The organism is Gardnerella sp. c17Ua_118, assembly GCF_055804255.1.
In genome coordinates this window covers 57,672-115,342 of sequence record NZ_JANUYT010000001.1, presented here as the reverse complement: position 1 = coordinate 115,342, position 57,671 = coordinate 57,672, and the positions used below count along the sequence as shown (strand labels likewise).

The 57,671-nt window shown below is 40.8% G+C and carries 61 protein-coding genes and 2 pseudogenes (2 of these 63 cut by a window edge); 2 read left to right on the top strand and 61 right to left on the bottom strand.

Annotation, left to right across the window (positions count from 1 at the left end; translation table 11 throughout):
* From NYP69_RS00530 to NYP69_RS00365, 34 genes are all read right to left on the bottom strand, one after another.
* Positions 1-1,271 carry the 5' portion of a hypothetical protein gene (locus tag NYP69_RS00530; RefSeq protein WP_004574619.1) on the bottom strand. It extends 130 nt beyond the left edge of the window, so only the first 1,271 of its 1,401 coding nucleotides appear in the window; the start codon lies at positions 1,269-1,271; its stop codon lies off the left edge, out of view.
* Positions 1,272-1,472: 201 nt separating this feature from the next.
* The gene (locus NYP69_RS00525) at positions 1,473-1,640 is read right to left on the bottom strand and encodes a recombinase family protein (protein ID WP_004574620.1); all 168 of its coding nucleotides are present in this window, start codon (positions 1,638-1,640) and stop codon (positions 1,473-1,475) included.
* Positions 1,641-2,264: 624 nt separating this feature from the next.
* Positions 2,265-3,842, bottom strand: a complete 1,578-nt coding sequence (locus NYP69_RS00520; protein WP_473412835.1) for a recombinase family protein — start codon at positions 3,840-3,842, stop codon at positions 2,265-2,267.
* The gene (locus NYP69_RS00515; protein ID WP_473412834.1) at positions 3,839-4,255 is read right to left on the bottom strand and encodes a DNA recombinase; all 417 of its coding nucleotides are present in this window, start codon (positions 4,253-4,255) and stop codon (positions 3,839-3,841) included. Before NYP69_RS00515 ends, NYP69_RS00520 begins: the two co-directional genes overlap by 4 nt.
* Positions 4,225-5,820 (bottom strand): recombinase family protein, encoded by a 1,596-nt coding sequence (locus NYP69_RS00510; RefSeq protein ID WP_473412833.1) that lies wholly within the window; start codon positions 5,818-5,820, stop codon positions 4,225-4,227. The genes NYP69_RS00515 and NYP69_RS00510 overlap by 31 nt, the downstream gene beginning before the upstream one ends.
* Positions 5,821-5,880: 60 nt before the next feature.
* Complete coding sequence (locus tag NYP69_RS00505) at positions 5,881-6,093, bottom strand: SHOCT domain-containing protein (RefSeq protein WP_004104948.1); 213 nt, start codon at positions 6,091-6,093, stop codon at positions 5,881-5,883.
* Positions 6,080-6,487: a helix-turn-helix domain-containing protein gene (locus tag NYP69_RS00500; RefSeq protein WP_473412832.1), complete on the bottom strand. Its 408-nt coding sequence runs from the start codon at positions 6,485-6,487 to the stop codon at positions 6,080-6,082. The genes NYP69_RS00505 and NYP69_RS00500 overlap by 14 nt, the downstream gene beginning before the upstream one ends.
* Positions 6,488-6,635: 148 nt before the next feature.
* On the bottom strand, positions 6,636-7,556 hold the full coding sequence (locus NYP69_RS00495) for a GH25 family lysozyme (RefSeq protein ID WP_473412831.1): 921 nt from the start codon (positions 7,554-7,556) through the stop codon (positions 6,636-6,638).
* Positions 7,549-7,968, bottom strand: coding sequence for a phage holin family protein (locus tag NYP69_RS00490; RefSeq protein WP_421787420.1), 420 nt, complete (start codon positions 7,966-7,968; stop codon positions 7,549-7,551). The genes NYP69_RS00495 and NYP69_RS00490 overlap by 8 nt, the downstream gene beginning before the upstream one ends.
* A gap of 161 nt (positions 7,969-8,129) precedes the next feature.
* Positions 8,130-8,501 carry a toxin gene (locus tag NYP69_RS00485; RefSeq protein WP_019260891.1) on the bottom strand — a complete coding sequence of 124 codons (372 nt, stop codon included), beginning with the start codon at positions 8,499-8,501 and terminating at the stop codon, positions 8,130-8,132.
* Positions 8,501-8,665 (bottom strand): hypothetical protein, encoded by a 165-nt coding sequence (locus tag NYP69_RS00480; protein WP_019260890.1) that lies wholly within the window; start codon positions 8,663-8,665, stop codon positions 8,501-8,503. The genes NYP69_RS00485 and NYP69_RS00480 overlap by 1 nt, the downstream gene beginning before the upstream one ends.
* Positions 8,666-8,710: 45 nt before the next feature.
* The gene (locus NYP69_RS00475) at positions 8,711-11,518 is read right to left on the bottom strand and encodes a phage tail spike protein (RefSeq protein WP_473413071.1); all 2,808 of its coding nucleotides are present in this window, start codon (positions 11,516-11,518) and stop codon (positions 8,711-8,713) included.
* Between the two features lie 12 nt (positions 11,519-11,530).
* A complete protein-coding gene (locus tag NYP69_RS00470) occupies positions 11,531-12,193 on the bottom strand; it encodes a hypothetical protein (RefSeq protein WP_473413070.1) in 663 nt (220 codons plus the stop codon).
* Between the two features lie 2 nt (positions 12,194-12,195).
* Positions 12,196-14,763: a hypothetical protein gene (locus tag NYP69_RS00465; protein WP_473412830.1), complete on the bottom strand. Its 2,568-nt coding sequence runs from the start codon at positions 14,761-14,763 to the stop codon at positions 12,196-12,198.
* Positions 14,764-14,848: 85 nt separating this feature from the next.
* Positions 14,849-15,262 (bottom strand): hypothetical protein, encoded by a 414-nt coding sequence (locus tag NYP69_RS00460; protein ID WP_016815980.1) that lies wholly within the window; start codon positions 15,260-15,262, stop codon positions 14,849-14,851.
* Positions 15,255-15,911: a hypothetical protein gene (locus NYP69_RS00455; protein WP_032812428.1), complete on the bottom strand. Its 657-nt coding sequence runs from the start codon at positions 15,909-15,911 to the stop codon at positions 15,255-15,257. Before NYP69_RS00455 ends, NYP69_RS00460 begins: the two co-directional genes overlap by 8 nt.
* 288 nt (positions 15,912-16,199) lie before the next feature.
* Positions 16,200-16,565, bottom strand: a complete 366-nt coding sequence (locus tag NYP69_RS00450) for a hypothetical protein (RefSeq protein ID WP_014554474.1) — start codon at positions 16,563-16,565, stop codon at positions 16,200-16,202.
* Positions 16,566-16,583: 18 nt separating this feature from the next.
* Positions 16,584-17,156, bottom strand: coding sequence for a major tail protein (locus tag NYP69_RS00445; RefSeq protein ID WP_473412829.1), 573 nt, complete (start codon positions 17,154-17,156; stop codon positions 16,584-16,586).
* The gene (locus NYP69_RS00440) at positions 17,140-17,478 is read right to left on the bottom strand and encodes a hypothetical protein (RefSeq protein WP_116691949.1); all 339 of its coding nucleotides are present in this window, start codon (positions 17,476-17,478) and stop codon (positions 17,140-17,142) included. The genes NYP69_RS00445 and NYP69_RS00440 overlap by 17 nt, the downstream gene beginning before the upstream one ends.
* Positions 17,471-17,851, bottom strand: a complete 381-nt coding sequence (locus NYP69_RS00435) for an HK97 gp10 family phage protein (protein ID WP_473412828.1) — start codon at positions 17,849-17,851, stop codon at positions 17,471-17,473. Before NYP69_RS00435 ends, NYP69_RS00440 begins: the two co-directional genes overlap by 8 nt.
* Positions 17,848-18,180 (bottom strand): phage head closure protein, encoded by a 333-nt coding sequence (locus NYP69_RS00430; RefSeq protein WP_473412827.1) that lies wholly within the window; start codon positions 18,178-18,180, stop codon positions 17,848-17,850. Before NYP69_RS00430 ends, NYP69_RS00435 begins: the two co-directional genes overlap by 4 nt.
* Positions 18,181-18,459, bottom strand: coding sequence for a head-tail connector protein (locus NYP69_RS00425; protein ID WP_473412826.1), 279 nt, complete (start codon positions 18,457-18,459; stop codon positions 18,181-18,183).
* Positions 18,460-18,489: 30 nt separating this feature from the next.
* Entirely contained in the window at positions 18,490-19,674 is a 1,185-nt protein-coding gene (locus tag NYP69_RS00420) for a phage major capsid protein (protein ID WP_473412825.1), read from the bottom strand.
* A 2-nt stretch (positions 19,675-19,676) separates the two neighbouring features.
* Positions 19,677-20,411 (bottom strand): head maturation protease, ClpP-related, encoded by a 735-nt coding sequence (locus NYP69_RS00415; protein ID WP_421793201.1) that lies wholly within the window; start codon positions 20,409-20,411, stop codon positions 19,677-19,679.
* The gene (locus tag NYP69_RS00410) at positions 20,368-21,657 is read right to left on the bottom strand and encodes a phage portal protein (RefSeq protein ID WP_415704842.1); all 1,290 of its coding nucleotides are present in this window, start codon (positions 21,655-21,657) and stop codon (positions 20,368-20,370) included. The genes NYP69_RS00415 and NYP69_RS00410 overlap by 44 nt, the downstream gene beginning before the upstream one ends.
* Before the next feature lie 11 nt (positions 21,658-21,668).
* Positions 21,669-23,261, bottom strand: coding sequence for a terminase large subunit (locus NYP69_RS00405; protein WP_473412824.1), 1,593 nt, complete (start codon positions 23,259-23,261; stop codon positions 21,669-21,671).
* Between the two features lie 133 nt (positions 23,262-23,394).
* Positions 23,395-23,619 carry a DUF7678 domain-containing protein gene (locus NYP69_RS00400; protein WP_473412823.1) on the bottom strand — a complete coding sequence of 75 codons (225 nt, stop codon included), beginning with the start codon at positions 23,617-23,619 and terminating at the stop codon, positions 23,395-23,397.
* Positions 23,620-23,768: 149 nt separating this feature from the next.
* On the bottom strand, positions 23,769-24,053 hold the full coding sequence (locus tag NYP69_RS00395) for a transcriptional regulator (protein ID WP_473412822.1): 285 nt from the start codon (positions 24,051-24,053) through the stop codon (positions 23,769-23,771).
* Between the two features lie 163 nt (positions 24,054-24,216).
* A complete protein-coding gene (locus NYP69_RS00390; protein ID WP_473412821.1) occupies positions 24,217-24,381 on the bottom strand; it encodes a hypothetical protein in 165 nt (54 codons plus the stop codon).
* Positions 24,365-25,015 (bottom strand): virulence protein, encoded by a 651-nt coding sequence (locus NYP69_RS00385; RefSeq protein ID WP_473412820.1) that lies wholly within the window; start codon positions 25,013-25,015, stop codon positions 24,365-24,367. The genes NYP69_RS00390 and NYP69_RS00385 overlap by 17 nt, the downstream gene beginning before the upstream one ends.
* A gap of 98 nt (positions 25,016-25,113) precedes the next feature.
* On the bottom strand, positions 25,114-26,349 hold the full coding sequence (locus tag NYP69_RS00380; protein WP_473412819.1) for a site-specific DNA-methyltransferase: 1,236 nt from the start codon (positions 26,347-26,349) through the stop codon (positions 25,114-25,116).
* Positions 26,350-26,363: 14 nt separating this feature from the next.
* Complete coding sequence (locus NYP69_RS00375; protein ID WP_473412818.1) at positions 26,364-27,149, bottom strand: S-adenosylmethionine synthetase N-terminal domain-containing protein; 786 nt, start codon at positions 27,147-27,149, stop codon at positions 26,364-26,366.
* An 11-nt stretch (positions 27,150-27,160) separates the two neighbouring features.
* Positions 27,161-27,712 (bottom strand): P27 family phage terminase small subunit, encoded by a 552-nt coding sequence (locus tag NYP69_RS00370; protein ID WP_014554461.1) that lies wholly within the window; start codon positions 27,710-27,712, stop codon positions 27,161-27,163.
* A 160-nt stretch (positions 27,713-27,872) separates the two neighbouring features.
* A complete protein-coding gene (locus NYP69_RS00365) occupies positions 27,873-28,058 on the bottom strand; it encodes an HNH endonuclease signature motif containing protein (protein ID WP_473412817.1) in 186 nt (61 codons plus the stop codon).
* A 282-nt stretch (positions 28,059-28,340) separates the two neighbouring features.
* On the opposite strand from NYP69_RS00365, the gene NYP69_RS00360 reads away from it, so the two are divergent.
* Positions 28,341-28,766 (top strand): hypothetical protein, encoded by a 426-nt coding sequence (locus NYP69_RS00360; protein ID WP_473412816.1) that lies wholly within the window; start codon positions 28,341-28,343, stop codon positions 28,764-28,766.
* A gap of 59 nt (positions 28,767-28,825) precedes the next feature.
* On the opposite strand, the gene NYP69_RS00355 is transcribed toward NYP69_RS00360, so the two are convergent.
* From NYP69_RS00355 to NYP69_RS00290, 14 genes and pseudogenes are all read right to left on the bottom strand, one after another.
* Positions 28,826-31,264, bottom strand: a complete 2,439-nt coding sequence (locus NYP69_RS00355) for a glycoside hydrolase domain-containing protein (protein WP_473412815.1) — start codon at positions 31,262-31,264, stop codon at positions 28,826-28,828.
* A 142-nt stretch (positions 31,265-31,406) separates the two neighbouring features.
* Complete coding sequence (locus NYP69_RS00350) at positions 31,407-31,835, bottom strand: sigma factor-like helix-turn-helix DNA-binding protein (protein ID WP_473412814.1); 429 nt, start codon at positions 31,833-31,835, stop codon at positions 31,407-31,409.
* Complete coding sequence (locus tag NYP69_RS00345) at positions 31,795-33,234, bottom strand: SNF2-related protein (RefSeq protein ID WP_473412813.1); 1,440 nt, start codon at positions 33,232-33,234, stop codon at positions 31,795-31,797. The genes NYP69_RS00350 and NYP69_RS00345 overlap by 41 nt, the downstream gene beginning before the upstream one ends.
* Positions 33,215-33,505, bottom strand: a complete 291-nt coding sequence (locus tag NYP69_RS00340) for a PDDEXK family nuclease (RefSeq protein WP_473412812.1) — start codon at positions 33,503-33,505, stop codon at positions 33,215-33,217. Before NYP69_RS00340 ends, NYP69_RS00345 begins: the two co-directional genes overlap by 20 nt.
* Positions 33,477-33,812: a hypothetical protein gene (locus tag NYP69_RS00335; RefSeq protein ID WP_004117127.1), complete on the bottom strand. Its 336-nt coding sequence runs from the start codon at positions 33,810-33,812 to the stop codon at positions 33,477-33,479. Before NYP69_RS00335 ends, NYP69_RS00340 begins: the two co-directional genes overlap by 29 nt.
* Before the next feature lie 231 nt (positions 33,813-34,043).
* Positions 34,044-36,371: a virulence-associated E family protein gene (locus tag NYP69_RS00330; RefSeq protein WP_473412811.1), complete on the bottom strand. Its 2,328-nt coding sequence runs from the start codon at positions 36,369-36,371 to the stop codon at positions 34,044-34,046.
* Positions 36,364-36,738: a DUF7768 domain-containing protein gene (locus NYP69_RS00325; protein WP_473412810.1), complete on the bottom strand. Its 375-nt coding sequence runs from the start codon at positions 36,736-36,738 to the stop codon at positions 36,364-36,366. The genes NYP69_RS00330 and NYP69_RS00325 overlap by 8 nt, the downstream gene beginning before the upstream one ends.
* A complete protein-coding gene (locus NYP69_RS00320) occupies positions 36,731-37,522 on the bottom strand; it encodes a phage antirepressor (RefSeq protein WP_473412809.1) in 792 nt (263 codons plus the stop codon). Before NYP69_RS00320 ends, NYP69_RS00325 begins: the two co-directional genes overlap by 8 nt.
* 99 nt (positions 37,523-37,621) lie before the next feature.
* Positions 37,622-40,524, bottom strand: a pseudogene (locus tag NYP69_RS00315) (DNA polymerase).
* A 226-nt stretch (positions 40,525-40,750) separates the two neighbouring features.
* On the bottom strand, positions 40,751-41,299 hold the full coding sequence (locus tag NYP69_RS00310) for a DUF2815 family protein (RefSeq protein WP_473412808.1): 549 nt from the start codon (positions 41,297-41,299) through the stop codon (positions 40,751-40,753).
* Between the two features lies 1 nt (position 41,300).
* On the bottom strand, positions 41,301-42,431 hold the full coding sequence (locus NYP69_RS00305; RefSeq protein ID WP_473412807.1) for a DUF2800 domain-containing protein: 1,131 nt from the start codon (positions 42,429-42,431) through the stop codon (positions 41,301-41,303).
* Complete coding sequence (locus NYP69_RS00300) at positions 42,424-42,726, bottom strand: hypothetical protein (RefSeq protein WP_473412806.1); 303 nt, start codon at positions 42,724-42,726, stop codon at positions 42,424-42,426. Before NYP69_RS00300 ends, NYP69_RS00305 begins: the two co-directional genes overlap by 8 nt.
* A gap of 12 nt (positions 42,727-42,738) precedes the next feature.
* Complete coding sequence (locus NYP69_RS00295; protein WP_004114712.1) at positions 42,739-42,918, bottom strand: hypothetical protein; 180 nt, start codon at positions 42,916-42,918, stop codon at positions 42,739-42,741.
* Positions 42,919-43,009: 91 nt separating this feature from the next.
* The gene (locus NYP69_RS00290; RefSeq protein ID WP_473412805.1) at positions 43,010-43,654 is read right to left on the bottom strand and encodes a sigma-70 family RNA polymerase sigma factor; all 645 of its coding nucleotides are present in this window, start codon (positions 43,652-43,654) and stop codon (positions 43,010-43,012) included.
* 598 nt (positions 43,655-44,252) lie between these two features.
* Between NYP69_RS00290 and NYP69_RS00285 the strand changes: the two genes are divergently transcribed.
* Positions 44,253-45,065, top strand: a complete 813-nt coding sequence (locus tag NYP69_RS00285; RefSeq protein ID WP_473412804.1) for an IS3 family transposase — start codon at positions 44,253-44,255, stop codon at positions 45,063-45,065.
* Positions 45,066-45,221: 156 nt separating this feature from the next.
* Here the strand turns inward: NYP69_RS00285 and NYP69_RS00280 are convergent, their stop codons facing one another.
* From NYP69_RS00280 to NYP69_RS00220, 13 genes and pseudogenes are all read right to left on the bottom strand, one after another.
* Positions 45,222-45,500 (bottom strand): hypothetical protein, encoded by a 279-nt coding sequence (locus tag NYP69_RS00280; protein WP_033888441.1) that lies wholly within the window; start codon positions 45,498-45,500, stop codon positions 45,222-45,224.
* Position 45,501: 1 nt separating this feature from the next.
* Positions 45,502-46,059, bottom strand: coding sequence for a hypothetical protein (locus NYP69_RS00275; protein ID WP_112928551.1), 558 nt, complete (start codon positions 46,057-46,059; stop codon positions 45,502-45,504).
* A gap of 896 nt (positions 46,060-46,955) precedes the next feature.
* Positions 46,956-47,567: a CadD family cadmium resistance transporter gene (locus tag NYP69_RS00270; RefSeq protein WP_102694876.1), complete on the bottom strand. Its 612-nt coding sequence runs from the start codon at positions 47,565-47,567 to the stop codon at positions 46,956-46,958.
* 148 nt (positions 47,568-47,715) lie between these two features.
* Positions 47,716-47,994, bottom strand: a pseudogene (locus NYP69_RS00265) (hypothetical protein).
* A 186-nt stretch (positions 47,995-48,180) separates the two neighbouring features.
* On the bottom strand, positions 48,181-48,360 hold the full coding sequence (locus tag NYP69_RS00260) for a hypothetical protein (protein WP_075523547.1): 180 nt from the start codon (positions 48,358-48,360) through the stop codon (positions 48,181-48,183).
* Positions 48,361-48,642: 282 nt separating this feature from the next.
* On the bottom strand, positions 48,643-50,052 hold the full coding sequence (locus NYP69_RS00255; RefSeq protein ID WP_473412803.1) for a class I SAM-dependent RNA methyltransferase: 1,410 nt from the start codon (positions 50,050-50,052) through the stop codon (positions 48,643-48,645).
* Between the two features lie 42 nt (positions 50,053-50,094).
* On the bottom strand, positions 50,095-50,868 hold the full coding sequence (locus NYP69_RS00250) for a DUF3159 domain-containing protein (protein WP_016636265.1): 774 nt from the start codon (positions 50,866-50,868) through the stop codon (positions 50,095-50,097).
* A gap of 90 nt (positions 50,869-50,958) precedes the next feature.
* Positions 50,959-51,786: a DUF3710 domain-containing protein gene (locus tag NYP69_RS00245; protein WP_473410437.1), complete on the bottom strand. Its 828-nt coding sequence runs from the start codon at positions 51,784-51,786 to the stop codon at positions 50,959-50,961.
* Between the two features lie 69 nt (positions 51,787-51,855).
* Positions 51,856-52,749: an exodeoxyribonuclease III gene (locus tag NYP69_RS00240; protein WP_473410436.1), complete on the bottom strand. Its 894-nt coding sequence runs from the start codon at positions 52,747-52,749 to the stop codon at positions 51,856-51,858.
* Between the two features lie 154 nt (positions 52,750-52,903).
* Entirely contained in the window at positions 52,904-53,446 is a 543-nt protein-coding gene (locus NYP69_RS00235; RefSeq protein ID WP_016797133.1) for an arginine repressor, read from the bottom strand.
* A gap of 242 nt (positions 53,447-53,688) precedes the next feature.
* Positions 53,689-56,307, bottom strand: coding sequence for a phenylalanine--tRNA ligase subunit beta (gene pheT / locus NYP69_RS00230; RefSeq protein WP_422112712.1), 2,619 nt, complete (start codon positions 56,305-56,307; stop codon positions 53,689-53,691).
* A gap of 3 nt (positions 56,308-56,310) precedes the next feature.
* Positions 56,311-57,378, bottom strand: a complete 1,068-nt coding sequence (pheS, locus tag NYP69_RS00225) for a phenylalanine--tRNA ligase subunit alpha (protein WP_004132005.1) — start codon at positions 57,376-57,378, stop codon at positions 56,311-56,313.
* 53 nt (positions 57,379-57,431) lie between these two features.
* A protein-coding gene (locus NYP69_RS00220) for a TrmH family RNA methyltransferase (protein WP_410294037.1) crosses the window boundary here: on the bottom strand, positions 57,432-57,671 show its 3' end. 741 nt of this gene lie beyond the right edge of the window; 240 of the gene's 981 nt are visible here — the last part of the coding sequence; its start codon lies off the right edge, out of view; it ends in the stop codon at positions 57,432-57,434.

Here is a 57,671-nt window from a genome sequence, read left to right as displayed (position 1 = left end):
TTTATTCTACCATGTGCTATTGCATTTCTTATCTTATGTAGAATATATATAGTGTTTCCAAACTTTTCATCCCTACTTCTAATCGTACCATCTGATATTTTCTTTTTAACAAACAATGCCATTTGTGAACTATCATATTCAAAGTCATCTACGTTTAAAACAGAATATTTTATCGATTCTAGGTCAGTATCTTCCAACCTCAATGAAAAATTAATAATATATATAATTTTAAAGAACCATCGGAATTCTATCCATGAATCACTGTCTTCTTTTAATTCATCAATACTTTTCAATATTCGATCGATCATCTTAGCTTTTTTTGAATCTATAGCAATTTTATAATCTATGATTCTATCATTCAACTGAATTAGGTGAGTTAAAAAATTTGAAAATTCGGTTTCTATATCATAGATGCTTTTGACAAAATATCCTAGCTCATTCTTTGTAATATCTTTACCTAGATATTTATGTAACATTTCACAATACTTCGTTAATTCTTTTTCTGTAATTTCCGTTTTAGTAATTTCAAAGCAATCCTCATTATTAACTAAAAATTCTTTTAAAGCTTGAAATTCTCCACTCGAAAAGACCTTATTATTCATAGGATGTAGCTGATTATCAAGAGTATATTTTCGCTTTCCTTTATATTTAACTTCCATAAAATATGGAATTTCTTCACTTAATTTAATATAGGTATGTTTGTAGGCAATAGATTTTGTCATTTGATTTAAGTATAGTTTTCCTATTAATTCATGACAAAGTGGTTCTATAACCAATCCCTTGCTTTTTAAAATCCCCTTATCTTTATTGAATGCAAAATAATATGGAATTGGGCCGTTCTCTCCATAACTCATAAAACATCCGTACTGCATATGTGCAAATGAATTTCTTAAAATTTTTCTACTATCCCATAATGACTTAGGTTTATATTTTAATTCTGATTCATTAAATTCATAATAAAACGTGTCATCAACAGTTATTTTAAATCTGTCTTCAATTTCTTTAATCGTTTCTCCATATTTATTCTTAATACTAGCAATATAATTTTTAGAATCAAAAGTATCTTTTAAATAATCTTTTTCTAATTTTTCTTTGTTAAACAACATCACACAAGAATCTAAAAAAATTCGAAATCTGAATAAATCTACTAAATTCATATCTATTTTGTTTGTGCAAATATCCTGCTTAATTTTATCGATATCAAAATTATATTTATAATAATCCTCATATTTTTTTATTTGTATCACATTATTCAAAAGATAATTAGTCAAAATTTGTACCCCCCTCCGACCAACTTTTAATTTGTTATATATTATACATGCTCATCACTTATACTATACAAAAAAGAGAGACACAGAACTATGTAAAGAAGGCAATCCTACATAGGTCTATGACTCTCTTACTTTTTAATATTGATAACTTGCCCTGTTTTCAGCTTTAACTCTAAACTAGCATCTTTCGCTCGTACTTCATCAACTAGCATCCATCGTATGGATGTTTTCCTTTTCAAAGTAAATAGCAACTTGTTTAGCCTTTAGCTCACGAGCGTATTGTAAGCAATCTAAAGTATTTCTGGCAAAGCGTGAAATAGATTTAGCAATCACTAGATCTATATACCTTGCTTTACACTCTTCAATCATTCGATTAAACTCTCACCGATTCTTCATGTTAGTCCCAGAAATACCTTCATCTGCATAAATATCTACTAAGTATATAGAATTAATTAGTAACATCCATATGCTGTCCCTTTCACGGGAATTCTGCAGCAAAAACTAGGACTTTTTTGGACTTCTATTGTAATTACTTTTATAGTTACTTTTGAATAAACCACCCCGGGTGCAAGTGGGTGCACCTTTTAACGTTAACATCCTGTGCACTCGACCCTACACCATTGACATGTTCCCTCATACAGCAAAATCACGCTCAAAAACCGCGAGAACCCAGCTTAAAGCTGCTTCGCATTAAACCTTTTAACGATAGCCCTCGCAAACCCCTGCTACACAAGGGCAAAATTGCACCCACCTATTAAGCCCTAGACATCAATACGACAGTCTCGACGTGGATTGAGAGAACTCCTAGTATAGCTACACTTTTTTGAGTGCACACTATGGATATTGGGTGCACTTTTTAACGATAGAAAAAGCTATCGTTAAAAGGTTTAAGATTGGCTTAATAGCTTGATTTCTGAGCATAAAGTCAGCCTAGAGAGGATTCCCCCTAGGATGACTTTTGTAACATTTCAAACGCTCACAGTCTTTTGGCTTTTACGATGCCCTTTCAATATTCACACTAATCTCTGATTTAAAAGTTATACTGAACCTATCCTCGTAAACTTTTATTTTCTTGATGTACTTTCTTACCAGCTTCTCGTCATATTCACTAATATCGTGACGCTCACTTTTCAGAAAATCTTCCATTTCTCTGATTCGTCTTTTAGCATCTTCTTGACCTGCTTTTTCTATAAGAAGCTGCTGTTTCTTACCTTTAAGCTCATCAATCTCATCAGCAGTTTTCGTGTAGTCTTTTTTAGCTTTAAGCAAGGTTAATAGTATCGCTTGTTTATCTGCAATTCTTTTATCAACCGTTTCAATCTCGTTTAAGTTATTGCCCGCGATAATTTCTCTAATATTATTCTTCAACGTATCCAACACTTCATCCGATATACTAAACACCTTGTTTATGGCTTTCACTATGGCAGACTGCAGTTCGTTCTCTTGTACTGTCAGAGCGTCACAAGCACTAGGACCATTTTCCACTCTGGTGCAACAACGCCAGACAACAGAATGCACTCCTCGATTGTTCCAAGCAATTCTTCTGTAAACATCCCCGCATTTAGCACAAACACATAGGCTGGATAAAGCGTACTTGCTGGAATAAACTCTTCTTTTTTTATTCTCCTCACCACTAAACATGTTGGCTCGTCTTACCATTTCTTCTTGAACTTTAAAGAAAATATCTCTTGGAATAATAGGCGTGTGGCTATCTTTTACATAATACTGTGGTTCTGTTCCATCATTTTTTATACGAACATGGTTAATAAAATCTGTCGTGATGGTTTTTTGTAAAAGAGCATCACCAATATATTTTTCGTTTTGCAAGATGCCTTTAATATTAGATAAATTCCATTTTAAATGCCCGGCACCGTTTTTAATGCCGTCTTTTTCAAGGCCCTCCGCTATGTCTCTAAGGCTTGCTCCTTCTAAATATTCTCTATAGATTCTTCTTACGACTTTTGCTTCCTGTTCAAGAATTACAAGATTCCCTTCATCGTCTTTTGTGTATCCTAAAAACCAGTTATGGTTGATTTGCACTTTGCCTTCCTGGTAGCGAAACTTAAGTCCAAGCTTCACATTCTGAGAAAGCGACGCTGATTCTTGTTGAGCTAAAGAAGCCATGATAGTAAGCAATAGTTCTCCGCTTGCTTCCATGGTGTTGATGTTTTCTTTTTCAAAAATGATCGGAATGTTTTTGTCTTTCAACTGTCTAACAAACTTTAAACAGTCTATAGTGTTTCTCGCAAAACGGCTAATCGACTTAGTGATAACCATGTCTACTTTGCCACTCATGCAATCGTGGATCATGTCGTTGAAACCGACACGTTTTTTCGTGCTGGTTCCTGAAATACCGTCATCAGCGTAAATGCCTGCAAACTCCCAGAGAGGATTTCTTGAAATATAATCCGTATAATGCTGAACTTGCGTGTCATAACTTGTTGCCTGTTCTTCACTGTCAGTACTGACACGACAATACGCTACTACTCTTAACTTCGGCTTATCTTTATGCTTATCTACCGTATTCCCCGCTATTTTTCTTGGTGGAATAATTGTAACGTTGGCATTCATTTTACACCTCCCTTGATTTGACTGTACGCGTATGCTGCTTGCCGATAAGGATCATCGTATTTCTTTTCTACCTTTTCTAACTGGTAGCTTGTAATAAGCCGAATTTCCTTTATTGGCTTAGGCTCTTTATAACGATGATTCCTGATAGCATTCTCATGCCTTATTTGTTGCACTTGTCTAAACATATCCTCATCGATAATCTGAGGATAAAACTCTGTTCCTAAATACAATTTCTTGCTAAGAATTTTGCCCGTGACTGGCCAATCCCTTTTTATACCTGATTTTTTAGCAGCTTGAGAAATATTTTTAAATTCAAGATAGAAACGAAAAAACTCTCTTACTTCTTGAGCTTTTACTTCATCTATAACCGCTTTACCGTCTACTATTCTGTAACCATATGGGATGTGTGCCATGTTTCTTTCACCTCTTCTTCTAATTCCAATCCGCATTTCAAAATAAAAAGAAATCTTGTTCTGCTTTTTACCACTATGCCGTCTACAAAATCCAGAAAATCCTTGTCCTTAAACTCGCTAAATACTTCTGTGACGCTTACGAACCGTTGAAGTTTTTGCGCCTCGTTTAAGTGCGTTAAGTTACCGTTTAAACTGTTGGAAAGCTGAAGTTTTTCCTTAAGACAAGTATCCATTTCCGTTTTAAGCTGATTGCTTTCTAGATAGTAGGAATCCATCTCAATGTAGCCACCGGCTAAAAGCTTACTGAGTACTTGCTCCTGTTCTTGCAACTTAGCTATTTTTTCTTCGAGTTCAATAACCTTGTTCAAACCGTCTTTATTATTCACACCTCTCAAACTTTCTACGAGAGGAGTCAACATTTGAACGTATCCTGCTTTTAACTTGTTTAACATTTGCAGGAAAGAAATTTTAAGATAACTTTCCATAACAGACTTTTGTGAACAAGCATGAATATCTTCAAGATGCGTTATACAAACCCATATGCCATACGCCTTATTATGTTGATAAATTATTCGTCTTTTACACTTGCTTCCACACTCACCACAACGAATTTTACCTGAAAACGCATAAAGCTTATTGTACTTACCACTACCACATACTATGTTATTTTCACTTCTTCTCCACGCGATAATCTCTTTTACAAGATTAAAAGTTTCATGACTGATGATAGCCTCATGATGGTTTTCAATAACATACTGTTGTTTCTCGCCACAGTTTTTATGACGGTTAAAACTATCATCCGTGTATGTTTTCTGAAAAATCACATCACCTGTGTATGTTTTATTAGTCAAAACAGCGTTCACGGTACTTGAAGTCCAACTTCCGCCCTTTTTAGTTGGAATCTTTTTATCGGTCAATACTCGTGCTATTGCTTCTCCACCCATGCCGGAAAGAGCCATGTTGAAAATTTCTTTTACTACCCTGGCTTGCTCTGGAACTATAATCATTTTCTTATTCTCGTTTTTATACCCATACGCAGGGCAGGGAATGACGAAGCTTCCGTTTTCGAACCTTTTTTGAATTGACCACGTGTTGTTTTCCGAGATGGATCTTGATTCGCTTTGTGCAATAGAACTCAGGATAGAAAGCATAAGCTCCGAACTCATATGCTCGGTATCAATGTTTTCTTTCTCAAAATACAAATAAATACCGAGACCGGTAAGTTTTCTAACTATTTCAAGACAGTCAACCGTGTTTCTTGCAAGCCTACTAATAGACTTTGTAATAATCCTGTCTATCTGACCGCTCTGACAGTCTTTAAGCAGTTGTTTAAGACTTTCACGCTTATCGATTTTCGTGCCGCTAATACCCTCGTCAAAGTAAAGTCCCGCATACTCCCAGCAGGGATTAGACTTAATATAGTTTTCGTAATGCTCCTTCTGCACTTCTAAGCTGAGAAGCTGCTCATCACTATCACTAGAAACTCTCGCATACGCTGCAACCCGCGTCTTTTTCTCAAAACCAGTTTTTCGCATTGTAGAGTCTATTTTTATTATTTCTTTCACTATTTCCCTCACTTTCAGCTAATACTATTCATCACTCTAAAAGCAGTGTTTATCAAGCTTTTAACCCAATAATTCCTTGTAAAACGGGTGAAATTTTTCCCTGTTAAGACGGCTTATTTTTTCTTTTTCTTGCTCGCTGATAAGCCCTTTTTTAAAGAGTGAAGCGGTAAGTTTTTCGGCTATTTCAAAACGAAAATCCGCCTGCATACTCTCTTTTGTCCAAGCTCTCGCTTTAACATCCTTTAGCCCGTGAGCATCATTACTTATTTGCATGATGCTCACCTCCAAAACGATGTTCTATATAGCAGGCGTGGCAGCAGTATTTTCTGGTTTTATTACCGTAAGAGATAAAAGAATTTTTGCAGTTAAGACAAGCACACTCATAGTTTGCCTGTCTTTTTACCAACTGTGTATGCTTACTCCACCATGCGTTTCTACACGCGTCAGAGCAGAAACGTTTAACTTTACGACCAGCATTCTGTTTAACAGGCTTAGCGCATAAATCACATAATTGAACGCTATTGCCAACATTTACGCCGCCAAGATTGTTGCGCTTACAGTAGCTTTTAACCGTATCAACTGAAAGATTTAACTGTTTAGCTATTTTCGTATAACCCAAGCCTTCACTACGAAGTTGTATGACTTGCTGTTTTTCTTCCATATTCATTTGCCTGTGCCTCCTTACATCACAGGCAAAGAAAAAACAGTGTTTTTTAACCTCTTGACTTGATAATTTAACCTTAAAAAATAAAAAAAAGCCCGAGGATTGCTCCAATGTAGGAACAAGCCTCGGGCTTTACATGTTTCAAACTGTTTTACAAGAGTTCGTTTACTCGTTTTTGTACCGTATCATAATCGTATCCGGCTTGAGTTAGACGCTGTTTACGAGTGCTGCCGTTACCCCACGTGCCTCGGATTACTTCACGTGCAAGCTCATCAACTGACTTTCTATAAGCTTTAACACCAAGAAGCTCATTAACTTTATTTTGCACGCTCGCATAATCGTATCCGGCTGAAGTTAAACGCTGTTTACGCTCATTTCCGTTACCCCAAGAGCCGTTAATAACTTCTCGCGCCACCTCATCAATACTTGTGGTGCGCGCAGCTTGATTGGAGCCGCCGTTTTTACACCCGTTTAGGCCAGCGTTTTTAATAATGCTTGGATAATCCTTGTAAGCATAGTCCATGTCAACTCTGCCGGCTACTCCAGGAACGCTGCCGTTTGACGAGTATTGCCAAAGACCATACGAGCCTTGATAATTGCAGTTCGTGTTCCACTGTGCGATCCAGAGAGCGTAACGGTTTCTAACATGAGATGACACAAGATTATTAGCAGCTGAAAGCGAAGTGTAAAAACCTGCATAATACCCGCAAGCTTCCAGCTTATTGCAAAAACTTGTAATCAGCGAATCGCAGAAAGCTCGCCCACGGTTAAGCTGGCTTTTTTCTTCCAAATCAAAGTAAACTGGGTACTCAAAACTTTTACCTGAAAGCATGTTCATTAAGCTTTGAGCTTCTTCAGCTGCCTCAGAACTGGAGTTTGCGTACGAATACCAGTAGGCTCCCACGTCAAGACCGGCTGTTTTTGCTTTACGATAGTTCTGTTCAAACCACTTGTCTTTGCATCCGATACCGTATCCTGCTCGAATGATCACAAACTCAACGCCGGATACTTTCACCGCGTTGAAATCAATGTCACCCTGCCATTCTGATACGTCTATTCCTTTTTTACTCATGAGTATTGTCCTTTCTGTTCTTGTCGTGTAATTGTTCTAAAACGTTTTTTAATTTCTCAGGCACGGGAAGCCCCAGGTGAGCCGCGTTTTCGGTTAAAGATAATCCTTCGTTAGATAGGTAGAAGAAAATTACTGCGGTTCTAATCACGCTTCCTTGTTTCAAAACATGAAAATCTATAATGTTTGCTATGCCAACAAGCATAAAAATGAGCACCTTTCTAAAAATGCCCTTAAAACCAATGCTGCTAGACAGTTTCTTATCCGTGACCGCACACATCACGCCTGTAATATAATCCGTTACCACAAATAAAACGAGTGCGAGGATAAGCCCGTCGCACCCGCCTAAAAAGTATCCCAGCCAGCCGCCTACTAGTGTGAAAGCCAGTTGAGCAATATTCCAAAATCCTCTCATAATTCTCCTTACAAGTTTTCCTAACATTTGCCAGTACTCTTATAAAAACAAAAAACAAAAAGTAGAAAGTAATAAAAAAAGGACAGGCATGGTTTAAACCACACCTGCCCTAACATTTCAACATTTCAGTATTTCAACTGATATTATTTTTCAACACATGACTACTCCTTACCATCTTTTTCACCTTCATCAACCATTTCATCTTTTACACTTTTCCCAGCCGCTTCATCTTTTTCATCTTTTTCATCTTTTTCGTCTTTTTCGGCTTTTTCGGCTTTTATTTTCAAAATCTCGTCGTTAAGTTCGCGTTCTCTAGAATTAAAATAGTCTTCTAACTGTTTCACATACACTTCATATTCCATCGAGTTTTCCGCGATCACTGCCGAACGCATATCAGATAATACGCTTGCAACAATGCCTTCTATCATGTAAGTAGGTATTGGTATTTGCTTATTCAACTCGACTATTTTTTCGTTTAACTCAGCCTTATATTTTTGCACAGCTACCGCGTAGCTAATCGTCGGTTTCACCACTACTCTCCTCCAATCTTTTTTAGAATAATATCCAGCTTGTGGCTGATTTCGCATAAAATTTTCGTATTATCAACTACAGGTGTTGTAATACTTTCTGTCACGTCTTTTAAGCGCGTGCCTTTATTAGCCACTATTTTGTTTGTGTGAATAATTAGTTTTTCCATAACAAATTCTCCTCTACATTCGCTTAACGCTTCCACCCGCGTTTTTTAATAGTATTTAACTTTCATGAGTATCCCGTTTTTAAACACCATGTGGGCGTTAGAACCCCATTTTGAAGCTTTACCATCCTGGTTCATTTCAATAATCTGCACATAGTTAATATCCGCGTCTGCTCCTGCACCGTCTTGCCAAACAGGATCTATAATCTTGTTACCGTGCATGTAAAAGTTGCATCCAGCGTGAATACCATACTCTTTATAAATGCTTTGCGAACGTGAAAAACACAGCATAGTAGCGTATGTTTCTTCATCAGCTGATTTACGCTGCGCGAAAGCCATATACTTTCCGTCGCTAGTAAGATGAAAAACTAGACCCTTGTGAGAATTATCTTCTTCCCACTCGCCGGTTCCAACATAGCCAATATACACGCCGTTACGGTAGAAGTTGTTCCCATTTTTATCAAAAACAGCTCTTTTATGATCCTCATCAACTTCACCATCGTAAAGTTCTATCTGCCCGGGTGTTATTTGCACGTATTTACTCGAATGGTTAAACCCGAGAAGGAAACTGTTATAGTTTTGCTGCATGAAACTACCAAAATCACCTTTTTTAACCATTGAAGATATGGAATCTTCTACTATGGTTAGTTTAGAAATAGCCTTATCAGCCGTGAATTTAGCAGCCTCAATGTCTTTATCTTTAACTCTTGCCCAAGCGAACGTTCTAAAACTACTTATACTGTCAGCTGAAACGTAATGCCATAGTTTGCTTGTTCCACCTTTATACGGGTGTTCAGACTCAGGATAATTTTCACCTTCAACCTCAATAATGTTAATATCTTCAGGCAGTTTAGACACGTATCCTGAAATTTCTCCTGAATACTCTTTTTTAATGCTATCAATCTTAAAACCATAATTGTCAAACGGAGACCAGTTAGTTCTAAAATGTAGCCAAAACTCACTTGATGGAACAAACACTGTTGCGCCAGAAATTTTTTCACCAGTTAAACCCGGTATAGCGTAAATTTTATCCTCATACTTGTAAAAAATGTCTACAAAATCGTCAAAAGCTGATTCCGTGTGCGACTTCTCATTAAATTTTACGGCTAAACTTTCCTGCTTAACAATAAGCCTGTAAGCGTAGCCGGTTGACGTGTCGTAGAAAAAATCACCAACATGCTGCATTTTTTCACTATCAGTCAGCCACAAGCTCATAGGAGCGTTAAACTGGCTTGGAGTATACGAACCGTAATAGTTACCGTTTTTCTGTTTAAGACTATGGTTAACGCTTTCAACACCAGCCTCAATCTTACCGTCTGTAACATTGAGTTTCGTGTTGATTTCACTTATCGTGTAATAGTTTTCAAGCCTCCTACCAGTGTCTTTTATAGCCTCGTTTTTTGCTTTACTAATCTGCTTTTCTACCTGGGAAGTGTAAGAAACTGAAAGTTTTTCCGCGTCAATCGAATGCCCGATAATCCTGTCACCATACACCATGCCGTCAAGAGTCATCGCAGTACTGTAAGGGCCTGAAAAACCGTTATGGCTTCCAGCAATACCATTCATGTTAACCTGTAAAACTTTTGTAGCAGTGTTTTTATCAGGCGTATCCATGTAAAGGTCACGAACCCACATGCCTTTACTATCGTATTCGCTTATCTTATAGCCGCTTTGAGAATTACCCATTTGCGCTTTAATATTATCGATCGCAGCTTTAACACGCTCGTTATCAATTTTTCTAGCTTCAACCGTTTCTTCTTTTAACGTTTGAACAGCATGCGACACGTTTTGCACATACCCTTTAGAAATCCTGCTCGCAAGCACGATTCTCATTTCGCCTGGTTTTTGAATCGGTATAGTCTGTTTTACTACAGGAAACACACGGTCCATGCCAAATTGTGGAGCGAGGCAACGAACCCTATCCCCACACTTAATCGTCGCATAATATAAACCTAACGCGGATAAGTCAACCGCGCTAAGGCTTATTTCTACATGCTCAAACTGGTTATCCTGTAACCATTTAACAGCTTTACGCATAAGATTAGTTGGAACTGTCACATTATTAAAATTAATAACTTTACAAACCCAGCCGAATGTTTTTTGCGCTTCACGAGATACTATATAGTTTTTCCCATTGTTTATTGAAGTAATATCAACATGCTTTTTAAGAACCTCGTTTTCACTATTCTCGTTTTCCAACTCTTTCCCGAGAGGAATAACCGCTGTAGTAACATCCTCTGCTGAAAGGTTTTCCGCATATTCAAGCAGGTTCAAGCCGAAACTAATATGCTGGCTTGTAGCTTTACCTATTTCTTCTAAACGTAGGTAATCTAAGTAAAGTTTCCCGTCTTCTTTTCTAAGACGCAAATATCCGCCAAGCTTTTCAACCATTTTTCCCATAATCGCTTCAAGCGTGGTTTCAAAATTAGTAAACCTGTAGAGTGAATCATTCGAGTCAGATACTGTGACGAAACCAATTCTTATTTTCTTATAATCATCTACCTGACTGTTATGAGCTTGTAAAAGTTTTTCTAAAAGCTGGTAGGAACTCTGATCATGATATTCTTTCTGAGGTTGAATACTATCCGCTAAGTAAGTTAACAACCCTACGCAAGTTACTTTCTTACTACCATACAAGTCTTTTACTTGTTCTCTAACCTCGCCGAAGAAAATCTCCTCATCGTCACGCCACACGCTTACTATTGATTTCCGGTTTTTAATAAGCTCATAGCAAGGGTTTTGACTAGGGCAAGTAAACGTTAACGTTCCCGCAGTATTAAGTTCCAAATTTAACGTAATATCATCAAGTACCGCTTTGTCATCATTCGGATAGTAAATCGTATTATCATCAAGCATGATCCTGTACACTCACAACCACCCCCTTTTATAGGAAATATTTACCATCCCGTTTCCAACGAATGTTAAACTCATGCTTATTTTTGAACGAAGCTGTGGGAAACGGTTAAAACCTGTTTTAATCTCATACTTTTTACCATTAGAATCCAGTAGCATACTGTTAGATGACAGGTTGTTAAATTCTGGAATCAGTGTCATGTCAAAATCGTGAACGAGTGTTATTTCCCGCTTATCATCTACTTGCACACCCCATATTGTGCGAACACCATCCGAATCATCTACACTATACTTATATGGTTGCAGCTTATAGTTGAGTGTGAGAGTTGAATAGTTTTTATCCGATTTAAAACCACTAACCCACACTCGACCCTGATAGTAGAACAATGGTTCATCATCAAGAGACAGTTTCACACTCTTGCCGTGGATTAACGTTTTAACCCTATGGCATGTTTCACTCCACTTGTTTTTGTTTGCGACAATGAATTCGAAACATCCTTCACGCATCTCGTATAACACTTCACCGGCAAGACTTTCACTAATATCAATACTTTCCTGCCTGCCTGGTATTTGCAAATACTCTAATTTAGGTTCTGGAAGTTGAACGAGTGGACGGCTTGTAGCAACCAGCCCTAGATCGTTAAAACTATGCAACCCGTTTATTAGCATCCCATACACTTTTACCACCCCCTTGTTTTTCTTGTTTGAAGCTTGAAAAGCTCACTGTCCATCCTGTGCGCGATACCACCCACTAGTTCGCCAGTGTCGAGCACAATACTCTGGTTGGAAAACTGTGGGAAATACGCGTCCATAATCGTTAGAATCTGGTTCATAACATTAAGCATTTGCGTGTTTGATCCCGCACTCATATTCTGCAAAGCATCAAGCCCCATGATCACTTCCGGGCCTTTCTCTCCGCCGCCAAGCATACGCCCGTTTTTCTCACCGAAAATAGTCGCCCCGTTTAACAGCATTGGCTTGTTCATTGCTTTCTTATACCAGTCGATAGCAAGATACGGTACAGACGGTGGTGTAAGAGAGAATTGTCCTTTAATACTAAAATGAGGCAGTTTAATATGAGGAAGACTAAGTTTTATGCCAGAGAAAAACCCTGTTATAGCGTCGATTACTGCTTTAACCTTGTTTTTCGCCGCTTCAATCGGAGTGATGATCGCAGTTTTAATACCATTCCAAACTGACACAACCGTGTTTTTAATACCGTTAAACACAGACTTAACCATGTTTGCTACTGAATTAAACACTGTTGAAATGCTTGTTTTAATACCGTTTACCACGCTCATGATCGCAGTTTTAATACCATTCCAAACACTTGTTGCAGTGTTTTTAATACCGTTTAAAACGTTAGTGAAAAACGATACGATACTATTCCAAACATTCATGAAAAAGTTTTTCACACTCGACCACAGTTTGTTCCAACTAGTGCCAAAGAAAGACAAAAACACGTTAAAAACGTTTTTTAACGTGTTAAATACCGTTATGAACGTGTTTTTAACCGCGTTCCAAACAGCAGTAAAAATTTCTTTTACACCATTCCAAAGCTGAGACCAGTTACCGGTAAACAAGCCTATAAAAACGTCTAAAACGCCTGTGATTAAATCAAGAACGGTTTTGAAACTAGTAAAACTTAAATTTAAAGCGCCTTCAAACAGTGGAGCTAGAATAGCACACAAACCATTCCACACTGTTTTAAGCCCTTCAACAATACTCGTAAAATCAATACCAAGTCTTGACAGTTTTTCTTTAACACCATTAACAAAACCGGTGAAAGTTTCCTTAATTTTCTCCCAAACAGCAATAACACTGTTTCTAAACTCTTCGTTAGTGTTCCATAAGGTTACAAAAGCTGCTACCAGAACACCAATAACCGCAACAACCGCGAGTATTGGCGCAGATACTCCACCTAAAACAGCGCCTAACCCTTCAAGAATACTAGAGCCGGAAGTAAAACTTGCGAACATTTTACCTATAAACAAAGCTAGTTTAGAAAACCCTTGTATAGCAACACCTATTTTAGAAATACACGTTCCAAGAACCACTAAAAAAGGGCCGACTGCCGCAGCAATCAGCCCAAGTGTCACTATAAGTTTTTGGCTTTCTGGAGAAAGCTGTTTAAATTTAGAAAGCCATGCTGAAATTTTCTGCATTAATGGTGTTATGACGGGAAGTAAAACATTACCAATAGTCGCAGCAATATTCTGCAACTCTGTTTTTAGAATCTTCATAGAACCCGAAGCGCCCGCAGCTTCACGCCCAGCCTGCCCTTGAGCGTCAGCAGTCTGCTCCATAATAAGAGCCAAAGTAGCAGCCTGTTTCGCTTGCAAGCTCATCGCGCCTCTACCATCATGCAAACCCATGGCAAGAGCTTTAGCTTTAATAGTCGCCTCGTTAACACCCATACCATAATTGTCAAGCATCGCATTATTACCTTTAAGCGCGCCTGTTAAAGCAAGAACAGCAGACTCGGTTGTGCCACCAAACATAGCAGACAAGTCGCCTGCAAGAGCAACCAGCTTCTGACTCATCTCAGCTGCTTCAGCATCACTTTTCCCACCAATATTTTTCAACATCGCGCCCATAGTATTCGCATACTCTAAAGCTTGACCTTGAGCAATACCATAATAGGATTTCAAACTTCCTGACCATTTAAGCATCTTGTTAGCAGACTTACCGTAAATCTGCTCTGTAGCCCCCATAGCATCCTGTAAGTCTGCTGCAGCAGTAAAACCAGCAGTACCAATAGCAGCAATCGGCAGCGTAACTTTCGTGCTTAAACTTTGACCAAGAGATGACATACCATCTCCTAGTTTCTTTATCTTTTTACTCGTACTATCAAACTGGCTACTAAGCTTGGTTAAACTAACACTACCTACCTGTTTTAATTTTTCTTTTAAACTATCAAGATTATTTTCTGTCTCAACAATCTCACGCTGCAACGCATCATACTTGTCTCTACCAAGCTCCCCGTTTTCCAACTGTACTTTAGCCTGCTTATCAGCCTGTTTCAAAACGTTAAGCTTATTAGACGTTTCTTGGATTTCTTTCTGCAAAAAAGCCTGCTTTTGGCTTAAAAGCTGCGTGCTTGTCGGATCAAGTTTCAAAAGCCTATTAACATCACGAAGCGACTGCTCGGTTGAGCGAATAGTCGAATTCACCTGTTGTAAAGACTTATCCAAGCCTGTAGTATCCCCACCAATTTCAACAGTAATACCTTTAATCCTGTTTGCCATAACTTCACCTCCTTCCTAAAAATAGGCATGAAAAAAGCACCTACTATTTAGTAAGTGCTAGAAATAATCTTCCATGATTAATTTATCAGTAAATCAATCTATTCAAGTTCTTTAGTTCTATTTCATTTATATTTATGTTCGTATAGCCGTCTTTCAATAATTCTACTCGTACAGATCTAAATAAATCCTCACATACATCTGGACGATTTAATGTTTTTAATCGATCATCATAATGTACTGTAGTTGTCAGAAATAACTTATCACAATCTATTCTAGTTGGTCGCGTAAATGGATTCCTAGATATATCTGGCTGCTCATCATGATAATGAACCATTGGGTTTCTAATAAGCATATAAGGTTTTAGTGTTTGACATTTAATATACTCATACACTGTACCCGAATGTTTATTACAAATATACATATGTGAAGCCACAGCCATCCCATCCGATATAGACGGATAAGGCACTTTCATCCTCACAACATCTTTTTCGTTAATCAATCAGAAGCCTCCCTTCTTCGTCAATATCGACGAATACTGGATTATGGAGTTCTTCATTTTCCGCAAGAGTAAGCATCATATCGAAATGTTTCTCCGTAAGTAATTCCGAATCAGATTTTGAAAATACAAAGTATTTTTTATCTAAATTTATAATTTTTGAGTTTTCTACCATATTTGTTGAATACATTGCATCTAATGCATCGATCAGTTTTTTATCATTATAATTGAAGTCCGATTCATCTAAATCTACTTGATACTCACCAGACACAATGCGATTTTCTTTTGATTTCCAAAGATTCATCTGATGTGTAAGATCAGATAATTCCTTTTCCGTCATAGTACCAACTATAAAAGCGCATTTTTCAGCCCTTTTAACATTAATAGCTTCAACATTTTTATCATACGCATTCTGAGCCGCCACATTAAAGCTTGCTCTTTCCTTAGTATAATCTCCCCAAACATTACTAAATACCGGACCTTTTTTATACCCTCTTAAATGACTAAAATCAGGTGTTTCTCCAGATACTTTCGTAAAGGCTTCATAAAACAGCAAAAATTTTTGCAACTTTAAAGGGGTCTCATATGATGTATTGTCATTATTCTTTAGCCAACCACTTAAATATAGTTTTCTTTCATTTGAATAAATCATATTCATACTCCTTTCGTAAATCTTTTCATTTTACATCAATCTGATATTAATGTAAATATATTTTCCCATTTTTTGTGCTTATTACTATATTTATCATTATCATACCAAAAATACTCAAGTCTTTAAATTAGAACTTATCAAACTCTGTTTGGCTTGCGAGCTTATCGTATTTCACACTATCGTTTGCTTTCTCCGTCCACATGTCTAAAACCATGCCGATGGTTAAAAGATCCAGTTCGCAAATACTAATCCCGATTTCGGTGCATCTAAGAAGAAACAACGCGGTTGTCATTTGCCGTGTTGTTGTTTTAAATTTTTTTTAGATTTTACTTCAGTTTCCAAGTTTGCTCCCCAAAGTTCTAGAATTTCAGGAAGAATCTCGTAGATAGAAAACATTTCAAACTCGTCAAGCCACTCATCAATACTCGCTGGAATACTATTATCCGCGTGATAAGCCATGATATAAGCCACGTTTTCAAAAATTTCAAGATCTGCTATTTCAAAAACACCCTCGTTGATTTTAAACGACTGCTCTAATTTTGACAGGTCTTTGAAAATATCACGCTTGAATTTAATACGATACAATCTTGGAATAGTGGCTGAAGAACGAAACTTCACGTCTTTACCATTTACTTTTACTGTTTTTTCTAACACGTTTACCCCCTTTAAAACTTATTTGTTTTCCGCGCTAACTTGCGGAACATACACGCTCTTATACCATTTCTCATAGGTTTCTTTTGAAGTAGTGTCACCGCTACGGGATTTCACCAAACCATCTTCTCTAGGATCAGCCGTAAGCGACAAAGTTTCCGTGCCCGGTTCTATAGTGTCTTCCTTAGTTTCTGACTCGATAGACGGTCGTGTTGCTGAACAGTTATATAAAACGTGTCTGATAGCGTTCACGTCACCATCAAACTCAAACAGGAGCGCGAATTTTTCTGTTTCACTAATCTTCGCGTTTTCAACCAGAACACCGTTTTTATCTAGTTCTTCTCGTAGTATTTGCGTCCTAAACCATTCAGGTATAAGAGCAATTTCCAAGTCACCACTGTAACCGTTGTTAGCAGTCGACCTGAAGTAAACAATCCCGTCAGCGTAAAACGGTGAGGATTCACCCTCAGCCTCAAGGCTTATACTCACCGCCCCCGGAATCGGCTTAGGCTCATCGTAGGAGAAACCACTCGAATCTTTTTTAAGTTTTGCAGCATACACGTTTTTCAGATTGTATTTAACCTTGTTTCCCATTTATTGTTACCTCCATTTCAAAAATGTAGAGTGTTTCATAAAGCTGTTCCGACTCTATGAACGCTTCTGTTTTGTTATAAAAAATGCCGTGCCTATCAAGCACGGCTTCAACTTGTTCTTCCAGCACGGGATTCTTATAGTCCGCGTATAGTTCAATATGAACTTCGTTTGCTTTAAAATACGTTTTCCCGTCTGCCGCAAAATTACTGCTCGCAGGCGTAAGAAACAGGAGGAAAGGCGGATTAGGGGATTCTCCCTCAGCAAAATGATGGTATGCGAAAGGAAAACCTATCTCCCTCATAATGTTTAAAAGATTACCCATTTTTAACCGCCTCCTCTATTTCTTTTTCAAAACTTCGTACTGCTTTACTTTCAGCCTCAGCAATGTGTGCTCTAGCTTCCACGCGTCCGCCGCCTCGTTTAGCATGACCGTACTCTAACAAGTGTGTAAGCTGATACTTGTTTCTAGAATGCACTACGAGAACTAGCCCGCTGCCTGTTTCGCTTAATGTTTTAACAGCCCAACTTTTCGCATACGCTCCAGTTCGTTTAGGAGCTGTCACGTTAATTTCTTCTTTTGCTGTTTTACCAGCGTTTTTTACTGCTTCTTTTACTTTCCCGGTTGTAACTTTCGCGTAAGTTTTAAGCTCTCTAATAACTTCTTTAGAGAGGCCGCCAATACTTACTTTGCTCACTTTTTACACCTCTTACAGTGAAGTTTCAGGCTTTTCTTCTTATAATTCATGTGGTCAACACCTAAAATCTCATAAACCGTATCACGGAAAATAATCCTGTAACCAAGCGATGAGACTACGGCTGTTTCTTTCGAATAGCGGATAGTAAAATCTATTTTTGACTCATCCCACACGTTTCCCGCCGAAGTCTCTTCTATGGGACTTTCAGCACTCACCGTAGCGTAACACTCGTAATATTTACTCCACTTAATCTTATGATTACCAACCTCATCAACCTCTACACTGTTTTTAAGCAGCACAATACGCTCGTTTAATAAGCCTATTCTCATTTAAAACCCCGTTTTTCTAACAGTAAAAAGCATCGAACGTAAGGTAAGCATAAGCGCATGGTGGTCGGCTTCTTCCCGATGCTCATACAAGTAGCCTGTAGCGTATAAGACTGCGAGCCGATACTCGTCAAAGTTTTCACTAATCAAACTACTATCGTTTTTACGAGCCACTCCCTGGCAGAGTTTTTCAGCAGAACAAATAAGGGTGTTGATAAGCTCATCATCTTCTCTACTATCCACCCTAAGATAGTTTTTTGCTTCCTCAACTGTAACTATCATCAACACCCCTCCTTAACTTTTAGCCGTCTTTTAGGCTGCTACGCTTGTTTTAACAGGCAGAATCTGTACTGCTTCTTTAAGCACGAGTTTGCCGTCTACACGCTCTTTAGCGACGAAACCTATCATGCCGTTTCCAGCGAAAAGTTCGGTAAGCTCTTTAAACGAGCGTGAACCACGGTCGCCAATGTTGTAGTACGAGTAGTCGCCAAAAGCCACCATGTTTTCAGGCGCGTAAGCAGACGTGTATACCGGGTATCCGAGAATCCTGTTCGGCTCATCATCCTGGTATGAAGGCTGCCAAACGTACGCGCCGTTATTGTCTTTAAGTTTTCGTATGCTCGCGACTGTTTTATCGTTCATAATAAAACTCGCGTTTTTACGGTATGGTCGCCTCAAAGCGTGGACAAGATCAATCAGATCATCAGTTTTAATACCGGCTGTTTCTTTAAGGAACGTGCCGCCGTCTTTCTTGTTGAAAATACCAGTCGGTTTTCCCACGCCATCCCCGTTAAGAAAAGCGTCTTCCTCAGCGTTAGCCAGCGCCATGCCGAAGGATGTGAGAAGATGATTCTCGAGATTAAATGCATTATCATGCAAGAGTTCTTCAGTAACTTTTACCGCAACGTGAAGCTTATGAGCGTCAAGCAGGATTTGCGCGAACTTGGAATCCCCAAAGTTAAGGCTTGCGCCTTCTTCAATCCAAGCTGCTGCAGGATCACTCATCGCAATATTAATCTTATGCTCTCCACTAGTAGTAATCGTGGTAGCAAGAGAGCGGATAATGTTTTCTTCTTTCAACGTTTCAATCAGACGATTATCGTATTCTTCCGGCACAAGATACCCGCCGTCAGCGTCCACGCCTTCCTGCAACACGTTATCAACTCGTTTAAAATTACTTCTAAGAGCTGTAAGCATCGCCTGCTTATACTCGTCACGCGCACGACCTTGTTTTTCAAGGTTCACACCTGTTTTCATAGGTTTTGCAACAATCGCCTCAGATGTTGGTTTTGAAAGCTCCTTATCCATTACTTCCATCTGCTCCAAGCGTTCAATTTCCATACTGTAAGCTTTCACTTTCGCTTCCATCTCATCATAGGTTTTCGCGTCTTCTTCTGAAATAAGCCCGTCCTTGTCACGTTTAGACTCAAGGAAAGCTTTTGCACCCTGCCAGGCCTTGTTACGTTTCTCAACCATGTTTGAAATAGTGTTCATCATGTTTACCTCCAATTTTTGATTAAAAAAAGACGATCCATAAGATCGTCTGCGCTAATATTGTTTGTTTCCTTACCGCTTATCCGGCAGGCTTTACATATTTTTTCCAATAACGTGTTTTGCACGCTTGCTTTCGAATACAGTGTTGAAACTTGTGGTATGCCAATATCAGTGGTTTCACCTCTAGTTAAAACACCGTCCGCGAACCCGAGTTCTACCGCCTTGTTAGCATCCATCCACGTTTCAGAATCCATTAAATGCGACAGTTTCACACGGTTAAGCCCTGTTTTAATCTCGTAAGCGTTAATAATGGACTCTTTGACCTCATCAAGCATTGATATTGCTTTTTCCATTTCGTTTCTGTTGCCAAAAGCAACCGTCATAGGATTATGGATCATAAGCATTGACACCGGGCTCATATAAACCTTTGTCCCGGCCATCGCAATCACTGATGCAGCCGATGCTGCAATACCGTCAATTTTGACCGTCACACAACCCTTGTAATCCATGAGCATGTTATAGATTTGTGCCGCAGCCACACAATCGCCGCCAGGCGAGTTAATCCACACTGTAATATTCCCACTACCAGCGTTTAACTCGTCTTTAAAAAGTTGTGGTGTAATATCATCATCAAACCATGATTCTTCAGCAATCGTACCGTTAAGAAACAGTGTCCTCTCAAAAATCTCATTATTCTCACTGTTGACCGCCTGGTTTTTCCACTGCCAAAACTTCCTCATCACCTTTTTCCTCCTTTCCGCTACTGTTTGCGAACGCTCCTGCACGGTTAAGCGGGAGCATGTTGCCGTTAATCAAATACAAGTCGCCACCTTCACAGGCTGGAATCTTATCCAAGTTTTCTAACTGTCTAATATCGTTTGCGCTCATCCAACCGTTTTGACGAGCGGTAGCATAACCATTCATACGACTCTGATAGTCTCCTCGAAGAAGACCATCCACGTTAAACTTCACATAATAGGTTTCTTTCTCCTTATCAGTAAAAAGCCGTCTCGTAATAGACTGTTCAAACCGTGCCACCCAAGGATCAAGCGTGTATTTCACAAACTCCAGCGACTGCTGTTCAATATTAGAAAAACTTGATTTTTCCAGATCACCAACCATGTGTGGTGGGACTCTGAAAATACGAGCGATTTCGTTAATCTGAAACTTACGAGTTTCAAGAAACTGTGCTTCGTTAGGCGAAATAGAAATAGGCGTATACTTCATGCCTTCCTCTAAAATCGCTATCTTATGCGAGTTAGAACCCGAGAACCCCTTATTCCAACTATCCCTCATACCAGACGGATCTTTTACTGTTCCGGGGTATTCCAAGATTCCGCTTGGTGTAGCACCGTTAGCGAAAAACGATGCACCATACTCTTCCGTAGCTATCGCCATACCGATAGCGTTTTTTGCCATCGCAATAGGCGAATAGCCAACAAGACCGTCAAAACCAAGACCGGGAATATGAAGCACGTCAAAGGGCTTAAGTTTCACACTCGTTTCTTTACCCGCTAAAACATCACTATCATTTAACGTATACTCGTAAAAAATTTGGCCACTCTCATCCCGGTCAACTCTCATACGATCAGGCATTAAAGGGTATAAGCCTAAAACCTCGCCTTTACCGTTTCGAATAATCTGCGCGTAAGCATTACCCCATAACAGTAGATGCGTCATCAGTGTTTCTCTAAACACGAAGCTTGTCATTTCAAGATTCGGCTCATCATGAAGCACCTTATACAAAGGATGTTTAACCGCTTTAGCCGTACCCGTACTCGTCCGCTCATACACGTGAAGCGGCAGACTCGCCACCGCTTCAGACAAGATACGCACACACGAGTAGACAGCCGTCATCTGCATCGCCGAACGCTCATTCACCCTCTTACCCGAAGAAGACATGCCACTAATAAACCTTTGAGCATTCAAGTTAAAACGATTCTCAGGCTTATCTCTACTCTTAAAAATTTTACTAAAAATATTCATGACCCACCTCCTTACATGAATAGGATTCCTCGAGCGTCATACACGCTTTCCGTATTCTGGTTGCCACACCTGATTGCTCGGTCAAGTGCCATGATGGTTGCGATAGCACCGTCTATTTTCTCGGTTGATTTTTCCTTATCGCATTTAATGTTTCCTGCAGGATCAGTGCGGATGAAAATGTTATCCATGTTCCAGCGAAGCACCGGATGACCTGCGTGTGCGATTTTCTGCTCGAGTGTAAGCTTCATAAGCTCCTTGGTAGGCGGACTCATATCCTTGAACCCTTGTCCGAACGGAACCACGGTAAACCCCATGTTTTCAAGGTTTTGCACCATTTGCACCGCGCCCCAACGGTCGAAAGCAATCTCACGAATATTGAAACGTTCACCTAAAGTTTCGATGAATTTTTCAATAAACCCATAGTGAACAACGTTTCCTTCCGTAGTCTTAATAAACCCTTGTTTTTCCCACACGTCATACGGCACGTGGTCTCGTTTCACGCGCAAACTCAAGGTTTCTTCAGGCACCCAAAAATAAGGTAGGATGCGAAACTTATCCGACTCATCTAAAGGCGGAAACACAAGCGAAAAAGCCGTAAGATCGGTAGTGCTTGAAAGGTCAAGACCCCCGTAGCAGACCCTGCCTTCGAGTTCTTCTTCGTTCACCTGAAAACCGCAAGCATCCCATTTTTCCATCGGCATCCAACGAATAGACTGTTTCACCCACTGGTTAAGACGAAGCTGACGGAAAGCATTCTCTTCACCAGGATTTTGCCGGGCTGACTCGAAAGCAGCCTTAACTTTCTCCATTTGAACCGTCACTCCAAGCGAAGGATTAGCTTTCTTCCACACCTTCGGATCCGTCCAATCATCCGAATCTTTTGCACCATAAATCACTGGGTAAAAAGTTGGATCAATTTTCCTGCCCTCGAGAATATCCACTGCTTTCTGATGCGTCTCATAGCAGATAGAATGTGTATCCGTACCGGCTGTGGTAATCAGAAAATATAGTGGCTGCATGCGAGCATCCCCGGAGCCTTTAGTCATCACGTCAAAAAGTTTACGGTTTGGCTGCGTGTGAAGCTCATCAAACACGACACCGTGAATGTTAAAACCGTGTTTAGAGTAAGCTTCAGCCGACAACACTTGGTAGAAACTGTTAGTTGGTAGGAAAATAATACGTTTTTGCGAAGCTAAAATTTTAACCCTACGATTAAGAGCCGGACACATTCTAACCATGTCCGCGGCCACGTCAAACACGATTGTTGCCTGCTGACGGTCCGCCGCACAACCATAAACTTCCGCTCGCTCCTCATTATCCCCACAGCATAAAAGCAAGGCTACTGCCGCGGCAAGCTCACTTTTACCCATTTTCTTAGGTATCTCAATATAAGCAGTATTAAACTGACGGTAACCATTCGGTTTAACCACGCCAAACAAGTCCCTGATAATCTGTTCCTGCCAGGCTAGGAGCTTAAAAGGCTTACCAGCCCACGTGCCTTTCGTGTGTGTTAAACATTCGATAAAACTTACAGCATAATCCGCTAAATCCTTACTATACGTTGAATCTTCTTTTTTAAACTTAGTAACCTCGTATTTTTGCAACTTAAGCTCCTCCTTTCTTTAGGCATAAAAAAAGACGCTTACTTGCGTCCACATCATTTCTTAGTTTTTCTTAACGAGAAACAGGGCCTTAAAAAGCCCTGCTGCTTTTAACTAGACTTAAAGTTTTTACTCTTTAGTTTCTTGTGTCAAGGATCATTTCTAAAGCCTCGTTTGCAAGCTTGCCTGTTGGCATCATGTCCCAGCCTCTATCGTAGTTTGCGATAACCTTGTTATTGTTTTTCAAAGTAAGCTTGGAAATTCTTCCCTGGTTAATCCCGTATTCGCTTGGCTCTTCAAAAACCTTCATACTGTAGCTTACAACCTGATTTTCTACTTTAAGCGTATCTTGTTCCCACATGGTTTTTCTCCTTTTTCTGTGTTTTTTGTTAGTACTATATATCACTCTAAAAGCACATAATAGCAAGCCGTAAACGAGAAAAAATCGCGGATAATTCCACGATTTTTCTCCAGCCTTCCAACCCTATGGCTGACTATCCCCCCTTTCTTTTATCTTCTTGCTTGTTGAATCGCTTGATAAGCTTTTTGAATATCCTTGTCCAAGGTTTCAGCATCCGCAAACAGTTCAAACTCCGTATCGTTTAGTTTTCCTCCGCTTACCTTCCAAAGCTCCTCGTGGGCTTGCATAGCGCAGGTTTTTGCTGTTTGTGCAATGTCGAGCATGCTGATAGCCGAACTAATTTTCCCTTCTTCAGCTTTTTTGATTGCGTTTAGTGCGTAGCGTCTGCATGTTTTAACTTCGTTTGTAAGGTTTTGTAAGATTTCTTTTTTCATAAGGTTTCTCCTTTGTTTCTGTGCTTTTTGCTGATACTATATATCACTCTAAAATCGCGCAATAGCAAGCTTTTAAGCCAAGAAACACCGGGTATTTACACGTTTTTCCCCACCAGTTTTCGCTAATTTTTTTACTCTTAAAAACCGTTAAACGTTTCTAAAATCATGCGGAAATAATAATCACCCAAAAATCATCTACCACAGTCAAACATGCTTTTACAAAAACCTCGTTCTCTTGCTCTAAATTCGCAAAAGTTTCTTCAACCAAAGAGCCTGTAGGACAGTCTTCACTCAACTCGTACGCCTGGTCTTCACTCGCATACAGCATTACGCTCACCCCCGTTTCTAAAAGCGCAGAATCCTTCTAAACGGGAAAGCATAATTTTCCTGTCTTGTTTAAACTCGTCTCCTATAAACCCGAGTCTAAGAAGGAAACATCTGAAAGCATACTTATCGTTAACCGGCTTATGCTTACTATTATTTACGCGTTTAATTTCCACGCTCATTTTACAAAGACTGTTTATAAACTTCGTGTAGGATGCCAAGCCTGGTTGGTTAGCCTGCTCAAACCAAGGAAAAATAAGCTTATCATCTTCTTCCTTAATATTAAGACTGTTCACTCCTAACGCTTTTTTAATAAGATCACCCTTATTATCAAGAATTTTCCTAAGCTTTACCACATCAGCCTTATCTTTAGGAAACTCAACACTAAAATATTGCGTACCATCACACGCGCAGACTGGAAGACTTATACCATAGTCAGTGTCTAACATGTTTTTCAAATCATCTAAGTTCTCTTCACTACTACACGTGACCGTACCATCTTTACTAATGTTGAAAACACCTATCCTGTAAGACATACTTGGAGTTTTTAAGTAAACAGCCTTTACTCCCGTAGAATCCTCTATAGCTTTAATAAGCGGCTGCCTATCTTTTCCTTTTAACCCGTATTTTAATTCCATTTTTCCTCCTTTAGATTTTTTCGGGTACATATATAAATCACTCTAAAGAAGGTTTATAGCAAGCGTTTGCAAACTATTTTTCATATAAAATACGAGTCTTACTCGTTAGTAAATACTTCAGTAAACGAGTATTCTTTACCGCCTCTTAAAACTTTCACACTCTTATCATTTCCAACCTGCTCAATATAACGTTTCACAATCACGTCACAATATTTCTCGTCAAGCTCGATAGCGTAGCAGATTCTACCAGTCTGCTCGCAGGCTATAAGCGTGCTACCACTTCCAGCAAACGGATCTAACACAAGCGAGTTCGTCATACTCGAGTTTTTAATCGGATACGCTAAAAGAGCTATTGGTTTCATGGTTGGATGATCAGCGTTTTTCTTAGACTTTTCAAACTCCCAAACTGAAGTTTCTTTCCTACCCGCATACCACTTGTGTTTACCTTTTTTCTTCCACCCATACAAACACGGCTCATGCTGCCACTGGTAAGGGCTTCTACCCAACACCAGCGACGGTTTCTTCCAAATACAACAACCTGAAAGATAAAACCCCGCGTCCTGGAATGCTTTTCTAAAATTCAAACCCTCCGTGTCAGCATGAAACACGTAGATAGACGCATCATCTGCCATCGCCTGCTCCATGTTCACGAACGAGTTGAAAAGAAACTGGTAAAACTTATCATTCTCCATATTATCGTTTTTAATTTTCCCAGCAGCACCCTCATAGTTCACGTTATAAGGCGGATCAGTAACCACCAGATTCACTTTAGTATTCTCAAGAAGCGTCTTATATGTTTCTAACTTAGTAGCATCACCGCAAATAATACGATGCCTGCCAAGCGTCCACATGTCACCAGTTTTAGAAAAACACGGTTCTTCCAATTCTTTTTCAACATCAAAATCATCTTCGTTTACGTCTTTATCAGCATCAAAAATACTGGAAAGCTCCGCCTCGTCAAACCCGAGAAGATCAACATTAAAATCAGCTCCTTCAAGCTCCGACAACTCAACAGCCAATAGCTCACTGTCCCAGCCTGCGTTAAGTGAAAGCTTATTATCCGCAATAATATAAGCACGCTTTTGTGTTTCAGTTAAATGATTTTCTTTCACACACGGAACTTTTTTAAGACCCAGTTTTAATGCCGCGGCAAGCCTGCCATGCCCCGCGAGAATCGTATTATCTTCCGCTACTAGAATTGGGGATAGAAAACCAAACTCGCGAATACTTGCCGCTATTTGAGATACTTGTGCCTCAGAGTGCGTGCGAGCGTTTCTCACATACGGGATCAGCTCACTTACGTCAGCCAAATAATACTGCATTTCTTTTTCCATAAGCTTTCCTCCCGTTAGAAAAGACCCCAGCAAGCCAGCTTTTCAAAACCACCCACCGAGTCAATATAATCTTTCGCAATTTTCACAATCTGCGAATACGGTTTACCATCAACCATTTCATCCCCGATAGCACAAGAAAACTCAACCACCCGGCCGGTTTCCTGCGCTTTCAAAAACGCGTAAATATTAACCGACACGTCAGCTTTCGTAAGATCTTTACCGTGCAAGCCGCCGCCTGTAACAGCATCAGCCATGTCTGATCCGAGTTTTCGGTTAACCGCTCCCGTATCCACGTTGATACCACCCGTCCAGTCGCCTAAAGGATTAACAAACGCACTCGGATAGTCTTTCAATAAGTCTTCTCGTTTAGCGTGAGACTGGCAGATGATAAGCTTTTCACCATCAAGAACATACTTGCCGTCATACGGATACTTTTCATAAACCTTTCGAGCAATAGCCGAGAGTTTCTTCTGCTCGCCTGTTAGTGGTACGCCTTTAAAAATCCCGTTATCACCACAGCGAACCATGCCGTTTTGGTTTTGGCTTAAATGCTTATCCTGCGGCACAACCGTAATATCAATCTTTACTTTCCCAGGGCTTAAACGGTGGATAATATTTTTAATATCCTTAAACTTAAACATCACCGTGCTTTCAATACACACGGCACACTTACCATGCCCGAGCATCACTTCAACAGCAATCTTCGGATTCTCATCCAGCTTGTAAGCCAGATCAACAATTGCTCCAGCAATACGATCCGCAATCTTGTCAACATGTGACGGGTTTACTTTTTCTATCATAATTTTTCTCCTTATATGTTTTTACGTGTAATAAGCAGGCGTTCCATTAAATCGTTTTGAGGTGAAACACCATCAAACTCAGTCGAACAGTTTTCTTTCACAATCTGGAAAATCTCATTCCAAAGCCTGACCGCCTGATTCATGTAGTTAATACCAATATTTATAAAAGGCGAAGGTATCGGTTTACCCGTAGTCGGATGCTTGGAAAGAAACCCGAGTTTACTGGTTACTTCCTCGCATTGAATCCAACGAGCACAACTCATCGCATACCGTTCAATAAGAGGAGACGGGACTTTACTGCTAACACCAATGTCTTTTAGCCACTTCCATGTTTCAGCGAAAATTTCTTTAGCCTGAAGCTGAGTACCGTCTTTTTGCGTGGCGGATAAAAACTCGTGAGGCTGAGGCATTTCAGCACCTTCAAGCTCCGGAATATCAAGAACGCTTAAAGGCCTGCCACCAGGGTTTCCTTCACTCGCTTTTTCAACAACCGCTTTCTTTTTACGCCCGGCACCCACGCGTCTGCCGCCACGACCGCCGATATTATTTGATTTTGTAGGCAAACTTTCCGCCTCCTTCCCACGTGAGTTTTAACTATTAAAAAATTTTCGTGTTTGATTTTGCCTATTACCCTTTTGAATTCGCTGTTTTTACGCAAAATACCCTGCGCCCGTTCCCCAGGGAATAGATTTTTAGAGATTTTGACCGCCCCTGGGGTGGTTTTTATTTGTTATGCCAGCGGTCTCCACGCTTAGCGTGAATTTTAGAGTGACAGGATTTGCATAGAGAAATAAGATTATTCCTCTCATGTGTTCCGCCTTCAGCAATCGGTTTAATATGATGAACCTGCTCAACAGGAACAAGCACACGATTCTTAAAGCAAAGCTCACAGAAAGGATCCTCTCTCACATAAGAGTCCCTGACTTTCTGCCACGCTCTGCCGTAACGCTTGTGAGAATCATAAGGACGCTCGTATTTTTCGTAGCGCCGGTTCTCTTGTTTTAAGTGTTCCTCACAAAACCTGCCGTCAGTTAGGTTCGGACAGCCTTGATAAGAGCACGGTCTTTTAGGTTTTCTTGGCAAGACTCATCCTCCCTTTTCAAGTAAGATAAATTAACGTAAAATGAGTGAAAAATAGTCTGTCTATGACAGTAGTCATCCACTTGACTATATAAATTTAAGGAGGTTGTAATGAAGAAATCTGTGTATCAGGCTATACGATTATTCCTTTTTTCATTATTACTCCCTCTTTTAGGTCTTATTATTAACTCTCTTAAATCACTCGATTGGGAAATTGTTTATGACTCACCCTTTTTACTCATTGTTATAGCTCACGTATTTGGTTTAACAAGACTTGTACTTTACTCAATCATCGTCAATCAAAAAACACTCGAAAACTTAGGAGTTTATAAAACTATCACTATCGCGCTCATCGCCCCTGCTATTGATTTGTTTATATTACAAGCATCTCCTCAACAATTAGATATTAACTGGATTGACTGGTTCATGAACTGGTACATTACATATTTTTTAACTCTTGAATGTATCCCAACTATAATTCCAATCATTGTTAAAGAGTTTTTACGAAGAAGAAACCAAAAGCACAAAGGTGATTGAGAATAAAGACACCCTCAATCACCTCCGTGACCTGTTATCTCAATAATTTAACTCTATGATTATTTTGATTTTGCCAGCAAATAATGAGCCATAGCAATACAGCATGCATCTCGTTCTTCATCAGTTGATTCGCCAGCAAGCCGTGCCAGCAATCCAAGTCCTAGAATTTTTTCCAGACATCCATACATTTTTGCTTTAATAGAATTTTCCAGTGCTTTAAATGAACTGAAATCTAACCCATCTTGAGCATAAGCAGTATATCTCTTTTGAGCAGTAATACTACTGTAATAAGTTGTCATCATATCGCTTAAAGTATGCAAATTTTCATCACTAGCATTACGTAGATTCATTCCTAGATAGATAGCGTCTGCATCATCACAAAAATCTGTAAAATTGCAGCGAATACCAAGTTTATTACTGACATGATTTGCTTTAAAATACTCTGACTGTGCACTACTGTCTGAACCAATAAGAGCATATGCTGTTTTCATACGATCAAGAGATGGATACTTTTGCAGGTACTTATGTAAGTCATCCATGCCTGTTGCAAGATCTCCTGCCCAACCAGTCCAATGATCTGGAGCTAAATTAGAATAAGCATAACAATAAAGCGTATAAGCAAAGTGTGCTATATCGTTTTTACCACCACTTATATCAGCAACTTCGTCACGCTTATTACCAATATAAGTATCCAGCTTATCTTTTAATGCAGGATATTCTTTTTCCATGAATATTATGAAAAATGGATCTGCAAACGCGCCAGCAATAGCAAATTTCCAATTCGTCATATATGCCTTAGCTAGATAATTAATCACACCTTGAGTCACGCTTAAAGGATGATACTCTAGAACCACCGCATACTTTTGATATACTTTTCGCCATTTATCATACACGCTTTCTAATTGTTGAATGAGGTCTATCACTTTTTCAATTTTTGTTAAACGAGACGTATCTGGATTAGGTGGAGCGACATAAGTAATCTTTGATTGTGGATTGCCAGTTGAATGATTTACACTTCCAACCGCTCCAAAACGTCCAGAATATGCTACTCTGTCAAGATCCCATTTACCTTTATAGCCAGGGATTTCATGGAACTGATCAAACGCCCAATTACTTGGAATAGAAAAGCCTAGATTTCCACTAAAACCTGTAGACATATCAGACACAAATGATGCTACCGCATATCCTGCTTTACTAACACGAGTACAAATATTTCTAGATGCATAAATTCCAATCCGATAACCACCATGCATATTTTCTTTAACAGCTTTGAAGTACGGCAAAATATTGCTACTAATTTCCGGATTCGTTGCATCATAATCAACCGCAAAATAGATTACTGTTGGCGGAACTCCAAGACGTTTAGCTGAAGCAACCGCTTCTTTTGCATGACGAGCTCCATTTTCTGCTGTAAAATGACGTAATTCAGTTGAATACTCTTGAAAAATAGGGAAATATTGAAGACCGTGGCTCACAATTCTTTCCAATTCTCCAGTACGCAATGCCTTAAAATAGTCCTTTTCAGCAGTGTTTTTTTGATCAGGTTCACTCAAATAACGACCAACAATCCTATAACCATCAGCCTTCAAACACTCAGCAAACTCGTCAGTAATCTCAAAACGTGTATCACACGCTACACAAGAACGATTAGGATCACCTTTCGAAGTTAACAGGCTCATCCATGTTGTTGGATCAACCTTACCTGTAACAGGAATAACATGCTCTGCTTGGAACTTATACAATGCCGACACTATTGCATTATTCCATGTTGAAGTTGGCGTAAGCGAATACCCATTACATGTGAGCGCTACGCTTGCCAACCAAACCCACTCACTCGTTCCCTCACTAATTGTCTTTAAACGTGATCGTGTGCCATTACCAAAATTGCCAGTAGCCTCAGCTGGAGTAAACCCTTCAACAGCTTGTAACACTTGAATCAATGCTGTATTCATCTCACGACCATACAGACCGTCTGTTGGAATAATTCCAGTATAATTCTTATATTTACTGTTAACAGCCTGCTGTGTTACACGAATGTCTTCTTTGCCTCCATACAACGATAACAATTTGAATTGTTTCATTGATAAAAGAACCATCATTAGTTCTAGATCCACAGTAGATGAAATATCTGAAAGACCAATATCACTTTTAAGATCAGAAATAGAGTTTGCTACATTATATGTAAATTCTTCTGTTATGCCTCCATATTCAGCCTCATACCCTTTGCACCAAAGAGCACCCTGAATAATTCCATGAATATTATTACTTTCATCTGTCTGATCAATACCATTTGGCCAGCGCTTCTTAAATCGTGACTGAGTACCTTTCCCAAAATTATTTGCCGTTTCTGTTATACCAAGCTCAATCTGCAAAGCACGAATAAGCCCATTAATTGTATCCCAACCAGTATTCCCATCAGTAATAACTGAACCAAACCCAGGCTTATCACCATAGGTTTTGTTTAACCATTGCTGTGTTAGTAATACCATCTGATCCATGTTGTGCCCTCCTTTTAGGCATGAAAAAAGCCCTGAAAGATTACTCTTCCAAGGCTTAGTATTTATAATTTTTGCTAAGTTTATAATACCATATAGAAGGCAGTGTCATCTCGTATCAGAGCGTACCAAACCGTACCATTTTTTAGATTTGGATTAGATTATCTGGTAAAACCATGTGCTCTAACGCTTTACCATGCCCTCTTATAATCGTCATTCTGCTAGCATGGAGTTCTTTACCAATATCCTCCCACGTCATGTTACTCATGTAACGGTAGCGTAAAATCATCTGCTCATCCACGCTTTCAAGCTTTGAAATCACGTCCAAAATCTGCTCTTTCAAACTGATAAGCAGCGTGATCTCCATGTTAATCTTTGCTTCTAAATCCATAACCCTTATAAGAGCTTTCACAAACGGAGCTTCTATACTTCGAGTTGTCTGCACATACTCTCGGTCGTATCTTAATGAAGAAACACTTGTAGCAAGCTCACGCAGTCTTACTACCTCATCCATGTCAGCCTTAATCCGTTTATCAAGAAGATAGGCTTGCCGTAAGTATTCTTTTTTGTTCATCCTTACCTCCATTTTGAGGTAAGTTCTCTATAGAACCCCTTTCCCTCACTTCGTTAATTGATAGTCTTGCTTTAACCGACTCGATTAAAGCATCCTGCACTTTAGCTTTCATGCTTAAAGCCCTCATCACGTCTTCATCAATCGTGTTCTTAGTGATGATGTGATGGATTACAACCGTATCGGTTTGACCCTGACGGTTAAGTCTAGCGTTTGTTTGCTGGTAAAGTTCTAAACTCCAAGTCCGGGAAAACCAGATAAGTGTAGAGCCGCCAGCCTGTAGGTTAAGACCATGACCTGCAGAAGCCGGGTGAATCAACGCTACAGGAATCATGCCGGCATTCCAGTCAGCAATATCAGCACTCGTTTTAATCTCACGCACGTTAAAACGATTCTTAATCCGCTCAAGATCATGCTTAAACCAGTAAGCTACAAGAACCGGTTTACCGTTAGCAGCCTCGATTAAATCCTCTAACGCGTCCAGCTTACGATTATGAATATGAACGCTTTCTTTTTTCTCGTTATAAACCGCGCCGTCTGCCATTTGAAGAAGCTTATTTGAAAGAGACGCTGCGTTAATCGCATCAATCTCTTTACCCTCCAACGACACCACCATATCCTGTTTCAGCTCATCGTAGAGTTTTCGCTCCTTACCGGATAACTCTACTTTCACCTCGTTTATCACACACGCTGGCATTTTCAAATAGTCTTTTGACTTCATCGAAATCGTAATATCAGATATCTGCTTATAGATTAAACTCTCAGCACCATCTTTAGGCTTATAAGAAAAAATCATGTGCTGGTTACGCTTATCAGGATTAAAAAAGTTCTGCCGATAATACGTAATATAGCGGCCAAGCCTTTGACCCATATCAAGCAGCCTAAACTCAGCCCACAAATCCATAAGCCCGTTAGAAGAAGGAGTTCCTGTAAGACCAACAATCCTTTTAACTTTCGGCCTAGCCTTCAGTAACGCTTTAAAACGTTTCGCCTGATATGATTTAAAACTTGAAAGCTCATCTATCACAACCATGTCAAAATTAAACGGCAGGCCACTTTTCATTATCAGCCACTCCACGTTTTCACGGTTAATAATATAAACATGAGCAGGCGTTTTTAGCGCTTGAATCCGCTCCCTCTCACTACCCGTCACAACAGAATAAGTCAAGTGTTTTAAATGCTCCCACTTTTCTAACTCTAAAGGCCACGTAGTGTTCGCAACCCTAAGAGGAGCTATAACCAGAGTTCTGGAAACATCAAACGAGTCAAGCATCAGGTCGTTAATCGCTGTAAGACTTATCACACTCTTACCTAAACCGCATTCAAGGAAAACCGCTGAAATAGGACGATTGATAATAAAATCAGTCGCATACTTTTGATACTCATGTGGCTCGTATCGCATCAACAACACCTCCAATCTGACTCTTCTCATCAACCACGAAAACCTTAAAACCTAAAGCCTGCAAATCCTTCATACGTTTCACCTGTAAAACTCTAGGCTTTTTACCTGGTGCTTTAAGCTCGACAAAACCAATCTTTCCACCGTTAAGTAAAACCAGCCTGTCAGGAAGCCCGTCAACGGAAGGACTCGTAAGCTTTAAACAAAGTCCTCCCATTGCTTTGACTTCACGGACGAGTTTTCGCTCAGTTTCCTTTTCTCGTAAAAAGCCCATCAGATACCTCTTTTGCCATCTCGATTATTTTCTTATCCACTTCGTTTCTCGGCTCATTAGCAACATCGCCATAAAACACGTCAATATAGTCTTTGCTTAAATCGGGATAGTCTTTAAACATGTTTTCTTCTGCTAGCGAACATAGCTGACGGACTTTATCCATGGCTCTCATCAATTTATCCTGCTGCGTTTTTAAGAGGATAGAGCCTGTATCTGTGATAAGCCTTGCGCTAAGGCTCTTAAGCAGTCTCATTTCAGCTCCTGCTTTCATGTATCTTTCCATTGTTCTTGCTTGTTTACTTCTCATAATTTTTTATCCTTTCTATCGGGACAAGGACGGACAAATGGCTAAAAATCCCTTTACGCGCGAATACACGTGTTACGTGTACGCTATAAGTAATAAATAAAGATTTTATTTAATATAGATTTTCATGTGTTGTCCGTCCCTGTTCGTCCAAAGCCTGTTGTTATGGGTGGGACAAGTGACAAGGTCAGGACAAGATACTTTTAGTTGTCCTGTTTTTAGCCGCTTGTCCACTCAAATTCTGGTATAAATTCTTTGCCTTCCATAGATTGGTATGGTTCTACGATTGTCAGATCTCTGCCAGTCTTTCAAACGTTTCATAATCGCCGATATTGCGTAACTGTCGATAGGCTTAATATCTTCTTTGGCTTTCCCGAAGCATTCGCACCATATTTCAATGTTGGATACTTCCATGCGTTTAATCGCGCCTTTAGGCCGTGTTGGATCCTCCATGTCACGGAAGTAATCCCGCCGCCTGTAAATATCCATTTCATCCCAAGTATCGGGTAGAAGCATGTTAAGATACTCTCTGACAATGCCTTCACGGTCGTCTTGCTGCATGGCTTCACGCTGTTCTTCTTTAGCGAAAGCCTCTAAGCTCTTGTCAAGGAACAGTTCTTCACCCGCCTTGGAAATAACCATGGTTTCCGCCCATATTTGGTCAACCAGTTCTCGTGTCATTTCCCAAGGCTTATACTTACCGTTTCCCGACACTTTCACATTCCAAAAACGCCGGTTACCCGTAACTTCCCTTAAATAACCGTTTTCACTATTCGTTGTGCCAAAGAACACGCACTGCCTCGGGTGTGGTGCTACACGTTTTCCAAAAGAAGCACGATACTTATCGTCACGTCTTGAAACAAAAGCTTTTACCTTATCAAGGTCAGCTTTTTTCATGCCCGCAAGCTCGCTGATCTCATGAATCCAATATCCTTGGAGTTTTTCAGCCGCCGTCTTATCGTTCATGTCTGAAAGCGTGAGACTATCTGAAAACCATTCCATGCCAAGGTTTGCTATAAACGTTGACTTGCCGATACCTTGCGCACCGTTAAAAACAGGAAGGTAGTCAAATTTAATGCCGGGATGGTAGATACGCATGTATGCTGCACACAGTGTTTTTCTACACACTGCACGAATATACGCGTTGTCTTCAGCACCAAGATAGTCGATAAAAAGCGTGTCTACACGTTTAACACCATCCCATTGAGGAAGACTCTCAAAATAGCGTCTTATCGGATGATAACTTCTATCATCTGATACTTTCGTGACAGCAATATCATAGTTTCTCTGTGAAAACGAGCCATAATGGTCGTCCACATAGCAGATAAGCTGCGCATCGTCCGCGTCCCTCCAAAACTTCGCAGGATGCTGCCAAGGCACATCGCCTTTAATTTCAAGACCATCAGCCAGCTGGTTAAAAACGATTCCTTTAAGCAAAGGATCGTGTTTAATAATGAGTTTCGCATTATAAAGCGAGTTTTCTAAAACCGCGCCTTTAGACGTGTAGCGTAGTTTTTTCTTCCAATCCTCACTGTCAACAAAATCATCTTCCGCTTCCGAGAGTCTCTCGTTTGCCGCTTGAAGTTTTACCTCATCAAGACTCATCGCAAACTCGCTCATTTTCTTAAACGACTCTTTCTCGTCCAAGCTAGCGAATTTGTGCGTGCGAACAATATCAAAAGCGTTACACAGTTTCAAATACGCTGGGTCTTTAGCATGATGAGAGTAAACAAACTTGTCTTCGATAATCTCAACTCCTGCCATACTGTGTGAGACTATAAGATGCCAGCGGTTTTCATTATCCGTCGGCTCATACACGTCGCTTAAAAACTTTTCCAAAGCAAGAGTTATCGGATAGAACACGCGGTTAAACAGTCCAACCACGCCATTTTTCGCGAGTGGATCTTGCACTTTCTGCTTCTGCACCTGGTTCGCTTTACTCTCACGAGACGAGGTCGGAAGCCTGGTTGGATCCACCCACTCTGGGTGAGCGGATAAAATATCATCAGGATTAAGCCAGTCTTTTTCAACCTCTTTATACTCGTACACGCCGTTTCGTGGCGTGGACGGCCAGTACATGAGCTGGTTAGGCAAGTAAGAGCATTCATCAAACTGGTCAATACCCAGCATGTCAGCTAAATACCTTGATACTGCTACAAACTCGTCAGGTGTTACATTTCTTGTTAAAGGAAAAACAATTCTCACCCTCGGATTATCAGGCGTGTGGCTGTGTGTCGTGTACAGAAAAGACGTGTATGGAGCAACACTCTCGTAAAGTGCAATAAAGTCTTTAGCAACATGATCCCCGTCTAAGGCAAGCATGGAGCGAAACTCAACACTGTCGACTTTTCGCCTACCATAAGCCAACGCTCCTGCAACGAAACCACCGTGGTCTTTTGCTAGATCACGGTCTGCTTTTTTCATTTTCGCGTACTCTTCCGCTGACTCTGAGGTACGAATCGTCACTTTAAGACGGTCTTTCAGCTCATCATAGGTGATGGTCTTATTCACCCATGTTTTTGCCTGCCTGTTGTTACCGTAAGCGATAGCTAAACTACGCATCAATATTCACCTCCAAATCATTATCCGTAAAATACTTAATCGGCTGTTTTCGTTTTTCTGCCAGATTGATTTCTACTTGCATGCCGCCTGTGATTTTCTCTCCGAACACCCATAGTTCGTTGCATTTGCCTAAGAGGATAATGTCCATAAACATCGCATCCCCTCTATGCTTTTGATTCTCATCATTCATAAACGGGAAAAGCAGGTGTGGAGTGATAGGGATTGCTCCGCGTGAATACGCGTAAGCCGCACACCGGATAGCGTGTTGCACGTTTCTTTCTTTATCTCCACGGTAGGGAGCACAAATGTAGACGATAGGCTTAAAATTCGGTGTCGTTTCTAAATGCTTTTTATAAGACTTACTCATCTTTAGCCTCCTGTTCAATCAACGGGTAGATCCCGTGTTGTGTCATGAGGTGATAGATGAAAAGCCTGCCTTTCTGAGTCCAATAAGTATGCATTTTTGAGTGTGTAACACCATTAGAATCCTCGTATGTATTTGTGCGAGATTTCGTATATTCCTGATCGGCATACTTTTGATATAAAAGCCAAATATCAGACTGCTTATACTGCACACCGAGTTCATGCAAAAAGTTATTCATCCACTGTGCTGACTTGCCATAATCTTTTGCAATCACACGCATGGAGATTATGTCTTTGCATTTAAGCACAACATCGTAATAGCTGGCTTTCGGTTTAAGCTCAGCTATCTGCTGTTTTTGCATAGCAGTCGTAAGCTCTAACGCTTCTCTTTTAGCACGCTCTTCTTTCAATGCGTTAAAAACAGCGATAGCCATATCAGGATTGTTGATAAGCTCATCTGTCGCATACATACCGTGCTTACGGATACTCGGAAGAACCTGTGATGTAACCCATCGTTTAAACTGACATGCTTTAGGGAGCTGACTTCTAAGAATAAGACTGTATAAACCAGACTCGTTAATAACATACATTTCTCGGTTCTGACCTGAGTCGGTGAAACACCGAGTCAGCTTATCATCTTCATCTACATGCCTTTTCAGTGCATCAGATGTATCACGATAACCAAGAATCTCAGCCACATCCTTACCCACAAAATAAGGGATACCATCTACTACTGTTGTGCGAACAGAGCCAAGCTCTACATTCTTAAATACTTGTAATTCATTCATAAAATTACCTCCTATGATTTTTTTCTGAAGGCGGTATTGCCTTCTAAATCACAGGCAAAGAAAAAGAGCAGGTTTTTAACCCTGCTCCTAAAAATTTTTTTAATCTTTTTTGTAAAACTCGCACTCGTAGCCGTCAGCTCGTAAAACAAGCCCTTCTGCCCAGGGTGGTGTTCTTCCCATTAGCTCACACACGCTTTGAACACTCGTATTCTTATCGGTTTCGATAATGGCTTCATCATGCACATGTGCGACGATGCGATATTCTTTCAGCGTTTGCATGGCGTAAAGTAGAATGTCACGAGCTATAGCTTGCGTAATGTTTTCCACGAATTTAGGCCCGTAGCTTTCCAGCCGCTCCCATTTTTTAGTAGATCCCACACCCTCATAGGTGACTGATTCACCACCGTACTTGTTTTCTTCCACACGTGGTTTCACATAGTAAAGGCATCTTTTCGAAGGCAGTTTGATGATAAGAAACCCACTCTTGTAAGTGAACACTATATTGTGTGTTTGAACAGAAATGTGTTCGTGTACACACTGTTTTACCGCTCTGTCCACATCCCACCACAATGAAACAATATGTGGATTAGCAGATCTCCAATCATTAACTAACTGTTGCAAATCATCTTCATGTAAACCCATATCAAGAGCACCCATTGCCTTTAATGCTCCTACTGCACCGCCGTAGCCACAGTTATGCACGAGCTTTCCCGATACGGTAAAACGATGATTTGGTCCGGCATTTTGTATGTCATAAACTCGAGTCTTGCTTCGATTAAACGCCAGTTTTTTCTGTGTTGTGCTACAGCTGTATTTGCTCTTGATATGATTTCTTCTCTGCTTATTCCTTTCGATAGCATTCTTGTAACTACCGATCTTGCGTATGGCCAATATTGTTGCTCCCACCGTGTTAGGATAGCGTTCTGCTTGTTGTTTTGATTGACTATTCTTGGAACAAAGCGGATATTTCCTTTTTCGTAGTTGCCGTTTGTATTTATCCGTCTAATTCCCAGTCTTTTCGCACATTGTCTACCTCTTGTAAAATCCACAAGCCTGCTTCTAAAACAGAATGGAAGCACCACTTTATCCCTCTTGCTCCATAGTTTTTGTAATTTGGATCTCTTGGATTGATGCATCGCTGTTTTGCAGCACTTAGCCGCTTTTCTAGCCATATTGGTATTTGTTTCGGCTGTGAGCAAGCTTGACATCCTTTTGATTTGCCCGACTTTAGACTGTTTAAGTCCTGCCATTGGACGCTTCCGCACCCTACGCATTGTGTCAGTACATAACAGTGGTTTTGCTTTTGATTCCAGTGTTTCTCTGCACTTATGATTTTCACCCAGCCGTATTGTTCTCCGACCATCTCCGGTTTGTATGAGATGTGTTTTGCAGATGGCGGATTCAATAAACCGTATTGGCTTCGGTTTCCCCTTGACCCAGACGAGATGGTCTGGTGTTGCTCTAAGTCCTTCATACTCGATTACCTCCTTTACACCCTTAAAAACAACTCCGTTATGGTTGACCCAGTTTTCTCCGTCCCACACTTTTTGTTTTGTAGTGACTTCTTCAATTGGGACGAGCCCTTCATTTGTGAGTACAAGTTCACCTTCAGCAATACAAGCGAGTTCCGCGATCTTCCCTTTCTGCCGCAAATGCCCGTTTACTCCGTGTTTTTCAACAGGCACTCTAAACATTTGGGAAGCTGACGAGCAGTAAATGTCTTTACCTTCCGCGAATACTCGCATACGCCATTTTTCACCCGCAAGCCAAGCCAAGACTCTCGCTTCGATCGCTGAAAAGTCTGCGACAATAAACTTAAATCCCGTGCGTGGAATAAAAGCAGTACGGATAAGCTGGGATAAAGTATCCGGAATATCCTCATAAAGCATTTCCAATGCTTCAACATTTCCTTGTTTAACAAGACTTCTAGCCTCCGCCAAATCAGGCAGATGGTTTTGTGGTAGGTTTTGTAATTGCACGAGCCTTCCCGCGAATCTTCCTGTACGGTTTGCACCATAGAAGCGAAACATGCCACGCTCCCGATCATCCATGCAGGCAGCGTTTTTCATCGCCGTATACTTTTTCACCGAGGATTTAGCAAGCTGCTGGCGAAGCCGTAAAACTTCCGCCAACTCTTTACCCACTGTTTTAAGCTCTTTAGCGACTTCTTTTTTACCAAGCGACTCCATTTCAAGCCCATGCTCTTTAAGCCAAGAACGCATTTGTAACACGGAGTTCGGGTTTTCTAAACCTGTAATATGCTTAAGCTCACTCATGAGATGTGTTTTCACCTCTTGGTCGAGTTTTATGGCTGATTCAACGAAAAGAGGATCTATTCCTATCCCACGGTCGTTAATAGTTTGGTCGAGATAAAACTCCTGCCATAAAAAGTCCGGTACGGGAAAGCGTGAGAGTTTTTCTTGAATACTCATTTCAACTTCCACATCACGCTTGTTATATGATTTAAACAGCTCCCATTTTTCCTTATCGTGAAAATACTTGTTTCTTGTTCTTCCACCGTTTACTTTCGTAGGATTACACGGCAGGCAGAAATATTTAATAAGATTCTTACCCTCAGTTAGTTTCTGCTTATCAAGACCCAGTACTGCTCCCACGTTTTCAAGCGACATGGGAAGTCCCAGGGTGGCTGACCAGATCATTGTGCAATGCCAGGAGCTTGGGTTTAAAAACAAGCCTTCACTTTTCACTGTCTTACCAGGGTTAAGATTGATGCCTTTATCTCGCAGGTAGCGTGATAAACACACTCTTTCAAACTGAGCGTTAAACGCCCACTTGGTCACTGTTTCATCTGTTAAAGCAGAAAGCACAACCTCGGGTATGGTTTCACCTTGCGCTAAGTCAACGACCTGAACTTCACCACCGTCCACACTGTAACCAAAAAGCAGTATTTCAAAATCATCCGATTCTGCGTACTTGTAAACACCACATTTACCAAGATTTACACTCGAAAACGTCTCCAAATCCACACTCAAATTTTCCAAATTACACCACCTCAAAGTTAATAAAAGAGGTGACAGAAAACCTGCCACCCCACTTATAGAATCTTCTAAATCCTGTTTTTCAGGAATCTTCTAATTCCTATTTAGAATGTGTTTAATATCAACGTAAAGACTCACGAGTTTCTTTACCGTGAAATCAAGAAGTAATACTCCTATAAACACTGAAATAAAAACCGCTATAACAATTTCCATAATTAACTCACGCTCCTTATGCTAGAAAATCATCATCTTCTAAAGTCGTAAAATCATCGGTTGCGAGACTACGTCCGCCGAGTGGCTCACCGTCTCGGATCTTTTGAATATTGCCAAGACCACAAGCAACACCCTTATTACCGTTAGAGTTAAACGCGTAAAAGTTGATAGAAACCCTCGCATAGCAGCCTGAATACACTTCACTGCGATCCATGATGGGTTTTACCTGTTTGTCTACAATCTGCGGAGCCGTGGTTGAGTTCGCGTTAATAAAGTAATGTCCTTTATACGCTTCATCATCACGCTCAATATCCCCGTCCCTGAGTGGTGTTTTAAGAGCAGCCTTGTTTGGTTTTTTACCACCGAACTTGCCGACACCTTCCTCAATCGCAGCATCAATAGCTTTCTCAATAGCCGTAATCGTTTCAACATCACTTTTAGGGATAAGCAGTGAAACACTATATTTTTCAGGACCGCCGTTAATAGACTTTGGCTCCCAACCGTTGAAATAGGAAAGACGCGTGTTCTTACCGGTGATAACCTTAGTTTTGTTAAATCCGTTCATTTTACTTTTCCTCCTTAAATTCTTGATTAATATTTTGAATGTTAACTTTTGCCCGCTTATCCGAGTCTGGTACGAGCGTAAGTTTTCCGGACGGTTTGATAATGAGGTCGCCCAGAATATCCTCAAATTTTTTCTTGCCCATCAGCTTTTGCATTTCAGTTAAACCGATAAGACTAGTTTTGAAAATGTCAGTAAAGCCTGCGGCTTTCGCTTTCTCAATAACAGCTGTCTCATCCTTAAACTTGCGAACTGAACGTCCTTCCACGAGTTTGAAACCGCTCCACTCTTTGCCGTGGTTTATAGCGGAATCTGTGGCGTAAGCTAAAACATCATCAGCCCACTTCGTAAACTGTGGGATAAGCGTGAGTACTTCTTCAATTTCACTATCTGTTAAAACAGATGGCGGTTTGAACTCAAGTTCTGCGAGTTTAAGGTTTTCTTCCGCCCGTTTACGGCACGTGGCTTTTGCCCTGCAAAACCTGCACCAGTCTCCAGCTTCAAATTCGCCTTCGCCTTTAATAGCAAGCTCTGCTTTTGGTTTAAGCACGCTTTCAGCCCAAGAGATAAGCTCCGTGACAGGTAGTGTGAAAGTGGATACGTTGTCACGCCGTGGCTGAAAAATACTCATCTCAACAGTTTGAATCTCGTACAAGCTGTCGAAAAGCGTTAAAGCTCCAAGCGCGTAGCATTTCATCTGAGGATTCTCGTAAGCATCAACCAGCACGCCTTGACCGTACTTAAAGTCGATAACCTGCAGCGTTTTTTCGCCTACAATAATGCAGTCCGCTGTACCAAACCCATCAGGCACGTAAGCTGAAAAATCAACTTTCTGCTCTATGAGAAGAATAGGATCTTGACAGTTAAGTTTTGCCTGCTCGTATTTTTCCAACACGAAATCCACGTAAGCATCCGAACATTCCTGCATCTCACTTGAGTCATACTCGGTTGACGGTTTTTCACACGGACGATTAAGAAGCTTATTCAGCTTATACTCACACCACGCATGTGCCGCCGTTCCTTCCTCAGCTGCCGCAGAAGTAGTGTTTTCAAACTTTTCTTCTAAAACAGCACTCGGAGTACACTTAATCCACCTATGAGCAGAAGAAGGGGAAAGTAAAGCATGCTTAGTCACCTTTAATTCCCTCCGCTTCAAACAACAGGCTCTCATACTCGCTTTCAGGAACATCCGAGAGCTTCTGCGCACCATGCTTAACGATGAGTTTCTTCACCTCAACTGTCTTTCCCAGCTGGCTAAGTTTTGCTAAAACCGCTCGCACCTGCTCAAGACTGACAGTATTCTGCTTTGCTTCTTCTACCGGTTTAGACACCTTTTCTTTACTAACGTTAGACTCATCAAATACTGCTTTAAGATGAGCTGTTAAGTTTTCCAAGTCTTTGATGACTTCTCTCAATATTTCCTTTTTCACGGTTTTTCCTCCTTAAACTTCTTTGACATCAACTGACTGAACGCTCTTTCCAGGATCTAATAGGTAGACTTGCGAGTAATCACCAAACAGCCAGCGGATAAACCGTTGAGGTAATCGCATCACAGCTCCACGTAGAACCTGTTTCTTCTCACCGTTTTCACCGGTGACGTTAATAACGATCTTGTGTTTCACGAGTTTTGCCTCCTTTCTGTAAGGGGTTTCTTCCTTACACATCACAGGCAAAGAAAAAGGAGGAGTTTTTAACCTCCTCCAAATAAAATTTCTAGAATTTTTCTGGTAAAACTTTTTTAAGATTTACGATGGCACTATCCAGATGCTTTTTAACACCGGCAGACGAAATACCAAGCATGCTCGCAATCTCTGACTGAGTGTATCCTTCAATAAACATCAAACGAATAACCTGACGCTGCTTGTCAGTAAGCGTTGAAAACGCATGCTCCATTTCTTCTGACATTTCAAAACCATAATCGTTGGTAATAAAACCATAATCATCAGTAGTACTAAGAGCTTCAGCAAGATGACTTTTATCTACCTCAAGCTCGCCATCTGCATCAAAGTCAATCGAGGAATTATAGTTGGGTAGGAAATGATCGTTAGCAGCATACTCCACGTCATCCTTGTTAGGCTCATAACCATGCTTCGCTTTGAACTTCTGGATATACTGCTTCTTCCACGCTTCAATCTCAGCTTTTTCTTCAGCAGTTCTATTAGGACGCAGGTTCTTATTGTTGTAGTAAACCTCACTGTCATCCATTGAGTGAAGCATTTTAATATCCGCTTCAGTGACACCGTTTTCGCCTGGTTTGATTTCGATAGTTTCTTCACTATAACTACCATCTTCATTACGAACACAACTTGTATACTTATATGTTGCTCGATCGTTGCTATTAGTTTTGCGAGTCCTCATGCTCACCCTTCCCGCCTGCAGCGGTAGGGTGAAGACACATACAAAAAAGAGCCGATACTTTATGAAGCACCGACTCTAATACCTGAAAAAACAGCCATAGTAGAAGTAGAGGTACTTCATAGGAGTCATGAAAAACCATGAGGATCCTATTGACGTATCTCATCGCCCTATAGCTAATCAGGCTTTAACTGTTTACTAGTAGTGTCTTATTGATTAATCATTAACCACAATCTTGTTAATTGTTCCAAAAATTCTTATAACATTTACCCGCTCTTTCTTAAAACCCGTATCACGAGTGTAAAAAAGAGTGGAATAATCTCGTTTTTATAACAGTTTGACATGTAAAAACCACACTTGCCTTGAAAGCTACGTGCTTTGAGGTTTAAGCGTTAACAATGTTTTCACCCCCCTTCTCGTTAAACAACACTCGTTTTAGAAAACAAAACAAGCATTAGCCACGCTCTAATAGAGTCCCAACCGTAGCTAATAAAGTCCCAACTGTATTTAATACAATCCCAACAAATCTAATATAATCCCAACCGTATTAATATCAGAAATCCTCACTACGCAAAAAGCGTTATAGACCTAACTACTTTTAGTGTTACCGTTAGAGCTTCTGATTAAAACACTTCAGATAAAATGTTCAAGTTATTATTATGCTAAAGAGGCTCTTCAAAAACCTGACAAATACGCACATATACGGGGTTGCATACACGAGATTGCAGAAGAAAACTTCTTTACTTATGACTCTCCTAGAATATGGTTAATGTTGAGAACTAAAGGTATTAAAATATCTGAAAAAGTAGTAAGACGGCTCATGAAAGAAGAGTCAATTGAGGTTAGATATGCTAGGCGTAAAAGACGCTATTCAAGCTATAGAGGAGAAATTACTCCTGCATGTAGTAACATCGTTAATAATAATTTTCATGCAGATTCACCTAATAAGATTTGGCTTACAGATATTACTGAGTTTTCAGTAAAAGAGTCAAAACTCTATTTAAGCCCTATGATTGACTGTTTTGATGGTAAAGTGGTCTCTTACGCTCTTTCAAACCACCCAGATCAGTGTCTTGTAAATGAAATATTAGAAGGGGCTTTAACTACCCTTAACACTACAGAATGTAAAAGCTTAGCTATTCATACCGATAGAGGATGTCACTATAGAGGCGGTAGGTGGATTGAGAGGTTAGAAGGTCTTGGTATTACACGCTCCACGTCAAGAAAAGGAAACAGTGGAGATAATGCTGCCTGTGAAGGATTTTTTGGACGAATGAAAACAGAAATGTATTATCCACTTAACTGGGATAGTACAGAAGAATTACGTCAAGCTATTCATACTTATATTGATTTTTACAACAATCACAGAATTAAAATGGGGCTTAAAAGACAATTATGGAACATCGTGCTATGATTGCACAAAATGTCTAAAATTGTCCTAAGCCCCTTTTGTTTTCAATGTCAAGTAATACTAAATGTTGAGCTTTTTTAGCTTAACAACAGAGAGCTTTCTTTGGTATTTCAACGAAAACTCGGGTTTTTAGACACGCTTTTTGCCGCTTACCCCAATTTAGACGATATACGCCAATACGAGTACCACTACGAGTATAACTGCCACGGCAGCAGCAAACACCACGTAATCCATAGGCTTCACATGGTGATGCTGCAACAATGCATGGCATACAAACGCTGCGATCAGCAAGATTACCCCTGAAATAGCATTGGCATACCAAGGTAAATGATTGATGCACGAGAAAACAACACTCGTCAGCCAAATGGTAGCAAACGAAGCAAGCCATGACCGATGCCCTGTTGTGGCATGCTTCTTCGAAATAGTTGCATCATCCATATTAACACCCCAATGCTGCTGTCAAAGTGCCACCTGCAGCGCTACAAGCTATATCAGCCGAAACACCAGCAAGTGGTGTCGCCAATCCAGAAATACCAAGTGATAATGGAGTACAAACTGTTGCATCCCATAAAACATTCCATCCCACACCAATCCATTTAGGAATACAATGATGTTTCTTTCCACCACGTTCTAAAGCTGTCTCTAAGGAAACAGTAGGAGCAATCCTATGAAGAACTTTGCTATAACCAAAATCAACATGCTGCCCGTCATGAACTGTTAAATTGATAGTTGCTATAGTATGATTTGTTGCATCTCTCCAAGTAGCTATATTATTCTTTACTACGATAGTATCACCAGCTAGCGTATGCACATTCAATCCTTGTCCAGATACTGGAACAATTGAACGTCGACCATCTGGAGAACGCAATCCTCTCATTTCAGACTTAAAATTCCCATATTGTGATGTTGATTGAACTGCAAAAGATGGAGTTGCAAACACCATACTTCCAAGTAATGATGCTGCAGCTATTAACAATGAACTAACTTTCTTCATCATAAGATGACCTCTCTAATATTGGCCTTATCAATTAGTGAGTAAGCGTATTCCAGTAAACAGCATGTTGGCCAAACATGTGGTGAGTGACTCACGTTGTTATGCTCACAAGTCAACAGTATAATACTTGATTGATAGAAACGCCGTCATAATCAGGTAAGCGGATTATTAAAGCCTTGAGACAATCTTTGTTGTACGGCACTATGAACCTTTATAACTTATATACCACGGTGGGAATTCTTTTCATAATTGGTGCAATCAGTTTCTTTTTATCTCGCAAACTATTTAAATACGAATAAAACTATAAATAGCATATGAGTATGTGATTACTGATGAAATATAGTTTTCACATACTCAGTGTTTTATTCTCTCCTAGTATATAGAATTAATTAGTAACATCCATATGCTGTCCCTTTCACGGGAATTCTTGCAGCAAAAACTAGGACTTTTTTAGACTTCTATTGTAACTACTTTTATGGTTACTTTTGCATAAACCACCCTTGGTGCAAAGTGGCGAATCGACTTGCATGAGCGATTAAAACATAATTCGCGAATGCACTTCGATTCGCTGAGCTTGCTCAAAGTTGAAAGCACAGTGTGCTTTCAACGCAAGCGAAGTACGTTAACATCCTGTGCACTTGACCCCAGAGCGTTGATATCTTCCCTCATACAGGCAAACTGCGCTCAAAAATCGCGAGAACCCAGCTTAAAGCCGCTTCGCATTAAACCTTTTAACGATAGCCCTCGCAAACCCCTGCTGCACAAGGGCAAAAATGCACCCACCTAATCAGCCTCCTGCATCTTATAGCACGGTGAAGCGCCGTGATGGCGGTAAGCTCCGCTTATTTTCTCGTTTGAGTTTGAACATAAAAATAGCAGATAAAGGGAAGGAAATAAATTTACACCAAAGTTAGGACTTGACCTATGAAATAATTAATCGTTCTATTTTCAATCAATATATAGAGACCGAGTCCAATAAACACGACTGGTACAATTATTTTTTCGTACTTTTCCACAGTCTCTCCGATAGCAGAAATTGAGGCGAGATTTTGAGATAATTTGCATAGAATCAAAATCCCTAAGGCAAATATTACTAAACTTATACTAATCTCAATCAAACTCTTTCCTGTAAAATAAGGGATATAAATTCCTAAATTATCTCCACCCATTGCCACTGTTAAACTTGTAAATGCTAAGATTTTTGATCCATTTCCGGTAATTTTCCCCTCGATATCTTCTTCATCAATATCTTCATCCACAAAAATTGCTCTTATACCAAGACCTAGCGGAATTAGACCAAGAAGTCCGATAATCCAATCTTGTGGAATAAAATTTAAAAAGTAAGCAGCAATAAGACTAGCCAGTACAAGCAGTCCTGTACCTAAATACTGCCCTACATAAATTGATTTCAAACCTTTCTTTCCTTGACTAGCAAATAAAATAGTCAAAACAACTAAGTAGTCAATGGATGTAGAAACAAAAACTAATAAAGCGGATACTATTGTTTCCATTATTCCTCCTTTCAAAATGTTAAATTTTTTAGACAGACGCACCCTCTTCTCTCCATTGATACTCAACCCGTAACTCTTTTAACAGCAAAAAAGCACGTCAGTGACTTGCTGATATACTTTTATTTTACCTTACACTTTTCCTGTAATCTTAACACTTTAGTTCCGTTTTGCTCCCATCAAGGAAAGTAAGATCAACCTTTCCATCGTGATGCACTGTCAGATAGTCAACCATGCTAAGTCAGACGTTTTCATCGAACGCTGTTAACAAGTCCTGCTTTTTCAAGTCCTCGATAAAATATTCAACCTCATCACGTCTCGCTTGCTTTTCAACAATGCGAGCTTTTACTTCTTTAAGCCTTTATTCTACAGTATTAAACCTGTTCACTAAACTCGCATATTTTTTCTCATACTCATCCTGGTTCTGCAATTTCCGTGCATTTTCATTGATACAGTTGTTAATCTTTTAACGATAACCCTAACTAATCACCGGCTAAACAGGACGGACATTGAGCCTGACTTTAAGATTCATAAAAAGAAGTGACTATTACTGACAGAGACCAGTAATAGTCACCCAACGTGAGATATTCAACTATTGACTTGAACCAAACAAAATTCAATCAGTCTTTCGAAGGACAGTCTTAAGCGAGATAACTGTGACACCAATAGCAAAAGAGGTAAAACCAATTCTAATAGCAAGTGTGCCATCCCATATTAAGGCAACCAGCATCGCGATTAAGGCAACCGTCAAGCCGAACATCGCTACTTCACGGCAAAAACGAACGAGCTTGTCCATTTCCTTAAACACCTCCTCGTACACATACTAATAATCAGGTTTCATTTTACCTTTTGAGCTATATTTTCCCACTCAACAAAGTGGGTGCAGGGTGGGTGCAAAGTGGGTGTACTTTTTAACGTTAACATCTTGTACATTCAACCCTAGAGCGTCGATATCTTCCCTCATACAGCAAAATCACGCTCAAAAACCGCGAGAACCCAGCTTAAATCCGCTTCGCATTAAACCTTTTAACGATAGCCCTCGCTAACCCCTGCTACACAAGGGCAAACTTGCACCCACCTAATCAGCCTTTGACATCAATACAACACTCTCGACGTGGTGAGTGTTGGGATATATGTCGAACGCGCGCAAAGACTGAACGCTGTAGCCAAGCTCCTTAAACGTACCAACATCGCGAGCAAGACTAGTCGGATCGCAAGCGACATACACAACGCTTCTAGCCCCAGACTTCGCAATCTGCTTACAAACTTGAGCTTTAGCACCAGCGCGCGGAGGATCCAACACAACAACATCTGGATGCGCAAATCGGCGCACAATCTTAGATGACTTACTCGCCTTAAACACCTGCGATTCAAGCGTTTGCGCAACATCGCCTTGCAAAGCTTCAACAATATCTCTGCTAAGCCCTGCGCGCCCAATGTTTCGCCTTGCGTTCTTTACAGCAATCGGCGCACCCTCAATGCTAAGCACGCGAGCTGGCTCTGCAGCTCCAGCGAAACCTGCATCACCAGCAGCATCTCCGCCAACATTAGCCAAAGTCGCAAGCGGAATCGTAAACAAACCCGAACCAGAATACAAATCCCACAAAACCGTATTCTTAGTGCGACCACCAAGAGCAGAACGAACTAATCCCAAAACGTAGTTCACTAAATGCTCTGGAGCTGCGCGGTGAATCTGCCAAAAACCGCGCGCGTCAACATCGTAGTCAAAAGTGCGCATACGCGATGAATCGCCAGCAACCGCAACGCGCACGCGCTCGCGCAACAATGCCGAGCCTGCAATCAACTCATCATTTACTATAAGCGCATAATTTTCGCCAATCGCATTAAGTAGCGCAGCCCTGTCACTAAAATCCAAACCCTCAACCCGAGGCTCTGGAACAGCAAGGCGAATTTGCGCATTTGGCGAGAAAGAACGATTCCACAAATCCAAAGAATCCGCAACAGCCAAAACCGCGCGCGACGCAAGTGGCATAGTATCAATCGCAATGCGATCATGCGACTCGCGCTTACGCATAGACAATCGCCCTTCATCATCTGCAACCAACTCCATGCGCGTACGCCAATTAAATCCGTTAAGCTCCTCGTCCCCTGGAATGCGCTCAACACTAACATCGCTTTCCGCAACATCCATATGCGCTAAACGCTGGAATTGATTGGCAATTACGGAAGCCTTCCAACGAATCTGACCAGGCAAAGAAACGTGAATTAAATCCGCGCCGCCAACTCCGCCGCCCTGAGACAGCGGGCCAGCGAGCTTCCATTGCGGCTCCACACGATCCGCACTAGGCTCCAAAACTTCTACAACTTCGCCAGTAAAAAAGTGCGCTTTTGCACGCATCGGCTCATCCATGCGCACAACAACCAGCTCACCAGGGAGCGCAAATCGCACGAATACAACGCGTCCTTCGAGATGACCTACGCATCTGCCTTGATCCGCATATCTCTCGATTCGCATCGTTACTTGCATGTACTACCCCTTAGTTTTGCGTTTTGTTAAGCTGATTTTTTGTTAAGCTGATTTTGCTTCGCTAGATTTTGCTTCGCTAGAATTTACTTCACTCTGCTCTACTTCACTCTGCTCTACTTCTCGATTTTTATGATGAAGACGCATAAATGGCGTTGCAATAATCAAGTAAGAAACCCAAATTGCCAGCGCCCAGAACGGCAATCCCATAAGCAATCGAACAGTGCCAAGCCACACAACGTGATTCGTCAAATATAATGGCACTTGCAAAACAAGCCTCAGCGCAAAAACACCAATCCACAATCCAGTAACATACATGTATGCACGCTTAAGTGGCCTGTAATCAAGCCATTCGTGCAGCCACGCGCCAAAATTTTCCGTAGGCATTTTGCGAATCGACTCAATCACAAGCCCAAGAGCTGGCACGCGCGCAATCAGCGAAATCGCAAGAAGCGCACCATAAACAGCGTTTGTAATAAAGCCCATCATGTAGTAGTCGCGCGCTTGATGACTAGTCCACACCCAAATAAGGCATATTCCAACGGAAACAAGCCCACTTAGCGCGCCCATAATCGACTGACGTTGAATAAGTCGCGCCACCACTTGCAAAACTGCAAGAGCTGCAGACGCAATAACCGTTGTTTGCACGTTTCGCGTTACAACAAAGCAAATAACAAACAGTAATCCTGGAAGCATGGATTCGATTACGCCTCGAACTCCGCCAATGGAGTCAATCACAGAAAACGCTTTTCCTTCGGAACCGATGGAAGCTAAAGAGGCTAATCCTGAGCGTTTTTTGCTGCTCGCATTTTTTTCCAAGACAATATCCTTTGCTACATGACTTTTGCTAACGACTTTTGCTATTCAACTATTCGACTTTTGCTATTCGACTTTTACTATAAAGCTTTACTAACGAACTTCAGAGAACATTGGACCGCGAGTTAGCGTAGTTTTGACTTCTACCTGCTGATCTGCGCCAAGCGGACCCTTTGGACGGCCTGGAATTTCACCAGAATCACCAGCAGAATCGCCAGAACCACCATTGTCAGAATCTCTAGGAACCGAAACATCATGCATTGGAATCATATCTCGAGGAGCTAATGGCTCACTGCCTCGGTCTACAACAATGTCGCTAAACCACTTGTTAAGCAAAACTGCTTCATCACTCGCCTTTTTTGCATCACCAGCAACCGAAGAATCGCCAGCAGCTACACCAGAAAAAACTCCGCGAAGCATCCAACGCGGACCGTCAACTCCAACAATTCGCGTATCTACAGTCTTATCTTCAACTTTAACTGGTAATATAATCTCTTTGCCAAAAACGCCATTCACTTCCCTGGCATCAGAATTCCCCTTAAGCAAATCCGCGCGAACTTCGTTCCAGATTCCTTCTGTTTTAGGAGCTGCAAACGCTTCAACTTCTACACTAGAAGACCTATACGTAACTGTTATGCCAAGAACTTGGTTAGACTCGCGCTGCTTTTTTACGCGCAACTCTATTCCTTGCAAATACGGAATACGAATAGCTCCGAAGTCAATATATGTACTTAAATCAGGAACTTTTTCGTCTGAAATATTCCAAGGACCTCTAAGATTTCCTCGACCCAAATACGTGTCTGCGCTGTATCCGCCTTCAATAAGCTCGTTTAAGGCCGAATTTTGGGATTGCAAATCCGCAAGATTTCCAGCATTTTTACTATCAGCTTTAGCCTTGCGCTTCGACTTAAACCATCCCATGATTCCTCTTTTCTAACGGCCAATGCCACTTTTACTCAACTTCACAAGATTACCACAAGCAAAGCAAAATCACACATTGTATCTTATGCTTAGCGCAGCATGGTCCGACCAACGCGAATCGTAGCTTGGCGCGCGATCAATCACGAATCCGCAAGCAGTTTCCGCAAGCTCTGGAGTAGCAAATTGATAGTCTAAACGCCATCCAACATTGTTATCAAAAGCCTTGCCGCGCTGACTCCACCACGTGTATGGCCCTTGAATATTGCCAGCAAGCATTCGCATAACGTCTACAAATTCATACTCGTTAATCCAGCGGTCGATGTACGCGCGCTCCTCTGGCAAAAATCCAGCACTTTTCTCATTCGCTTTAGCGTTTTTAATATCAAAAGGGGTGTGTGCAATATTAAAGTCACCACACAAAATCGCCTGATTTCCGCCACTTGCAGCAATATCTCTAAGCTCCCCTAATCGCGTAAGCATAGTGTCTAAAAAGCGGAATTTTTGATGCATTTTCTGCGGATCGTCAACATTTCCAGCGTGAACATACACGCAAGCAACCGTAATATCATACCCTTCAGGCGTATGAACGTCGGTTTCTATCCAGCGGCCAGAATCCACGTCTTCGCTTAAACCAGGCAGGCCATAGCGCTGACTTACAACTGGCAAAGATGTTACAAGCGCTACTCCAGCACGCCCTTTTATATCGCAAATCTGATTTGTAACGCAAAATTGTTTGTCATTTTGCACAGATTCATCTTGCACAGATTCATCTTGCACAGATTCACCACTTTTAGACGCATACAAATCCTTGATTTTACCCATAATCGGGTCAATCGCATCTTGCGGAGCGCGAACCTCTTGCATACACCACACATCTGGAGTGTGATTTTGCACCCAATCAAGCATCCCCTTGCGCTCTGCAGCGCGAATACCATTCAAGTTTGAAGTTGCAATAGTAATCATAAAATCCACTCTAATCGAATATGCATATTACAAATGAATATTACAAATGAATATTACAAATGAATATTACAAATGCATATTACAAAATAACGAATAATTGTATATTTATATCAATAATTGTATCTTTGCGCGCAGCTTTGCTACAGATTTTCAACTACCGTGACGCAACAGAAAGCATCCAATTTGCACGATTTTCCGCTTCTTCGTTAGAAACACAAACCATAAGCACGGTATCATCGCCAGCAACCGAACCTAAAATCCCCTTTAACGGCTGTCTATCAATAACACTAGCAACATATTGAGCAGCACCCGAAGGAGTGTGAATCACAACAATATTATTAGCAAATCCAACTTCTGTAATAAGACCAGAAAGAGTTCTTGCAACTTGCTGATCAATCCTAACCGTATCCATTGCGTGACGGTTGCCAGTTCCATCTCCCAAGACGTACGCAATTCTGCCATCTGTAAGACGAATTTTAACAGCATTTATCTCGTCTAAATCGCGACTCAGAGTTGCTTGAGTAACATCAAAACCATTACGAGCCAAAACAGCAGCAAGCTGCGATTGAGAAGTAATAACCTCGCTTAAAAGCGCCTGCTCAATCGCGTTTAATCGCGCAGCCTTAGTTGCAGGACGCTGTTTGCCAGCAGAGTCATTATCATCAAAATTCCCAAAATTCTTCTTTGCATGAACCATAGCTGACAAACCTTTCTAAAAAAACTATTCCAATCTAATATACATGTATATATGCATAACTTTCCGTATATTTACCAAGATTGGCCAATATTTACTAATATATATTGATCTTTATTAATATTTGCATATTGGATATAACGAATATACTGGATAAAAATCACAATAAAATCACAATAAAAAATGCGGCCAAACAACTAAAGAATAGTTATTCAGCCGCATTAATCAAAAGCTAATTCACGATTTTACACGCGCAAAGTTGCATGCAAATCTTTAGCCGCTTTTGTAATTGCTTCTCGAACAGCTTCCATTTCTTCGCCAGAAAGCGTACGATCTGCAGCTCTAAAAGTCACAGAATAAGCAAGAGAGCGCAAACCATCTGAAAGCTGCTCGCCTTCATAAACATCGAACAACTCTATAGACTCAAGCAAATCGCCAGAAGCTTTAACAATAGCTTTCTCTAAGTCGCTAGCACTCAAAGAAGAAGGAGCAACAAACGCAAAGTCCTGTTTAACAGGTGGGAATGTAGAAACAGGCTTTGCTTGAACAGGCTTAACTTGCATAGCATTAAACAATGCGCTCAAATCAAGCTCGAATGCTGCAGAATGCTTTGGCAAATCCAAATTCTCATTCACGCTAGGGTGAAGCTCGCCAACAATGCCAATTTCAACATCGTCGCCGCCATCAACAGCAACAAACACTTTGGCAGTACGGCCTGGATGCCAAGAGGCAGGAGCATCGTTTGCACTAAGCTGACAAATCTTAAAATCAACGCCGATGCGCTTTCCTAAACGCTGAACAGCTTCTAGAGCATCGCTGTAATCAACGTCTCGATGCGTACCAAGCCAGCCAGTTTCTTCTGCTTTACCAGTAAAAAGCGCTGCAACATGCAAAGGCTGCTTAGGCAAACCTGCATCCAAAGCTGCAAGCTGAGCATCCGTAGGTCGAACCGAGCCAGGCAAAGCAGGAATTGCAGGAGCATTAGGATCTGCAAAATACACGTGGCCAAGCTCATAAAGCGAAACATTGCTCAAACCGCGGCGAATATTTCTGCGAACCGTTCCAGCTAAAGTGGTAAGAACATTCCTGCGAAGCCAAGGACGATCGCCAGCCAAAGGATTTGCGATTTTTACGCTAATTTTAGCAACAGAATCAACGTCTTCGCGGAAAGCATCAAAATCTTCCTTACCAACAAATGGGTAGCTCAAAGATTCAACCAAGCCCATTTCTGCAAGCTCATAAGCAATAGCTCTACGAGTTGCTTGTTCCTGCGTTAAACCAGTTTTGCCAGTAACAGGAACAGCTGGAACCTTAACAGGAATTTCATCGTAGCCAACCAAGCGCGCGATTTCTTCAACCAAATCGCATGGATCATTCAAGTCTGGGCGCCAAGTTGGAGGCAAAACAGAGAACGAACCATTTCCGCCGCCAGCAACCGAGCATCCAATATCCGTAAGAATATCGCTAATGCGGTTCAAATCAATGCTTAATCCAGAAACACGCTCTACCTCGCTAGCTTTGAAAACAATAACGTTTCTATCAACAGTATTGTTTACGTCTGTAGGCGTATTAGAAGGCTCTCCAGAGCCAAGCTCGCTAAGCATTGTAACAGCCATTTGCGCAGCTGCAGGCTGAAGCTGAGTATCTACTCCGCGCTCAAAGCGGCGAGAAGCCTCGGTTGGAAGCTTGTGTCTACGAGCTGTACGAGCAATAGAAACGGGATCAAAGTGTGCAGCTTCAACAAGAATATTCTTTGTTTCGCTCGTCACTTCTCCATACATTCCGCCCATTACGCCAGCAAGTCCAAGAACACGCGAACCGTGATTTCCCTTTGGAGAATCGCAAATAAGCAAGTCCTCAACGTTAAGCTCTCTATCTTTGCCATCTAAAGTTGTTAAATGCTCCCCAGCTTTAGCGCGGCGAACAACAATAGGACCTTCAATCTTATCTAAATCATAAGCGTGAAGAGGCTGACCCAAGTCAAGCATTACGTAATTTGTAACGTCTACTGCAAGAGATATTCCACGCATTCCAGCGCGAGTCAAACGCCTACGCATCCAATTAGGGCTTGCGGATTGTGGATTAAAGTTTCTAACTACACGCGCGTAGTATCGATCGCATCCAACAACACCATGAATAGGGTTTGTATCTTCAATGCTAACTTCAATATCTGTAGACGCGTTTTCAACAGAAACTTGACTTGCCTTATTATTAAGTTCCACTACAGGATCCGTGTATGCAGCACCAGTTGAATGGTGATATTCGCGCGCAACACCCCTGTACGAGAACGCGTATCCGCGATCAGGAGTGATGTTAATCTCTAGCAAAGGCTTGTTTAAGTGAAGAAGCGACATTGCGTCATCTCCAGGCTTTAACGCCTCATATTCTGCTTTAGAGAATCCATATTCGCGAAGCAAAATAATGCCATCGTGACTATCTCCCAACCCAAGCTCGCGCTCGGACGCGCACATTCCATTAGAAATGTGGCCGTAAGTTTTGCGAGGCTCAATCTTAAAATCGCCAGGCAAAACAGCGCCAGGAAGAGTTACAACAACCTTTTCTCCAGCAGCCATATTTGGAGCACCGCAAATAATTCCACGAGGAACCTTATTGCCATTTTCGTCTACCTCGTTGTATTTATCTCCAACATCAACATGGCACCAATTAATAACCTTGCCATTCTTTTGTGGCTCTGGAGTAGCATCAACAACGTAACCTACAACAATAGGACCTGTAACTTGAGAATCGTGAATCTCTTCTTCTTCTAAGCCAACTCGCACCAAATCTTTAGCAAGCTGATCATAAGTCAAACCTTCTGGCACTTCAACATGATCTTTAAGCCAGTCAATATCTACCATTGGCATGAGTTACTCTCCCATCACAAACTGTTCTGCGAAGCGCTTATCGCCTTCAACCAAATCGTGCATATCGTTAATATCGTGACGAAGCAGCAAAGTGCGCTCCAAACCAACACCGAAAGCAAATCCCGTATAAACATCTGGGTCTAAGCCTGCAGACTTAAGAACGTTCGGGTTAACCATTCCGCATCCGCCCCATTCAATCCAACCTGGGCCGCCCTTTTTATCTGGGAACCAAAGATCCAACTCTGCGCTAGGCTCCGTGAACGGGAAGTAGCTTGGACGCAAACGGCTTTTTGCATCTGGGCCAAACATTGCAACAGCAAGGCGATCTAGCACACCCTTTAAATCTGCCATGCTTAAGTGCTTATCTACAGCCAAAGCTTCGCATTGATGGAAGACTGGCGTATGCGTTGCATCAAGCTCATCCGTGCGGAACACGCGACCTGGGGATGCAATGTACAGAGGAACGCCTCTCTCAATTAACGCGCGAACCTGGTCGGAAGAAGTTTGCGTACGCAAAACCATGTTAGATCCAACAAATCCTGCAGCATCCTTTGCTTGATTTCCTTGCACGTAGAAAGTGTCTTGCATTTGGCGAGCAGGATGATCTGGACCAAAGTTCAATGCATCAAAGTCGAACCACTCTGTTTCAACTTCTGGACCTGCAGAAATCTGCCAACCCATAGACACAAAAAAGTCTTCAAAATCTTCAATAATACGCGCAATCGGATGGCGAGCGCCAAGCGGCTTACGATTTATTGGCAAAGTCATATCGACTGTTTCTTTTTGAAGCATGTTTGCTTCTTCTAGAGCTTTAATACGCTCTTGAGCCGCTGCAAATTCCCTACCAAAATCAGCACGCAAAGCAGACATTACTTTGCCAGCTTCTTTCTTTTCTTCTACTGGAAGACTTCCAATAGCTTTGCTAGCAAGTGTCATTGCAGACTGAGCGCCAGCATACTTAGTTTTTGCCGCTTTTAAATCTTCCATTGTTTTAGCGGCTTGAACACAAGCAATGCCCTCTTTTACTACCTTTGTAATTGACTTTGCGTCAAATGGCTGACTCTTTGCCACAGCACCCTTCCTATCCGTGTATGCGTACTTTTGTGAAGCATTCAAAAAACGTCTCAAATCCCCATTTTTCGCTCATGACTAGACATAGCCAAGCCCATTAGCATTACCGCTGCACTGGTTGCTAAGTTCATTGATTCTGCTTTTCCGTAGATTGGTATTACCGATATTTCGTCTACTTTATTTAAGACTTCTTGCGGCAATCCTCTGGCTTCGTTTCCAAATAATATTGCGACATTAGAGGTGACATTATCGGCGATATTAGACTCATTTCTAAACGAATCTAAAACACGCGC

What these genes read in the sequence shown, in the direction of transcription:
- NYP69_RS00525 (WP_004574620.1), bottom strand. Translation starts at nt 1,640, where the DNA reads ATGATTGAAGAGTGTAAAGCAAGGTATATAGATCTAGTGATTGCTAAA.
- NYP69_RS00520 (WP_473412835.1), bottom strand. Translation starts at nt 3,842, where the DNA reads ATGAATGCCAACGTTACAATTATTCCACCAAGAAAAATAGCGGGGAAT.
- NYP69_RS00515 (WP_473412834.1), bottom strand. Translation starts at nt 4,255, where the DNA reads ATGGCACACATCCCATATGGTTACAGAATAGTAGACGGTAAAGCGGTT.
- NYP69_RS00505 (WP_004104948.1), bottom strand. Translation starts at nt 6,093, where the DNA reads ATGCAAATAAGTAATGATGCTCACGGGCTAAAGGATGTTAAAGCGAGA.
- NYP69_RS00500 (WP_473412832.1), bottom strand. Translation starts at nt 6,487, where the DNA reads ATGAATATGGAAGAAAAACAGCAAGTCATACAACTTCGTAGTGAAGGC.
- NYP69_RS00495 (WP_473412831.1), bottom strand. Translation starts at nt 7,556, where the DNA reads ATGAGTAAAAAAGGAATAGACGTATCAGAATGGCAGGGTGACATTGAT.
- NYP69_RS00490 (WP_421787420.1), bottom strand. Translation starts at nt 7,968, where the DNA reads ATGAGAGGATTTTGGAATATTGCTCAACTGGCTTTCACACTAGTAGGC.
- NYP69_RS00480 (WP_019260890.1), bottom strand. Translation starts at nt 8,665, where the DNA reads ATGGAAAAACTAATTATTCACACAAACAAAATAGTGGCTAATAAAGGC.
- NYP69_RS00475 (WP_473413071.1), bottom strand. Translation starts at nt 11,518, where the DNA reads ATGCTTGATGATAATACGATTTACTATCCGAATGATGACAAAGCGGTA.
- NYP69_RS00465 (WP_473412830.1), bottom strand. Translation starts at nt 14,763, where the DNA reads ATGGCAAACAGGATTAAAGGTATTACTGTTGAAATTGGTGGGGATACT.
- NYP69_RS00455 (WP_032812428.1), bottom strand. Translation starts at nt 15,911, where the DNA reads ATGATTTATTCAAATGAAAGAAAACTATATTTAAGTGGTTGGCTAAAG.
- NYP69_RS00445 (WP_473412829.1), bottom strand. Translation starts at nt 17,156, where the DNA reads ATGGGAAACAAGGTTAAATACAATCTGAAAAACGTGTATGCTGCAAAA.
- NYP69_RS00440 (WP_116691949.1), bottom strand. Translation starts at nt 17,478, where the DNA reads ATGGGTAATCTTTTAAACATTATGAGGGAGATAGGTTTTCCTTTCGCA.
- NYP69_RS00430 (WP_473412827.1), bottom strand. Translation starts at nt 18,180, where the DNA reads ATGAGAATAGGCTTATTAAACGAGCGTATTGTGCTGCTTAAAAACAGT.
- NYP69_RS00425 (WP_473412826.1), bottom strand. Translation starts at nt 18,459, where the DNA reads ATGATAGTTACAGTTGAGGAAGCAAAAAACTATCTTAGGGTGGATAGT.
- NYP69_RS00420 (WP_473412825.1), bottom strand. Translation starts at nt 19,674, where the DNA reads ATGATGAACACTATTTCAAACATGGTTGAGAAACGTAACAAGGCCTGG.
- NYP69_RS00415 (WP_421793201.1), bottom strand. Translation starts at nt 20,411, where the DNA reads ATGAGGAAGTTTTGGCAGTGGAAAAACCAGGCGGTCAACAGTGAGAAT.
- NYP69_RS00410 (WP_415704842.1), bottom strand. Translation starts at nt 21,657, where the DNA reads ATGAATATTTTTAGTAAAATTTTTAAGAGTAGAGATAAGCCTGAGAAT.
- NYP69_RS00400 (WP_473412823.1), bottom strand. Translation starts at nt 23,619, where the DNA reads ATGTGGGAACAAGATACGCTTAAAGTAGAAAATCAGGTTGTAAGCTAC.
- NYP69_RS00395 (WP_473412822.1), bottom strand. Translation starts at nt 24,053, where the DNA reads ATGAAAAAAGAAATCTTACAAAACCTTACAAACGAAGTTAAAACATGC.
- NYP69_RS00390 (WP_473412821.1), bottom strand. Translation starts at nt 24,381, where the DNA reads ATGCTGTATGCGAGTGAAGACCAGGCGTACGAGTTGAGTGAAGACTGT.
- NYP69_RS00385 (WP_473412820.1), bottom strand. Translation starts at nt 25,015, where the DNA reads ATGGAATTAAAATACGGGTTAAAAGGAAAAGATAGGCAGCCGCTTATT.
- NYP69_RS00380 (WP_473412819.1), bottom strand. Translation starts at nt 26,349, where the DNA reads ATGGAAAAAGAAATGCAGTATTATTTGGCTGACGTAAGTGAGCTGATC.
- NYP69_RS00375 (WP_473412818.1), bottom strand. Translation starts at nt 27,149, where the DNA reads ATGATAGAAAAAGTAAACCCGTCACATGTTGACAAGATTGCGGATCGT.
- NYP69_RS00360 (WP_473412816.1), top strand. Translation starts at nt 28,341, where the DNA reads ATGAAGAAATCTGTGTATCAGGCTATACGATTATTCCTTTTTTCATTA.
- NYP69_RS00355 (WP_473412815.1), bottom strand. Translation starts at nt 31,264, where the DNA reads ATGGATCAGATGGTATTACTAACACAGCAATGGTTAAACAAAACCTAT.
- NYP69_RS00350 (WP_473412814.1), bottom strand. Translation starts at nt 31,835, where the DNA reads ATGAACAAAAAAGAATACTTACGGCAAGCCTATCTTCTTGATAAACGG.
- NYP69_RS00345 (WP_473412813.1), bottom strand. Translation starts at nt 33,234, where the DNA reads ATGCGATACGAGCCACATGAGTATCAAAAGTATGCGACTGATTTTATT.
- NYP69_RS00340 (WP_473412812.1), bottom strand. Translation starts at nt 33,505, where the DNA reads ATGGGCTTTTTACGAGAAAAGGAAACTGAGCGAAAACTCGTCCGTGAA.
- NYP69_RS00335 (WP_004117127.1), bottom strand. Translation starts at nt 33,812, where the DNA reads ATGAGAAGTAAACAAGCAAGAACAATGGAAAGATACATGAAAGCAGGA.
- NYP69_RS00330 (WP_473412811.1), bottom strand. Translation starts at nt 36,371, where the DNA reads ATGCGTAGTTTAGCTATCGCTTACGGTAACAACAGGCAGGCAAAAACA.
- NYP69_RS00325 (WP_473412810.1), bottom strand. Translation starts at nt 36,738, where the DNA reads ATGAGTAAGTCTTATAAAAAGCATTTAGAAACGACACCGAATTTTAAG.
- NYP69_RS00320 (WP_473412809.1), bottom strand. Translation starts at nt 37,522, where the DNA reads ATGAATGAATTACAAGTATTTAAGAATGTAGAGCTTGGCTCTGTTCGC.
- NYP69_RS00310 (WP_473412808.1), bottom strand. Translation starts at nt 41,299, where the DNA reads ATGAACGGATTTAACAAAACTAAGGTTATCACCGGTAAGAACACGCGT.
- NYP69_RS00290 (WP_473412805.1), bottom strand. Translation starts at nt 43,654, where the DNA reads ATGAGGACTCGCAAAACTAATAGCAACGATCGAGCAACATATAAGTAT.
- NYP69_RS00280 (WP_033888441.1), bottom strand. Translation starts at nt 45,500, where the DNA reads ATGGATGATGCAACTATTTCGAAGAAGCATGCCACAACAGGGCATCGG.
- NYP69_RS00275 (WP_112928551.1), bottom strand. Translation starts at nt 46,059, where the DNA reads ATGATGAAGAAAGTTAGTTCATTGTTAATAGCTGCAGCATCATTACTT.
- NYP69_RS00270 (WP_102694876.1), bottom strand. Translation starts at nt 47,567, where the DNA reads ATGGAAACAATAGTATCCGCTTTATTAGTTTTTGTTTCTACATCCATT.
- NYP69_RS00260 (WP_075523547.1), bottom strand. Translation starts at nt 48,360, where the DNA reads ATGGACAAGCTCGTTCGTTTTTGCCGTGAAGTAGCGATGTTCGGCTTG.
- NYP69_RS00255 (WP_473412803.1), bottom strand. Translation starts at nt 50,052, where the DNA reads ATGCAAGTAACGATGCGAATCGAGAGATATGCGGATCAAGGCAGATGC.
- NYP69_RS00245 (WP_473410437.1), bottom strand. Translation starts at nt 51,786, where the DNA reads ATGGGATGGTTTAAGTCGAAGCGCAAGGCTAAAGCTGATAGTAAAAAT.
- NYP69_RS00240 (WP_473410436.1), bottom strand. Translation starts at nt 52,749, where the DNA reads ATGATTACTATTGCAACTTCAAACTTGAATGGTATTCGCGCTGCAGAG.
- NYP69_RS00235 (WP_016797133.1), bottom strand. Translation starts at nt 53,446, where the DNA reads ATGGTTCATGCAAAGAAGAATTTTGGGAATTTTGATGATAATGACTCT.
- pheT (WP_422112712.1), bottom strand. Translation starts at nt 56,307, where the DNA reads ATGCCAATGGTAGATATTGACTGGCTTAAAGATCATGTTGAAGTGCCA.